The organism is Avibacterium volantium (assembly GCF_900635775.1).
In the GTDB taxonomy this organism is placed as follows: Bacteria; Pseudomonadota; Gammaproteobacteria; order Enterobacterales; family Pasteurellaceae; genus Avibacterium; species Avibacterium volantium.
On sequence record NZ_LR134167.1, the window covers coordinates 1,787,286 to 1,844,956 of the forward strand.

Below are 57,671 nucleotides of genomic sequence, written 5' to 3' on the forward strand. Positions count from 1 at the left end.
TTTATTTTCATAAATTGTTAATAATTCATCAATATTCTCACTATCTAAGCATTCTTGAATTTTATATCCCATATCTGAAATCCAAATTTCTATCATTTTTTCTGTTAAATTGTTAATTGCTGAAACCAATTGTTGTTTCATTGTTTCGCTTGTTGTAGATTCTGATACATCAACGTTTTTCAGATAATCATCAATATTTCGTTGAACTCGTTTAATAACAAATTGCTCTCGTTTGTTATTGTATAGTAAATCATTAGAAATGAAATCGTATAATCCTTTCTTAAATTCAGTCATTTTATTATTTAGTTCAAGATCATTATATCCTTCCATTTTTAAGATCTCTACTGCAATAGAAGATAAACTAAAAATGTTTTCGATCTCAGAAACACGTAATACTTGAATATTTAAAGAATTTAAATATTCAATTTTAGATTCGTCTCTGGCATCACGATCAACTATACCTGTACATTTTAGGTTTAATAATGGCATATCTTTATTTAATTTTTGTAATGAAGAAACTGCTTGAATCACATCTTTACAAGAACCTCTGGGAATTACAGTCCATTCAGGGTAACAGCAACGGTAAGTTTCTATATCCAAACTCGAATTATTTCCTTCAATAAATAGAATAGGCTTACGACTACCTAAAATTAATGTAATTGTATGCTCATCAAACTCACTATCAGGCATTTGAGAAATATCCCACGCAGGATCGGGGAAGTAATTACGAATAACATATTTTTTAGCTGAACGAGTTGCTGCAAATTCAATATCATGCGTAATCATTAAAAATGAGCAATCAGGGCGAAGTTGTTCAATCTGATCCCATAAATTTGAGATAATAGACTTATGAATATGTAATTCAGGTTCATCAAAAATTAAAACGGAATTTTCATTAGCTGCTATTACCTGCCCCAAAATATAAAATACAGCTCGTTCACCATCACTCATTTCTGATGCGGAGTATTTTAAATTTTCATTATCTATTCCAGACACCTGAATATTATCTGCTGTAATATGTAATTTTCTATGTGGCAATAAAATTTCCCATGTTTCTTTTAATTGATAAAATTTAGATTTTTTTATTTTGGTAGTTTTTCCTCCCAGATTATCCTGATAAAAATCAATGGCTATATTAGCCTGTTCTGCAAATAAATATTGGAGTAAACTATCAAAATCATTCAATAATGCCACGCTTGCATTACTATGCCATCTCCATCCGTTTCTATTCCATAAAGTGCCAGAATCCGATCCATATTTAAGAAGTTTTTTAGCTTTATCTTCTGTAATTTTTTGAAGATCTGATTTTAATGTTAATGCTCTATGCGCAGCAATTCTATGTGCCTTTTCGCCTAGTTTTTCTTCTAAGTAAACAGCTAGTCTTGTTTTTCCTGAACCATTAGCGCCAATAATGATTGTAGTCTCGCTAGATTTAATAGTTAATTCTTCACTTTGTTGTTCTGAATCTAATTCAGATTTCTTAGGTATATGTACTTTTTCTTCAAACATATTCTTTTCCTTATTAAATAACTCAAATTTTAACCTTGTATAATGACACATTCATCATAAAATCTTTAAAAACTCCCTCAGGCTCAAACATTCCACCCCGTCAAACGCATTTCCATCAAATTCGTCAATCGTTACCACCTATTTCGGGTAGTTGTATTGGATTTTCAGCAGGTTGCCGAGTTCTCACCCTAGTGTTTTTTTCTTCGTTAATGGTCAGCTCGGCTTGTACATAAATGCGTTCACCGTTTTTTCTGCGATGAAGTCGATTTCTAGGCTGTTTAAACCACCGATTTTGGAATTGTAACCTGCGATTTGTAGATGATTGAAAATCGTGTTTTTAAGCAGTTTGCCACGATCTTGCAGACGGTAGCCGATTAAGGCATTGCGTAAACCCAAATCTTCAATATTATCTTACAGGCAACAACATTGCAGTGCAAAAAACCTTTGAAGAAAAACTCAAAGAAACCCTGAATAAATATAACGCGCATAATTTAACCGTGATCGAGGTGATCAAAGAATTATTAAAACTTGCAAAAGAACTTCAAGATCAGCTCAGCAAAGGGCAAGAATTAGGTCTTAGCACGGCGGAGCTGGCGTTTTACGATGCCTTAAGCCAAAACCAAAGTGCGGTGGAAATTTTAGGCGATGAAGTGTTGCTCAATCTCGCCAAAGAAATCACCGATAAATTGAAAAAATCCGTTACCATTGATTGGCAATATAAGGAAAATGTACGAGCAGAAATGCGAAGACAGCTAAAAAGAACGCTCAGAAAATATGGATACCCACCAGAGAACAAAGATGAAGCCATTGAGTTTATGCTCAAACAAGCCGAAGTGGTGGCAGATGAGTTGAGTAAAGCGTAGCATTGAGGCAGAAAAAAGAGCTAAATTTAAGATTTAGCCCTTTTTATCACTTTGTTGAAGCTAGGCGCTTTCGCGTTTAAACAAAGAAAGCAGAAAAAAGAAAGTTGCGCTAATCACCACAGAAGGGCCTGCGGCAGTGTTGTAGAAAGCGGAGAGCATTAAGCCAAATGATACGGCAAGAATGCTGATGATGACGCCAATCGCTACCATTGCTTCTGGAGTACGGGCAAAACGCCGTGCGGTGGCGGCGGGGATAATCAGCAAGGAGGTGATGATTAAAGCACCAACAAATTTCATACTTAAGGCAATGGTTAAAGCGGTTAAAATCATTAATACAAAACGCATTTTGCGAATGTTAATGCCTTCCACTTGCGCAAGCTCTGGGCTAACCGTGGTGGAAAGCAGTGGTTTCCAGTAATACCACAAGCAGCCCACCACCACGAGAACACCAATGGCGATAAGATAAAGATCCTCATAGCTAATCGCAAGTAAGTCTCCAAATAAATAATTCATTAAATCCACCCGCACATTTTGCAGCAGCCCCACGGTGACTACGCCTAAAGAAAGGCAGCTGTGTGCAATAATGCCGAGCAAGGTGTCCACGGAAAATTGCGTGTTGCTTTCTAGCCAGACCATTCCTAAGGCGAGCAAGAGCGTGAGAATTAAGATGGTTAGGTAAGGATCAACTTGTAAAAATATCCCGATTGCCACACCCAACAAAGCGGAATGGGAAAGCGTATCGCCAAAATACGCCATTCTTCGCCACACCACAAATGCCCCTAGAGGTGCGGTGATAAACGAGAGCAAAATACCCGAAAGCCAAGCGGGAAGTAAAATCTCAAACATTTCAGTTCCTTAATGATGCTTTTTGTGTTCGCATTGTTGCGATTGAAAATTTTTGCCGCAGCACACATCGCCGTGCATATTGTGTTTGTGATTATGATGATGAGTATAAAGGGCAATATTTTGCGAAAATTGGTTACCAAAATAATGCATAAATGTCGGATCATTCGACACAATTTCAGGCGTGCCGGCACAGCAAATATGTTGATTAATACACAGCACTTCGTTGGTGTCCGCCATCACAATATGTAGATCGTGCGATACCATCAAAATCGCACAATTTAGTTGTTTTCGTGTTTGATGAATGAGCTGATAAAGCTCCGCCTGCCCAGTAATATCCACCCCTTGTGTGGGTTCATCTAACACGAGCAAATTCGGTTTATTCAAAATGGCCCTAGCGAGCAACACCCGTTGCATTTCACCGCCCGATAGCTTTTGCATTGCATTTTGCTTTAAATGGGAAATGGAAAGGAGAGCTAACGCCGCTTCAATCTCAGATTTACTCACACCCTTTTTTAAAGCAAGAAATTTTTCTACCGTTAAAGGTAAGCTATGATCAAGATGAATTTTTTGCGGCACATAGCCAATACGCACATTATTGTGATAAATCACTTCACCCGAACTTGGCTTAATCAATTTGAGTAAGACTTTGAGCAAAGTGGATTTGCCACCACCATTCGGGCCTACAATGGTGAGAACGGAATCAGAATAAAGAGATAAGTTAATGTTTTGTAAGACATTTCGTTGTTCAAATTGCACATTAATATTTTTTAATTCAATTAATGGCTGTTTAATGGCGTGAATTTGCATTTTATCTCTATACATTACGAAAAATTGGCTTAAAATAGCCCATTTTGTCGGATTTAACAAGTTTCTCATTGAAATGCTTAGAATTTATTCAGTTAAATCCTTTTCAGCAAGTGCGAATGAATTTTTTAGCACTTCATAGGTCTTAATAGAATGCAAGTTTTAATTAGTATATAAAAGGAAATAGGTAGTGCAGCACGTTAAACTAGCAAGGGATAGACGAAAAAGAAAGTCGCGAATTAAGGCGGCGGTCTTCCTTTTGGCGATATTATCTATTTTCATTGGCATTGTATTAAGCGTAAAAGACAATGCAAAAACCGATCCGCTTGCGGTATCTTCGGACGAAGTGCAGTATAAGCCACTCAATGAAACCGAAGAAGCCCCTCAACCACAAACCAATAGCGAATTTCAGGATATTCAAGCAAATGAAAATATCACCGAACATTCGCAAGAAAATCAAAGCGATAGCACAAACACAGAAAAACCAAATTCTGATGAAGCCACCTCTTATGACGATGATCTGCAAGGTAAAGATGATGAAGTTGAGCAAGTCAATCTTGATGATGAAGATGAATTTGCCGATTTGCCTGAAGACGCCAAAAACGCCGTTAATGACTTACTTGATGTAGCAGATCAAGCCATTCGCATCAAAGATCAATTTAGCCATACCGTGGTAAAAGGCGATAGTCTGAAAGATGTGCTAGAGCAATCTGGGCTAGAAGATGAAACCAGTAAAACCCTTATTGCTGCTTATCCCGAGCTAAAAAATCTTAAAGCGGGACAGCAATTCTATTGGATTTTAGATAAAGACGGCGAATTAGAATACCTAAACTGGCTAGTTTCTGAAAAAGAAGAACGAATTTATGAACGCACTGCGGAAGGCAAATTTAAACGCCAAATCTTGCAGAAAAAAAGCGTATGGAAAAAAGAAGTGCTAAAAGGGCAAATCAAAGGCTCATTTTCTAGCAGCTTAAAAGCACAAGGGCTAAATTCAAAACAAATAAGCCAATTAGGCAGCGCTTTGCAATGGCAAATTAGTATGAAAAAACTCAAACAAGGTGATAAATTTGCCGTGCTCGTTTCCCGTGAATATTTGGATAACAAACTCACCGGGCAAGGTAATGTGGAAGCCATTCATATTAGCTCGGGCGGAAAAAGTTACTATGCCATTCAATCTAGCAATGGTCGCTATTATAATCGTCAAGGGGAAACCCTTGGTAAAGGCTTTGCGCGCTACCCTATGCAACGCCAAGCGCGTGTATCCTCGCCATTCAATCCAGCAAGACGCCACCCTGTTACAGGGCGAATTCGTCCACATAACGGCGTGGATTTCTCAATGGCAATCGGCACACCGGTTATCGCCCCTGCTGATGGTATTGTCGAAAAAGTGGCATATCAAGCCAACGGTGCAGGGCGCTATATTATGATCCGCCACGGTCGTGAATACCAAACCGTTTATATGCACCTAAGCCGCCCATTAGTCCGAGCGGGGCAACGTGTAAAACGGGGTGAACGCATTGCCCTTTCCGGCAATACCGGGCGTTCAACTGGCCCACATTTACATTATGAATTTCATATTAACGGTCGCCCGGTTAATCCGCTCACGGTGAAATTGCCGGGTACAAGTAGCCAAATGTCCACCGCTGAACGCAAACAATTCTTGGTGAAAGCCAAAGAAGCAGAGCGTAAATTAAAAATCTAAGCAAAAAATAAGTGCGGTGCTTTTTGATAAAATTTTTGCAAAAAGCACCGCACTTTTGTTTTGCTAAAAATTTGCTATGAATATTGATAAGCCTTGAATAAGGCACTAATCGAAAATCTCTAGGCTTTCCCAGATTTCGTCCACGCGTTTAACCACATCAGGATCTTTTTTAATAGGAATGCCCCACTCGCGGTTAGTTTCGCCCGGCCATTTATTGGTGGCGTCAATGCCCATTTTAGAACCTAGCCCAGCAATCGGCGAGGCAAAATCCAAATAATCAATGGGTGTGTTTTCCACAATGGTGCAATCGCGCGCAGGATCGCTACGCGTGGTGATCGCCCAGATCACATCTTTCCAATCTCTAGCGTTAATATCATCATCACACACGATGACAAACTTGGTGTACATAAATTGGCGTAAGAAAGACCAAACGCCCATCATTACACGCTTAGCGTGGCCAGCATATTGTTTTTTCATCGTTACCACCGCAAGACGGTAAGAGCAACCTTCAGGCGGTAAATAAAAATCCACAATTTCAGGGAATTGCTTTTGCAAAATCGGGATAAACACTTCGTTTAACGCTTCGCCCAAAATCGCTGGTTCATCAGGCGGCCGCCCGGTATAAGTGGAATGATAAATCGGGTTTTGCCGCATTGTTATATGGGTAACGGTAAACACGGGGAAATATTCTTGCTCATTGTAATAGCCCGTGTGATCGCCATATGGCCCTTCTAAAGCGGTTTCATTCGGATCAATATACCCCTCTAGCACAATTTCAGCACTGGCAGGCACTTCAAGATCATTGCTCACCGATTTCACCACTTCCGTTTTGTTGCCACGCAGTAATCCAGCAAACGCATATTCAGAAAGGCTATCCGGCACAGGCGTTACAGCGGCCAAAATCGTTGCAGGATCAGCGCCTAATGCCACCGAAACAGGAAAAAGTTTATCTGGATATTGTTCTTTCCATTCTTGAAAATCTAATGCGCCCCCACGGTGCGAGAGCCAACGCATAATCAATTTATTTTTGCCGATTAACTGTTGGCGGTAAATACCCAAATTTTGTCGTTTTTTATTCGGCCCTTTAGTAATGGTTAGCCCCCAAGTGATAAGCGGTGCGATGTCATCTTTCCAACATTGCATAATCGGCAAGCGGTATAAATCCACGTCATCGCCTCTGAGTACAATATCCTGACAAGGTGCTTTGCTTAACACTTTCGCTGGCATATTTAGCACTTGTTTATATTGTGGCAAGGTTGACCATAAATCCTTAAACCCTTTTGGTGGCTCTGGCTCTTTTAGAAAGGCGAGCAGTTTTCCTACTTCACGCAAGGCGGACACATCATTCTGCCCCATTCCAAGCGCCACGCGCTTTGCCGTGCCAAATAAATTGCACAGCACGGGCATCTCAAATCCTTTTGGATTTTCAAATAATAACGCTGGCCCACCAGCACGCAAAGTGCGGTCGGAAATTTCGGTCATTTCCAAATAAGGATCGATTTCTTGCGAAATGCGTTTTAATTCGCCTTGTTCTTCTAACAGCTGCAAAAAATCGCGTAAATTCTTATATTTCATCAATGCTTACTCAATGCAAAAATTAATGCTTCATTGTTATAAAGATCGCTTTGCAACGCAAGTGCTTTTGCGATTTTTCCCTAGATTGGGTAGAATGTGCGGTAATTTTATCAGAATAAATTAATTAAAATGACAAAGAAAAAACCAAAACAAACATCAAATACTATTGCCTTAAATAAACGTGCTAGACACGAATATTTTATTGAAGATGAAATTGAAGCGGGACTTTCCTTGCAAGGCTGGGAAGTAAAATCAATGCGCGCAGGCAAAGCGAATATTAGCGACAGTTATATTATTTTTAAAAATGGCGAAGCCTATTTATTTGGTGCGACCATTCAGCCATTAAGCGTAGCATCAACCCATATTGTGTGCGATCCAACGCGTACGCGTAAGTTATTGTTAAAACAGCGAGAATTAGCTTCCCTCTTCGGCAAAGCAAACCGTGATGGCTTTACCATTGTTGCCCTTTCTCTTTATTGGAAAGGCCCTTGGGCAAAAATCAAAATTGGTGTCGCGAAAGGGAAAAAACAACACGATAAACGTGATGACATTAAAGATCGCGAATGGAAAGTTGCCAAAGATCGTATTATGAAAAATGCGATGCGAAATTAATTTCACCTCAATAATAAGTGCGGTGGGAAATTAGCGAATTTTTAAATTAGCCCTTGTAAACACAGGGGCTAATTTTTTATAAAGATTAATATTTACCCCGTTTTGCCCAACAGCAAAGACAAAATCCCCGCCGCAATCAACGGCCCGACAGGAATACCGCCCACAAAGGCGACACCTAAAATTGTGCCAACTAATAATCCTGTGAGCAAAGTCGGCTGCGCGCCCATTAGGTTTACCCCACGTCCACCAAACCACGCCACCAGCACGCCCACGGCAATGGCTAAAAACATTTTCCAGTTCAACAGCTCAGTAAAAGCAGGCAAAGGAATTTTGCCAGAAATAATCGGGCTAAGTACGCCGATAGTGAGAATAATAATGCCGATATTTAAACCATATTTTTCCATAAAAGGAATATATTTAGCTAAAAAGGTTTGTTGCATTAATAGCAAAATCGTCGCCGAAATGGTGATTGAACTGTTGTTACCTAACACGCCAAGCAAAATTAAAATCACCAGTAGTAAGGCGATTGCGTTAAATTGTAATGACATCATTGCCTCAAAAATTCTCAAAAAAAGCACCGCACTTTTACTGTGCGTCAGATGTTGGGATTATACTCTTTTTATTTGTCTAATTCATAAAAAATAAGGCTCGTTATGAGCCTTATCAATTATTTCACTTTAAATTTTAATAAGCGATTGGCATTGCTCACCACGGTGATGGAAGACAACGCCATTGCCAGTCCGCCAATCATTGGGTTAAGCAAAATACCAAACAAGGGATACAACAACCCAGCGGCAATAGGTATGCCTAAAATGTTGTAAATAAATGCGCCAAACAGATTTTGCTTCATATTGCGTAAGATGCCTTTGGAAAGGCAAAGCGCATCAGCCACGGCAGAAATATTGTGGCGCATTAAGGTTAACTCTGCAGTTTCTATGGCAATATCCGAACCGCTGCCCATTGCGATACTCACGTCTGCTTGAGCAAGGGCTGGCGCATCATTAATGCCGTCTCCCACCATCACGACGTTGCGGCCTTCTTGCTGTAATGCTTTGATGATATTCGCTTTTTCAGCAGGCAACACGCCTGCGATCACGCTGTCAATCACGGTGCCTTGCGCCAATGCGCGAGCCGTTTTTTCTTGATCACCGGTGAGCATCACCAAATGATAGCCCTGTTCGTGCAAACGCTGTAAGGCATTCACTGAATCTTCACGCAAAGGATCGCTTAGCACAAATAGCCCAGCTAATTGGCGATTGATCGCGAAAAAGACCACCGTTGCGCCACGTCCTGTTTGTTGCTGAAAGATCGCCATTGCAGGCTGAATATCCACGCCTTGCTGCGTCATTAAGGCTTGGTTACCTAGCAATAATTCAAGCCCTTCCACTTCCCCACTCACCCCTAAACCTTGCAAGGTGGCAAAGGCGTGAAGTGGTTTGAGCTCACCTTGATTTTCTTGATTAAACTGCACTATACCTTTGGCTAATGGGTGGTTTGAACCCTGTTCTAGGCTTGCTGCAAGCTGGCTAACTTGCATTTCTGAATAATCATTAAAGCAATAAAGTGCGGTGATTTTTGGTGAACCTTTTGTCAGCGTCCCTGTTTTGTCAAAAACAATGGTATCGGCGCTAGCGGCTTTTTGTAAAGCATCGGCATCGCGCACTAAAATGCCTAATTCTGCGGCACGCCCAATGCCTGAAATGATCGACATTGGTGTCGCTAGCCCTAAGGCACAAGGGCAGGCAATAATGAGGACGGTAGTAAAAATCACCAAACTATAAGAAAATTGTGGCGCTGGCCCCAGAATATACCAAACCAAGGCGGCGACTAAAGCAATGGTAATCACCACAGGGACAAAAACCGCTGAAATTTTGTCTGCCAGTTGTCCCATTTTTGGCTTGCTACTCTGCGCTTGACGCACTAATTTGATGATATTAGCCAAGGTGGTTTGCTCACCAATTTGTTCTGCGCGGTAAATCACCGTACCATCTGAAATAAGCGTTCCTGCACTGATTTTATCCCCTGCCTGTTTTTGCACGGGTATAGGCTCGCCTGTTAGCATACTTTCATCAAACCAGCCTTGCCCTTCTGTAATTGTGCCGTCCACCGCCACACGTTCGCCTGTTTGCAAGCGTAACTGCATTCCTGCTTGCACTTTCGCAAGGGGAATATCTTGCGTGCCTTGTGGTGTAACCAGATGTACGGTTTTCGGGGTAAGATCAAGCAAGCGCGCCAAGGCCTGTGAAGAATGTTGCTTCGCCTTAGCTTCAAACATTTTGCCTAAATTGATGAAACCAATGATCATCGCTGCTGCTTCAAAATATAAATGACGGGCATTTTCAGGGAAAAACTCAGGCTTAATGCAAACAAACATTGAATAAAGCCAAGCAGTGCCAGTGCCTAGCGCCACAAGGGTATCCATTGTAGCGGTGCGATTGAGCAAATTCTGCCACGCCTTTTGATAAAAATGTTTGCCTGTCACAATCATCACCAACAAGGTCAGCACACCCACCGCGAGCCAATAAACACGATTGTTTTGATTCACGCTCATTGTGCCACCAAGCAAGCCCCAAAGCATTAATGCAGCCCCTAAACCAAGGGCAACAATGCCTTGCCATTTACGCTGTTTTACTTCGTGCGCACTTTTGGTTTGCTGTTTTTCCGCACGCAGCACGTCATCATTGACGACTTCTGCGCCATAGCCTGCTTGCTGTACAGCGGCAACAAGGGATTGCGGTGTGGCATTGCCACTCACTAAGGCTGTTTGTTCCGCTAAATTCACTTGCACTTGGGCAACCTGTGGCACGGCTTGCAAAGCTTTTTGCACTTTCATTACACAAGCGGCACAGCTTAAGCCATCAAGTAAAAGGGTAACCTGATCCTGATGTTGTTCAACTACCACAGGATCAGGTTTTAAGGTTTCTGTGGAAGATTCGGGTAGCGAACTTACTTTGCCGAGTTATCCGCAAGACGTGCTTGATAACCTGCTTCAACAATAGCATTAATCAACACTTGCGGATCAACATCGCCCACTACAACCGCTTTATCTAAACTCACTTCGGCACTTTGCACGCCAGAAATGCCATCTAAGGTTTTCTGTACGGATTTTACGCAATGTTGGCAAGATAAATCGCTTAACGCTAACACAGTAGTTTTCATCTTTTTCTCCTTCTAATAAAAATTTTGCATAGCATAAACCTTAACATAGGGTTAGGGTCAAGGTAAAAGTCAGAGTTTGATAGTTACGAAAATTTGTCACCAAGTTTCTTTTACAGGCAGAAATAACTATTCAATCAGGCAAATTTCGCGTATAATATGCGCCCTAAAATTGCAACTCAAATTCAATAAAACATCAAGAGGTTAATATGAAAGTCAGTCAGTCAGTCAGTCAGTCAGTCAGTCAGTCAGTCAGTCAGTCAGTCAGTCAGTCAGTCAGTCAGTCAGTCAGTCAGTCAGTCAGTCAGTCAGTCAGTCAGTCAGCGTAGTGGTACGTTTAAATTAAGTCAACTTACTTTTCTTATTCTTTGTGGATTAAATGCCGCACTTCCAACTTATTCCTTTGCTGCGAATAGCTTACCGAACGGCATTGTTATTGGGATCAATAATATTGCTATCGGCGAAGCAAGTTTTGCGACAGGAACCAACAGTCAAGCGATCGGAAATAATGCGATTGCAACGGGTGGAAATTTAGACCGTGAGGCGTTTGTTAAAGAGAAAGAGAAATATGCCACACTGCTCACTCAAATAAAACAAGCCACGATTGAGGTGGATGCCGCACAGGAAAAAGTGAACAAGAATGAGCTCGATCAGGGTTTAATAACGCAAAATATTGAAAAATATAATGCCTTGCTAGCCAATGTAGAAAAAAAGTTGCAGCAGAAACAGCAACTCAATCAAGCAAAAGCGGAAAAACAGACCGCACTTTCGGATCGTCAAACAGAATTAAGTCATCAAGAAGATGCTTTTGCTCATAATAGTTTTACCACAGAAGGGCGTTCTGCCTACCTTAATTTCGTTAATATTGTCAACTCGCTTGATTGGCAAAAACTCAAGGAGGTGGGTGGTAAAGAAGCATTAGTGAATACCTTAAGAACAGGGATTGAAACCGATTTCTCTGAGTTAGCCTCCAGTTTCACCACACAAGATTATGAAGATATTGTTAATGGCTATATCAATATTCAAGGAAGTTATGCTTATTCGAAAGCACAAATCCAAGACAAATTAAACAATATCAGTCCTTTTGGTGGTTATGGTTATTATGGTTCAGCTCGCCATCAAGATAGCCTGACGACAAGTATTATAAATAATAATAAAAATTATCAGGATACATTTTCTGCACAACAAATTTTAAGGTATGCCAACAATCAAACTCTCTATGAACAGGAAAATAATATTCCTAATCTAGAACTATTACCCTATCCTACTCCGGGTTCGTTTAAAGATCGTGATGAAGAATTCGCTAAATATGAAGAAATTCGTAAAAAAAATGAGGCTCTCCAAAGGGAATATAACCAAAAATATGGTCATCAGATGTCATTAAATGACACTACGTTCCAATTAATTGAAGAGGCAGCCACAAAAAAACTATCAGAAAGCTCAAGCAGTACATTAAATAAAATATTAACCAATTATACTAAGTTTTCAAGCGGTGTAGGACATGCTTCATATTCTACTAATAGTTACACTAGCCATGCCTTCTCAGGACTTAAATTACCGCCTATCAAAGTACAAATCTCAGATTTAGATCTGGGTTATATTATATTCCATCTCCCTGCAACTTTAACAGGCATTACCAGTGATTTAACTTCTACAATATCAAAAAAACAAATAGATGATTTAAAACGGTACACTACAACTTATTCAAACTTTCTCAACAATATTGACTTTGATTCCAGCGATTGGTTACAAGATAAATCCGCTTTTAAAACCCATTTTGATAGAGCAAAAGCATTTTACGATAAAGTTCAAGATCTTACTAACAACCTAACCGCACTAGAAACTGCCGTTGCAGGTAGTAAGGAGCAGAAAGAGCTGACGGCCAATGTGATTCGTTTGCGTAAAGAAATTAAAGATGACATCACAGCAGGCCGAGAAAATGGCGACTCAGTTTATATTTTGGGTAATAATAAAACACTCACTTGGTCAAGTGAAGTAACCAATGCTGTTAATGCAGCTAAAGCTGAGGTTTTGCCTATTTTGAGCGATATACAAAAATATCTGCGCCCTTACGATCCTAATAATAAAGTGATTCAAGCCGTAAAAACGGAAACGGAAAAAATGGGCGATGCCATTGCCAATAAACGCACTGAAATTGCCGCAATCAATGATGAAATTAAGGCGCTAGAGACCCAGATCGCGTCAATCAAGCTTACGCCAGAAGAAGATGCTGCAAATGATAATCGCACCACTGCTCAAGCCGAGTTAGATAAGAAAAAAGCAGAATATGCGGTACTACAAACGGAGCTCGAGAAACAGCGTAATATCTTATTGGGATTAAACAATACCTTACAATCCTCCCCGCTTACCGCAAAAGGAGAAAACGCTCTTGCTCAAGGTACCGATGCTTTTGCCTCTGGCAAAAACAGCATCGCTTTTGGCACAGAAAGCACAGCAAGTGCAGAAAATGCGGTAGCAATGGGCAATAAATCTGTTGCCAGTGGCAAAAATGCGATTGCGATTGGTAATGAAGCTCAGGCTTTGAAAGAAAGCGCTATCGCAATTGGTAATAAAGCTATTGTAAATGGTGAAAGTGCGGTGGGAATTGGCGATCAAATTGGCGTTTCAGGCAATAAAGCCGTTGGTATTGGCGCCAATAGTACAATCACTGGTGATAATGCGGTGAGTATTGGCGCGGAAAATATTGTTGTGCATAAAAATGCGGTTGCCATTGGGACAAATATTACACAAACCGCAGAAAATTCTGTGAATTTAGGCAATGCATCTGCAGCGACAACACAGCGCACGGAGCAAACCGCAGGCACAACAGATTATAATTCTGCTGAAATTCTTGGTTCTATTTATACATTTGCAGCAGGAGAAAATATTCAAGGTGTCGTGACAGTGGGTGATAAAGGTAAGGAGCGCCGTATCCAAAATGTGGCTGCAGGTTTGATTAGCCCTAAGAGTACCGATGCGGTAAATGGTAGTCAGCTATATCAAATGGCTAAAGCCGTTGATGATGGACGCTTAGGATTAGTGAAGCAAGATCCTAACACGCAGCTTATTAGTGTGGCTGGTCAGCGCGGTGGAAATTTGGTGTCTTTTTATAACAATCAAGGTGAAGTACGTCGCTTAACGGGCATTGCTGAAGGGATCGCTCAAACTGACGCCATTAATAAAGCTCAATTTGATCGAGAAGTTGGGCGATTAGATGGGCGCGTAAATCAGGTTGAACGCGATGTGAAAAAGATTAAAGGTTCAGTCTCCACGGCGGTCGCTATGGCAAATATGCCAACCGCAACACGCCCAGGGCAAAGCTATCTTTCTGCGGGTACAGGTTATAGCAATGGTACAACGGCAATTTCCGTAGGATTAAGTCATCTTTCTGATAATGGAAGAATTACCTATAAATTCAGTGGAGGTGCCTCGCAGCGCGGCAATGTTGCGTTTGGTGCAGGTATCGGCTTTGCTTGGTAATTAAAGTTTGGATAATAGTTCAAAATAATAAAAGGATAACACAATGAAAAAATTATATTTATTTACAACTTGCTTATTTTGGGGCGTTTTTAATACCGCGATGGCCTCTACAGCCTTAATAAAAGATAAATCCCATTACGAAAATGCAACACTTTCTGTGAATTATAAGGGAAACATTGGGGAATTTTCACAGCTCCTTGCTCAAAAATTAGGAATAGGTTACTACAGTTTTCAGGCAAATAGCTCAACCCCTATTATTTTGGAAAATACGCCAAAAGAAACAATTAGCCAACTTTTCGAGCATATAAATCAACAGCTAAAAGGACAATATCTGCGCTTTGATATACTCAATGATAATGTGGTTCTTACGTTAGTTGGAGAAAATACACAACGGTTGGAAAAACCTCAGTTTATCAGTGAGATTACTTATCAAGCGGAGAAACAAGCACCATTTTCAAATATTGAATTTCAAGAGAAAGGGGTGCCCACTTCTGAACCACAATCAACAATTCAAGAAATTGCTGATCCCACAAAAGATAAGCAAGCCACTGAAAAGCAAAGCACTGGGACAGAAGCCGACTCCCCAAAGCCTTCGCTCTCCCAGTAAAGAATGATGCAGCAGTGGCTCAAACGCCGATGCCTACTGTGGAGAGTAAAAGCCAAACGCAACAGGCTAATAATAAACAGGTGGATAAAAAACAACTTGATAAATTGCAATATATTTTAAATATAAGCCAAGATGCAGATCTCTTGGCAAAATATAGCAAACGTAAGCAGCCTGTTTATCAAGTAGAAAATAGAGAGGCGATTAAGCTGGAGACAATTCGTAGCACAAAAATTAGTACATTTTTGATTTTTTTGCCTGATGTGAATACGGCTCAATATGAAATAAAAGGCAAATTCCAAGACATTGTTAAATTAGATAATATTGTGGCAATTTTACATCGACAAAAACAGCCTCCAAGTCATATAAAAATCATTGCGCCAAATGGCACGGCTGTTCTAACTAAAATAAACTGATCTGCTCAAGGATATAAGGCTGGCATTCAAGAAGTTGATGTCAGCTTTTTGATATCAAATTAGTAAGCATAAAATTCTCCAAAAAATCCAACCGCTCTTTTCCTGTGTAAACTGTTGCTCTGCCCTCTCTGGCGAAGCCAATTAAGGTAAGTTGGCTTTGTTTGGCTTGTTGTACGGCAAGGGCGGTCGCAGCGGAGATGGCGGCTAGACATTCAATGCCAACGCTTACGACTTTCTGTACCATTTCATAACTCGCACGGCTGGAAATTAGCACAAAACCTTGTTGCTTCGGTTGTGTGGCGTACCAGCCTAAGAGTTTATCCAGGGCGACGTGACGACCCACATCTTCGCGAATGGCGAGCAAATTGCCGTGCAAATCGAAAAACGCGGCAGCGTGGGTTGAACCTGTTTGTTGTCCAAGCTGTTGGGCTGAATGTAATTTTTTCAGGCAACCGTCAAGAAGAGAAATATCCAAAACATAAGTGCGGTGCAAAATAGGCAAGTTTTTGTGGATTTGATCAAGCTGTTCTGTGCCACAAATGCCGCAGCCCGTTCTTCCTGCTAGAGTTCGGCGGCGTTCTTTGAGCGCGACAAAACAGCGTGTGGCAATTTCTATTTGTACTTCAATTCCGTTGCAGGTTTCTTCTACGTCAATGCCATAAATGTCCGCTGGCTTTTCGATAATGCCTTCGGTTAAAGAAAAGCCAAGGGCAAAATCTTCCAAGTCTTGTGGGGAACACATCATTACGGTGTGGCTAATGCCGTTATACACTAAGGCAACAGGGGTTTCTACCGCTAAGGTTTCTTCTTTTTCTTGCCAAAGTGATGTGTATTGAGAATGTTTATTATTTGTTAATTTTTTGAAAAAATTAACTGTTGATTTTGTGATCCAGCTCAAGAATTTTTCCTTTCTAATCAAGATTACTTATAGATTTTAGGCGTGAAAAGGCGTATCCTAGCCACAGTATTACGTTGTGTTAATTGTAATACAATTTAACAACAAACTATACTGTAACTGAATTATTTCATTTGTGAAAATGTGCTATTTGCCGTTGTATTTTGCTAAATAAAAATTTGAAATATTCAGCTAACCTGAACGAATATCTATATAAAAAACAAATCTACTACTACACAATAACACAACAATTTTGTTGGTTAAGGAGTATCTCTATGCAGGTCACAAGAAGAAAATTCTTTAAGATCTGTGCAGGTGGTATGGCAGGGACGTCTGCGGCGATGTTGGGCTTTGCTCCAGCAACAGCTTTAGCAGCTCCTCGCGAATACAAGTTATTACGCGGTAAAGAAACCCGTAATACCTGCACCTATTGTGCCGTAGGCTGTGGTATGTTGTTATACAGCTTAGGTGATGGCGCAAAAAATAGCGTGGGTAAACTTTATCACATTGAAGGGGACCCCGATCATCCAGTAAGCCGTGGGGCGCTTTGTCCGAAAGGGGCAGGTGCATTGGATTATGTAAATAGCCCACGCCGTGTAAAATACCCTGAAGTGCGTGAAGCAGGTTCAAGCGAGTGGAAACGCATCTCTTGGGAAGAAGCCATTGAGCGTATCGCAAAACATATGAAAGCAGACCGCGATGCCAACTTTGTGTTAAACAATGAAAATGGCACGCCTGTGAATCGTTGGATGACGTCAGGTTTCTTAGCAGGCTCTGCTTGTAGTAATGAAACGGGCATCTTAACGCAAAAATTTGTGCGCTCACTCGGTATGATTTATACCGACAACCAAGCGAGTATCTGACACGGACCAACGGTAGCAAGTCTTGCTCCATCATTTGGTCGCGGTGCGATGACCAACCACTGGGTTGATATTAAAAACTCTGATTTAGTAATCGTAATGGGCGGTAACGCTGCGGAAGCTCACCCTGTTGGGTTCCGTTGGGCGATTGAAGCGAAAAAACAAAATGGTGCGAAGTTAATGGTGGTTGATCCACGCTTTAACCGTACAGCTTCAGTTGCAGATATTTATATGCCATTACGTTCTGGAACAGATATTGCATTTTTATCTGGCGTTATTCGTTATTTATTAGAAAAAGATCAAATTCAACACGAATATGTTAGACATTATACGAATGCGGCATTCCTCGTTGATGAGAACTTCAAGTTTGAAGACGGCTTGTTCTCAGGCTATGATCCTGAAACACGTAAATATGATCGTTCAACTTGGCGTTATCAATTTGATGCGGAAGGCCAGCCTATTCGAGATCTGACCTTACAACACCCTCGTTGCGTGATTAATCTGTTAAAAGATCACGTTTCTCGTTATACCCCTGAAATGGTAGAACGTATCACGGGTACACCACAAAAAAGTTTCTTACAATTCTGTGAAGAAATTGCCAAAACCTCTGCCCCTGACAAAGCGGCAACCTTTATGTACGCATTAGGTTGGACTCAACATACTGTGGGTTCACAAAATATTCGTACAATGGCGATGATCCAGTTATTACTCGGTAATATCGGGGTTTCTGGCGGTGGTGTAAATGCGTTGCGTGGACACTCAAATGTACAAGGGATTACGGATTTAGGTTTATTCCCACATATGTTGCCGGGTTATATTCCATTGCCAACCGAAGCGGATACCAGTTTAGAAAATTTCCTAAACCGTATTACGCCAAAAACAATGATGAAAGATCAGGTGAACTACTGGCAAAATACGCCGAAATTTATGGTAAGTATGCTGAAAACCTTCTTTGGTGAAAAAGCTACTGCTGAAAATGAATTCGGCTACCATTATTTACCAAAATTGCCGAAAGGCGGTATGGATCAAATGCGCTACATTGATGAAATGTATCAAGGTCGTGTAAATGGTTATTTCTGCCAAGGAATGAACCCTGTTGCCTCTTATCCAAATTCAGGCAAGATCATCAAAGCCTTAAGTAATTTGAAATACTTGGTGATTATGGATCCGTTAATTACGGATACCTCGGAATTCTGGAAAAACTACGGTGAATTTAATGATGTGAAAACAGAAGAAATTCAAACCGAAGTATTCCGCTTACCAACCACTTGTTTCGTGGAAGAACACGGCTCAATCGCCAACTCTGGTCGTTGGTTACAATGGCACTGGAAAGCTGTTGAGCCGCCATTTGAAGCGAAAAGCGATGGTGAAATTCTTTCTGAATTAAGAGCTGCATTGATCGAGCTTTATCACAAAGAAGGTGGCGTATCACTGGATACCCTTGAAGCGATGAGCTGGAACTATGACAATCCGCTTGAACCAAAAGCAGAAGAAGTGGCGAAAGAAATGAACGGCTATGCCTTACAAGATCTCCTTGATTCCAACGGCAATGTGATCTTGAAAAAAGGCGAGCTACTTTCAAGTTTCGCACAAATGCGTGCTGATGGTAGCACTTCAGGTGCTTGCTGGATTTATACTGGTCAATGGACACAAAAAGGTAACCAAATGGCGAATCGCGATAACGCCGATCCATCTAACTTAGGTAATACCCTCGGTTGGGGTTTCGCGTGGCCGATGAACCGCCGTATTATCTATAACCGTGCAAGTGCAGACTTATCCGGTAAGCCGTGGAATCCAAAACGCCAGTTGATTAAATGGAATGGCAAAAACTGGAACTATGTGGACGTGGCAGACTTCGGTACAGCACCACCAAATAGTTCTACCCTACCATTTATTATGCAACCTGAAGGGGTAAGTGGTTTATTCGTGCGTGAACGTATGGCTGACGGCCCGTTCCCAGAACATTACGAACCAATTGAAACTCCGATTGGAACTAACCCACTACATCCAAATGTGGTTTCTAGCCCTGTTGCTCGTATCTTGGAAAGTGATAAACCGGATATTGGTAGTTCAGAAGAATTCCCTTATGTAGGTACAACTTACCGATTAACTGAGCATTTCCACTTCTGGACGAAAAACGTATTACTCAATGTGATTGCACAGCCAGAACAATTCGTGGAAATCAGCGAAGCCTTGGCACAAGAAAAAGGCATTAGCAATGGGGATTATGTCAAAGTAACCTCTAAACGCGGATACATCAAAGCAGTAGCCGTGGTAACCAAACGTATCCGCCCACTCACTGCCGATGGCAAAGCCGTGCATACCGTAGGTATTCCAATTCACTGGGGCTTTGGCGGTATTGGTAAACAAGGTTTCTTTGCCAATAACCTCACCATTCGTGCAGGTGATGCAAATACACAAACACCGGAATCAAAATGTATGTTGGTAAATATTGAGAAAGTGGGGGCATAATATGGGAACTATTCAATCGCAAGATATTATTAAAGCCTCTGCAACATCGGGATTAACACCACCACCTCACGCTCGAGATCATCAGCTTGAAGTGGCAAAACTGATTGACGTTACCACTTGTATCGGCTGTAAAGCCTGCCAAGTGGCTTGTTCAGAATGGAATGATCTTCGTGCCGAGCCGGAAAAATGTATCGGCTCATACGATAACCCGATTGATCTCAATGCCAAAGCTTGGACGGTGATGAAATTCAACGAAGTTGAAGAAAATGACCGTCTAGAATGGCTGATCCGTAAAGATGGCTGTATGCACTGTAGTGAACCGGGCTGTTTAAAATCTTGCCCATCACCGGGTGCGATTATTCAGTATGCAAACGGCATCGTTGATTTCCAATCAGATAAATGTATCGGTTGTGGTTACTGTATCGCAGGTTGTCCATTCAATATTCCAAGAATGAACCCTGAAGATAACCGTGTGTACAAATGTACGCTTTGTGTTGATCGCGTTACCGTGGGTCAAGAACCCGCTTGTGTGAAAACCTGTCCAACAGGCGCAATTCATTTCGGTACAAAAGAAGAAATGAAACACTATGCGGAAACTCGCATTGCGGATCTCAAATCCCGTGGTTATGAAAATGCAGGGCTTTATGATCCAGAAGGCGTGGGCGGCACACACGTTATGTATGTGTTACATCACGCTGACAAGCCAGAGCTTTACTCAGGCTTACCGAAAGATCCACAAATTGACGTGACCGTGAAATTATGGAAAGACGTATTGAAACCAGTTGCAGCGGTGGCAATGGGAGGCTTAGTGCTTTCTGAAATTGCGCACTATCTTGCAGTTGGGCCAAATACGGAAGATCTAGAAGAACACGAAGAAGTCGTGCCAGAAGACGAACAAGCACATAAAGGAGGCGAAAATGAGTAAAGTTAAGATCAGCAACGATCAACGAGTTGTTCGCCACAAATTGCCTGCGCGTTTAAGTCACTGGTTACTTGTAATCTGTTTCTTCACCACAGGCTTATCAGGGCTTGCATTCTTCTTCCCTGATTTTGCTTGGCTAACGGAAATCTTAGGTAACCCAAGAATTGCCCGTTTTATCCACCCATTCACCGGGATAATAATGTTTATTGCCTTTATCAATCTTTGCTTGATTTACTGGCCTTACAACATTCCTGAAAAAAATGACTGGGTATGGCTAAAAAATATTAAAGAAGTCTTAAAAGGCAACGAACACGCCGTTTCAGACAACGGAAAATATAATTTAGGGCAAAAAATGCTATTCTGGACCTTAATCCTTGCAATGGTTACCCTACTAACAACAGGAATTATTATGTGGCGACAATATTTCTCCCATAATTTCCCAATTCCTGTTATCCGCATTGCCATTTTGCTGCACTCAGCCAGTGCCTTTATGCTCTTTACTGGTATTATGGTACATATGTATATGGCATTCTGGGTGAAAGGCTCTATTCGTGGAATGGTTGAAGGTTGGGTAACGGTACGCTGGGCGAAAAAACATCACCCACGCTGGTTCCGTGAAGACATTCTGCCAGAACTTGAAAAGGAAGCCGCAGAAAAAGCGAAAGAAAAGCACGCTAAATAATTAGCAATGGTAAAGTGCGGTGGTTTTTTGCAAAATTTTGCAAATTTACACCGCACTTTCTTTATTGACGAACGTTAATGAAAAATTATGAGTATAAAAATCCTACCAAAAGATGAAATTGTACAAGCTGCCAGCTCTTTTCATCACCCGATTCTTTTATTTTCCAACCCGAAAAATCTTTACCAACGCCGCGCCGAACGCCTACGTTCTTTAGCACAAAATCACCCAATGGCGGATTACCTTAACTTCGCCGCCAATATTGTTGATTGCCAGCTTGCGCTACTGAATGAACAGCCCGTTACGCAGAAAATTGAAATCAGCACGGAAACCAGCGTTCCCCTTGACATCACAAAATGGCAGCGCGATCCCCAATGGCGAGATTTGCTGCGCGCCTTACTCAATAAAATGAAAAATAATGGCAATGAAAGCGTACAAGCCACCATTGAGAATTTAGAAAAAGCCTCCGACAGCGAGCTTGAACAACTTGCTGACAAACTGCTTGCGCAACAATTTTCTGAAGTCAGCAGCGACAAAGCCTTATTTATTTGGGCGGCACTTTCCCTTTATTGGATTCAGCTTGCTCAACAATTACCGCAAAATAGTAAAATGGAAAGCGGTGAACACCTTCATCTTTGCCCTGTATGCAGTGCGCCGCCGACAGCCAGCGTAGTCCATTTTGGCTCAGAACAAGGCTTGCGTTATGTGCATTGCTCTCTTTGCGAAAGTGAATGGAATGTGGTGCGTAGCAAATGCACCAACTGCAATCACACAGGGAAATTGGATTATTGGTCAATCGACAGTGAATCTGCGCCAGTGAAAGCAGAAAGCTGCGGCGATTGCCATAGTTATCTGAAAATGATGTATCAAGAAAAAGATCCTTATGTGGAAGCCATTGCCGATGATCTGGCAAGCATCTATCTTGATATAGAAATGGAAGAAAAAGGCCTTGCGCGCAGTGGTTTAAATCCGTTTATGTTTCCAAATGAAGAAGGATAAAAATAAACGATTAGCTTGCAATTAAGCCATAACAAGCAATCCCAATAAACAATATTTCCATTTTATAAAGTGCGGTAGAAAATTTTAAAATTTTTCACCGCACTTTTAATTTTTTAATTGGGAAAAATAAATATATCAGCACAATTTTAAATACAAAAAAAGTGGTTAAGTTGCCTTAACCACAAATATGAATAAAATATTTTCGTTTAGCTTTATCTCAATAAAATCAAGATAAATCTGACTCATTGTAAAAAAAAAAAAAAAAAAACAACTAAAATCGTAAAAAAATTTAAAATTTTTATTTTTTCATTTATTTTACAAAAAAGAACCGATTTTCTTTCCCACCAAGAAAAATTCTCAGAATCCTTATTTTTCAGTGATGATTTGTTTTTCGATTTGCTCAACACGGCTATAAATCACGCCATTCATTAGCTGTGTTTTCACCCGCTCTCCCACTTGCACTTGATGAGAATCAGTAATCGCAATGCCTTGTTCATTTTCAGAAATGGAATAACCACGGGAAAGAATTTTCAGCGGGCTTAATCCGTCCAAGCGTTGGCACAAGGTGGCAAAACGCCCCTGTTTATTTGTCAGCAGTTTTTCTGCACCAAAATCTAACCGCACTTTTAATTGTTGCAAATGTTGCGCCTGTTTTTGTAAGCGATACGGCAGCGGATTATTATTCAGTCGCTCATTAAGTGCGGTGAAATTTTGCTGTTTTTTTACCAAATAATGCTGCATTGCGAGCCTTAAACCATAGCCTAGCTGTTGGATCTGGGCTTTTTGCTGATTAAGCTGTTTTTGCGGGTGGCGATTTTGCAAGTGTTGGCTCAGTTGCTGTAATCCTTGTTGTTTCGCGGAAAGACTGCGTTCCATTGCCAAATGCAAACGCTGGTGTTGCACGGCAATTTGCTGTTGCGATTTTTCCACTGCCCGTTGCATTGCAAATTGCAAACGGTAAGCAAGCTGTTCTAGCTGGGCTTTTTGTTGATTCAGCTGAATTTGCGGATGACGATTTTGCAAACGCCATACAAGCTGATTTAAGACTTGGCTTTTTTCATTAAATAGACGATCTAACGCCATTTCTAAGCGCTGACGTTTATAGTTAAGCTGTTGCAATAATTCTTGCTGATCACGGCTCACTAATTCTGCTGCGGCAGAGGGCGTGGGCGCACGCACATCAGCCACAAAATCGGCAATGGTAACATCGGTTTCGTGTCCCACCGCGCTGATCACAGGGATCACAGAATTAAAAATCGCACGCGCCACGGCTTCTTCATTGAAACACCATAAATCTTCTAGAGAACCGCCACCGCGCCCGACAATTAGCACATCCACTTCTTGACGGCGGTTGGCAAGTTCGATCATTTGCACAATTTCATCGGTAGCCTCTTTGCCTTGCACAGCGGTGGGATAAATCACCACATTCAGGCTCGGATCGCGCCGCTGTAAAATATGCAAAATATCTTGCAACGCCGCCCCTGTTGGTGAAGTGATCACGCCTACTTTGCGGCTAAAGTGCGGTAGATTTTTTTTCAGATTTTGCGCAAACAATCCTTCCGCTGCCAATTTCATTTTTAAAGCTTCAAACTGCTGTTGTAACAAGCCCTCACCTGCAGGATGCATACTGTCGATAATCAGCTGATAATCACCGCGTGGCTCGTATAAGCTCACACTGGCACGCACCAACACTTGCATTCCATTTTGCGGACGAAACGGCACGCGCAGATTTTTCATTCGGAACATTGCGCAACGCACTTGGGCATTTTCATCTTTCAAGGTGAGATACCAATGCCCCGAAACAGGTTGGGTGAAATTGGAAATTTCCCCCGTGAGCCACACTAGCCCAAGCTGGCCTTCCAATAATTGGCGAGCCTGCTGATTGAGCTGTGAAACGGAATAAATCGCACTATTCTCCATTTTTAATCCAACAATACCCAGCCATCATCAAGCCAGTTGCATAGGCTGTCTAACAATAATTCCATTACACTTTCTTTATCTTGCACGTCAAGCATTAAGGCTTGCAAATCGCCTAAGCCAAGGCTTTCGCCATCTGCTAAGCGTTTTAAAATTTGTGCTTCAAGGGGATTGAGTTCATCTAGCCATTCGCCATTGGCATAAATACGCAACGGATGCTCGGTGTAAAGCAATTTGCAATTATTATCTTGTGAAAGCAAACAATCTTCCTCCAAAAGCGACCGCACTTCGTCAGGATCGCACTCCCCTTCCGTTGGCAATAATTCGTAGCGTCTGCTACTTACTGTGCTTGCTAAGGCTTGTTTGAATAAAGCGTCAAATTGCGGGCTTTCCGCAAGGCTGGCAAGAAATTGTTGCTTAATGGTGGCGATATTTTGCTGTGCCAATAAACCTGTGGGTTGAAGATTAGGGCTAAGGCGCAGTGGAATTAAAAATTCGCTTAGATCCAATTCTAAATTCGGTTGATTAAAAGCTTTGCCCACATTTTCAAAAATATCCGCTAAATTAGGATAACGTAAGCCGAAAGAGAACGTCAGGCAATCATCTTGCGCCACGCCATAATGGGATAAACGCGAAGGCACATAAAGCACATCACCGGGTGCAAGCACTTCATCAAGCACCAATTCGCCCATATCATCAAAAATACGGATCGGCTGGTTCGGCTTGAACTCGGTGGTTGGATCGCACCATTTGCCAAGCTGCCAACGGCGATGTCCGTAACCTTGCACGAGGAACACGTCATATTCATCATAATGTCGCCCTACTGAACCACCTTGCGGCGCGTAAGACACCATAATATCGTCCCGTTGCCATTGCGGAATAAAGCCAAAGGCGTTCCAAAGCTGGCCTAATTCTGGCGACCATTGTTCCATATTTTGCACCAGCACCGTCCATTGTGTTGGCACATCAACAAAATCTTGCTCTGCCAGCGGGCTAACTTTGAGTTCCCAATTCTCATCGATGTGTTGCTTAATTAAGCGCGCGGTAACTTCTTCGCCCTGCGCCAGTTCAATAATATCTTCTGGCTCAAACTGCCCCACAATTTGTGGCAGACCATTGCGAATTAATAAGGGTTTCTTTTGCCAATATTCTTGCAAAAATTGTTCTGGGCTAATGTGATCGGGTAAGCAAAATTTAATCATTGCCTTGTTCCTCTTGAGTTGAAGATGGTGTTGCCAATTGGGATACAGATTGTTGATCTTGGGCTAATTGTTTTGCGCGTTTTTTCGCTTCTTTTTCAGCTTGCTTTTGCGCTTGCTGTTCTTGCAACTGCTGTGCCGCACGCTTACGGCGGATTTCTTTAGGATCAGCCAATAACGGGCGATAAATCTCAATGCGATCGCCATTTTCTAGCACATCGGTGAGCTTCGCAGGGCGGCTGAAAATGCCAATTTTATTTTCGCGTAAATCAATTTCACTAAATTGATGCAAAATACCCGATTGCAAAATCGCCGTTTGCACCGTTGTACCTTGCTCCATATGCAAAGTTTTCAAAAAATAACGATCAGGCAAGGCATAAGCAATTTCAATTTTTAATTTAGACATTAGGCGTAAACCTCCTTAGCGCGTTGCTTAAACGCATCGATCATTTTGCTGGTAAGATGGGTAAAAATCTGCCCGAACGCCATTGCAATAATCGGATTAGAAAATTCAAAATCCAGTTTTAAGGCAATTTTGCAACACTGCTCATCAATTTCCACAAACTGCCATTCCCCTTGTAAAAACTTGAAAGGCCCTTCCACCAACTGCATTTGAATACGCTGATTTTCCACCATTGTATTTTGCGTGGTAAAACGCTGGCGAATGCCTGCCTTGCTGATCACCAATTCTGCCGTGAGCTGATTTTGCTGACGGCTTAGGGTTCGGCTTTCCACGCAGCCCGGCACAAACTCAGGATAGCGTTCATAATTATTCACCAAATCATACATTTGTTTGGCACTGTAAGGCACTAAGGCACTTTGATTAACACTTGGCATTTTATTTATACTTAGTATTTTTCTCTAAAAAAACTTTGCTATTATAGCGAATATCAAACAAAAGTGCGGTGATAAACACACGAAAAAATAAGGAAAAACGATGAATTGGGTCATTTTCGCCATTGGATCAGCATTTTTCGCTGGGCTAACTGCCATTTTAGGCAAACTCGGCGTGGAAGGCATTAACAGCAACCTTGCGACATTTATCCGCACCATTGTGGTACTCGTGGTCGCTGGCGGCATTATTACTCTGCGCAACGAATGGCAACTGCCCCAACATATCGCCACCAAACCCTTTATTTTCCTGCTATTATCTGGTGTTGCCACTGGGCTTTCTTGGCTTTGTTACTACCGCGCCCTACAACTTGCCCCTGCCTCTTGGGTCGCCCCGATTGATAAATTGAGTGTCGTCATCGCCATTGTGCTAGGCGTGGTGCTATTAGGCGAACCAATCAGCTTAAAACTTATCATCGGATCAATTTTAATTTTGAGCGGTGTATTGGTGTTGGCGTTGTAGCTGTTTTTTCGCTACAATAGCCCACTATTTTTTGTCCAGTTAAAGAAAGTATGTCAGAAATTAAACTCATTGTTGGGCTGGCTAACCCCGGCGATAAATATGCCGACACGCGCCATAATGCAGGGGAATGGGTGATTGATCGCCTTGCTCGTCAATTTAATTTTCAGCTGAAAGAAGAAAGTAAATTTTTTGGTAAAACGGCAAGAGCGGTGATTTTTGGCGAAGAAATTCGTTTTCTCGTTCCTACCACCTTTATGAATTTAAGCGGTAAAGCGGTGAGTGCATTAGCCAATTTTTACCGTATTAAACCTGAAGAAATTCTGATTATTCACGATGAGCTTGATCTTCCGCCCGGTGTTGCCAAAATTAAACAAGGGGGCGGACACGGTGGGCATAACGGTTTGCGTGATAGTATTGCTCAGTTGGGTAATAATAAAAATTTTTACCGTCTGCGCGTAGGCATTGGACACCCTGGTGATAAAAATCTGGTTTCTGCCTATGTGCTAGGCAAACCTTCGCCAAGCGATTGGCAACTGATTGACAAAGCCTTAGATGAAGCCGCCGCGTGCGTGGAAATTCTCATCAAAGAAGGCATTACAAAAGCAACAAATCGACTCAATAGCTTTAAAGCGTAAAACACTTAACGCTTTAAAACATAACACAATTAAGGAAACATTATGGGATTCAAATGTGGTATCGTGGGCTTACCAAACGTGGGTAAATCCACCCTTTTTAACGCATTAACAAAAGCAGGTATTGAAGCGGCGAACTATCCGTTCTGTACCATCGAACCAAACACCGGCGTTGTGCCAATGCCAGATCCACGTTTAGACGCATTAGCGGAAATCGTTAAGCCTGAACGTGTATTGCCAACCACAATGGAATTTGTGGATATTGCAGGCCTTGTAGCTGGTGCAAGCAAAGGGGAAGGCTTGGGCAACAAATTCCTTGCGAATATTCGTGAAACGGACGCCATCGGCCACGTTGTGCGTTGTTTTGAAAATGATGACATCGTTCACGTTGCAGGGAAAATCGATCCTGCTGAAGACATCGACACCATCAACACCGAGCTTGCACTGGCTGATTTAGACAGCTGTGAGCGTGCTATTCAACGCTTACAAAAACGCGCTAAAGGTGGCGATAAAGAAGCCAAATTTGAATTAAGTGTAATGGAAAAAATTCTGCCTGTGTTAGAAAATGCAGGAATGATTCGCTCAGTAGATTTAGACAAAGACGAATTACACGCCATTAAAAGCTATAACTTCTTAACCTTAAAACCGACAATGTATATCGCTAACGTAAACGAAGACGGTTTTGAAAATAACCCTTATTTAGATCGCGTACGTGAAATTGCAGAAAAAGAAGGTGCTGTGGTTGTGCCTGTGTGTGCCGCCATTGAATCGGAAATCGCTGAGCTTGACGATGAAGAAAAAGTAGAATTCTTGCAAGATCTTGGCATTGAAGAACCAGGTTTAAACCGTGTGATCCGCGCAGGTTATGCCTTATTAAACTTACAAACCTACTTCACCGCTGGCGTAAAAGAAGTGCGCGCGTGGACAGTTTCCGTAGGCGCAACCGCACCAAAAGCCGCTGCCGTCATTCACACGGATTTTGAAAAAGGCTTTATCCGCGCTGAAGTGATTTCTTATGATGATTTCATTCAATACAAAGGCGAAAACGGCGCAAAAGAAGCGGGCAAATGGCGTTTAGAAGGAAAAGATTATATCGTGCAAGATGGCGATGTAATGCACTTCCGTTTTAATGTGTAATTTTCTGCTAAACAACGCTTTTTAATCAAAAATCTCACCGCGCTTTTTAAAATGTAGTGAGATTTTTTTCATTCCCTGAATAATCCCCTTATACAACTTATAGATTTTTGATTCTCTGGTGTTAGGTCATTTATTTCACTCCAGTTAGCTGTCCTTTGCATTATCTTGCCCCCTTACTCGCCCAATGAACAAACTGATACAACGGCTTAAAGCTTAATTTATATAAAAGATAGAAAAACAAAGTGCGGTGCGATTTTACTAAGTTTTAACCGTGCAAAAGCAAACGATTGCTTAAAATCCATTTTCAAGTATAATGCGCGCTATTTTTTATTACTCAGGAAAGCTTATGAACAACAACCTACTCTATTCCGTTGAAGACAAACCGCCTTTCGGGTTAAGTCTATTATTAGCCGCTCAGCATTTGCTTGCCGCCTTAGGGGGGATTATTGCTGTGCCATTGGTGATCGGGAATGTATTAAAATTACCCACTGAAGACACCATCACCCTAGTAAACGCCGCGCTACTTATTTCAGGTGTGGTAACCATTATTCAATGCCGTGGTTTAGGCCCAATCGGTATTCGCTTGCCAAGTGTAATGGGAACAAGTTTCACCTTTGTGGCCGCAGCTCTTGCCATTGGCTTTAGTGAAGATGGCGTTGCGGGAATTTTAGGGGCTTCGCTAGTGGGATCGTTGGTGATGATCATCGGTAGCTTCTTTATGCCTTATATCCGTAAATTATTCCCGCCTGTGGTAACAGGAACCGTGGTGATGATGATCGGTCTTAGCCTTATTCCTGTGGCGGTGGATTGGTTCGCTGGCGGACAACGCAACGATCCGAATTATGCCACGCCAGAAAACCTGATGATGGCAAGTTTCGTGTTAGTCATCGTGGTGATTTTAGTGCAATGGGGTAAAGGCATTTTTTCCGCCGCAGCCATTGTGATTGGAATGATGACAGGCTATGTGGTGGCACTCGCCCTAGGTTGGGTGAATTTTGATGGGGTGAAACAAGCGCAAATTTTCGCCGTGCCGCAACCGCTACACTTTGGTCTATCCTTCCCTATCGCAGGAATTATTGGTATGTCCATCGCCTATTTGGTAACCATTGTGGAATCAAGCGGTAACTTCTTAGCCTTGGGGAACGCTACGAAAACGGAAATCACAGGGAAACATTTACGCGGCGGCGTGTTGTGTGATGGTTTAGGTTCAGCCCTTGCGGCGATTATGTCCACTACGCCGTTTTCTTCTTTCTCGCAAAATATCGGCGTGATTTCTCTTACTGGCGTGGCAAGCCGCTATGTAGTTGCCATAACTGGGGCATTATTGGTGCTAGCAGGCTTATTCCCAGTATTTGGTGCGTTAATTGTGTCAATTCCACTACCAGTGCTTGGCGGTGCGGGACTGATGATGTTCGCAATGATTATTGCCGCAGGTATTCAAATGCTAGATAGCATTGAACGTAGCAAACGCAACGGCTTAATCATCGCCATTTCCATTGGTTGTGGCTTAGCCGTAACCACTCGCCCAGAATTGCTCGAAAAACTACCGCACTTTTTCAAAGAAGTGCTTGGTTCAGGCATTACTGTGGGATCCTTATTAGCGTTAATTTTGAACTTAGTTCTGCCGCAAGATAAAAAACCAAAAGAGAATGCTTAAAGGTTCATTTTATTAATAAAAAAATTGCCCCTAGTTATCAACGCTAGGGGCAATTTTTATCGATTAATCTGCTTTTTTACTTGGCAACAATAAGCCCTTTAAATTCGATAACACTTCTTTTTGAATATGCTTTAAACGTGGGCGTTCTTCTTGCTTAAAGGCAAGTGGGCGGCAGAATTCCATTGCTTTAATGCCAAGCCTTGCGGTAAGCAGCCCCACGCCGACACCTTGGGCAATGCGGGCGGAAAATTTCGCCGTAACATCTTGTGAAAGCCAATCCATTCCAATATCTTGGATCACTTCGGTTGCTCCTGCAAACGCCATATTTAACAATACCATTCGCAATAAACGTAGGCGGCTAAAATACCCTAGTTCAATATGATAAAGTTTGGCTAACTGATTGATTAAGCGAATATTTCGCCACGCAATAAAAAACACATCAACCACCGCCAAAGGGCTAACCGCAACAATGGCCGCGGCTTCAATGGCATTTTTGCTAATCAATTTTTGGGCTTGTTTATCGATAGGTTTTAACACCGTTTGGCTGAATAAATAGGCGGTTTCACTGGCGGAATACCCTTCATTAGCCTGCTTTTGCCACTGGATAAATTCTGGCGATTGCGGCGAAATATCCATTGCTTTCATAATATCTTGGCAGAGCTGTTGAACTTTTTCACTTTCTTGTGGGGAAAAATCTTGCTGAAAATCCACCGCACTTTGCTGGCGTACAGATTGGCGGTTAAGCAAGGTTTGGCTTTGCGCTTGCAAGATCATTCGTTTTTTTAACTTCACCAGCTTACGCCATTCACTGACAATCGCGCTGATTCCCAATGCCACCAAGGAACAACTTGCCACGGCAAAAGAGAAATAAATCCATTGGTGATTTTGCCAGCTATCAATCAACCATTGCACCGACTGCGCAATCACAGCACCGCCAAAAAAGAGTGCAGAACCTGCCAGCCATTTTTTCCACCAACGGGGTTTTGGCTGCACTGCTTGCTCAAACTGTGGTGCGAGATCACCCAGTTCATCTTCCACTTCCGCTTCAATAATTAAATTCTCTTGCGAAAAAGTTTGTTTCGGCGCAAAGGCTTGTTGTTCTTGATCTTCAAGTGCGGTGTGAAAAATTTGTTTTTTCATTGGTTATCTCCGTTACGATCAATGCTGTGCGATCAATCCAGTTTATCCGCGAGTAAAAATTGCAGTACGGCGTCCATTCGTAAATGGGGAATAGGGTTGCCTTGTTCAAGGGGCAGGGGTTCAAATTGATCAAATTCAAAATGTTGAGTTTGCCAAAATTGCGCATTCGGTAAGCGGCTTGGCACTTCCCCGGGGTAAAGGGTGATTTTTTGCTGATCTTTTTGTCGAACACCTTGGATCGCAGGATAAAACTTGCCATTTTGATTTACCGTAACCTGTTGCGTGGCACGAATGGCTGCAATGGCGCTGTATGCGGTTTCAATGCCTTCATATTCCACATAACGACCGCCCTCTTGCACAAGCTGACGTAGCAGGCTAACCAAATTATGGCGTTGATCTTTAGTGATGTGATCTGCTTTGGTGGCAAGGAACATTAATTTATCAATTTTTGGTGAAAACAAACGATTAAGCAAGGTGCGTTTGCCATAATGAAAGCTCTTAAATAAGGCTTGCAATCCTTCTTGCATATCTAAAAAAGCACGTTGGCTATGATTAAGCGGGGTAAGGCAATCAGCCAAGATCACTTGTCGATCAAAGGTGGAAAAATAATCCCGATAAAAACCTTTGACGATATGTTGGCAATAATAATCGTAACGCTTTGTTAAAAAAGCAAAATAGCTATTGCTATCGGCTTTTTTCAAGGCTTGCCATTGTTCTGCATTAAGATGAACCAAGGGGAAAAATTGCACCGCTGGCGAGCCTTCCAGCTCCCCCATTAACACAAAACGCCCCGGTTGAATAAAATGCAAGCCCTGCGCTTTACAAGCAAGTAAGTATTCCGTGTAATCCTTTGCCAGCTGCGCCAGCACTTCTTCATCGGCTTTCGCAAATAAGTCAATTTTCTCGAGTTTTTCGCGCCATTTTTGCGCTAACTCAAGGCGTTGTCCTTGCATAAGCTGGCGCTGTTGTTCGCTCCATTGTTGAAAATCTAATTCGAGCAAGGGTAAGTCTAGTAGCCATTCCCCTGGGTAATCAAAAATATCGAGATAAAGGGTGCTAGTTTCTTTTAAATGCCGCCATAAGCCACGCTGTTGGTAACGAATGGCCAAGCGAGTTTCACTCACGCCACGGGTGGAATCAGGCCAATGTGGTGGCTCGTCCGTTAAACATTTCAAATTGTTTTCATATTCAAAGCGGGGAATGTGCATCGTGCGCTGTTCAATGCGTTTTACGGCTAAAATCCGTTTATCGCGCGCCGCATCAAATAAGGGTAAATGGGCGTTATCTACCGCATTAATATGCAAAAGTTGGTTCACAAGGCTGGTAATAAAGGCCGTTTTGCCGCTACGACTTAGCCCAGTTACGGCTAAACGCAAAGTGCGGTCAAATCCGCGGTCAATCAGGTTATCCAGTTCTTTTTGAATATAATCAAACATTTTATTTCTAAATTTCGCCAATATACTTTAAAATTTCGTCATAATTTATCACAAATATGCCTGTTATGTTTATAAGAAAAATCGTTGTTTCTGCTATTTTGCTGAGTGCAAGCCTAATCAGTTTGCCAAGTTTTAGCGCCCCTAAAGTGCCAAAAATTCTCACGCAAAATGGGTTAATTTATTGCACGCAGGCAAACGGTTTATCCTTCAATCCGCAAACGAGCGATGCGGGAACCAGTATGAATGTGGTAACCGAACAGATTTACAATAAATTATTTGAAATCAAGAATAACAGCGCAACCGTTGAGCCAGTGCTGGCGCAGAGTTATAGCCTGTCCGCAGACGGCAAAACCATCACCATTAATTTACGCAAAGGGATTAAGTTCCATCAAACGGATTGGTTTACTCCAACACGCGATTTTAATGCGGAAGATGTGGTATTTTCACTTAATCGTGTGCTAGGACATAACACGGATTTGCCGACTTTAGAAACCTTGGTGGACTACAAAAATCCGCAATATCGTATTTTCCACGAGCAAGCGCGCAAAGTGCGTTTTCCTTATTTTGAAAGCATTAAATTAAGCGAAAAAATTGAGTCTGTGGTTGCCACTTCGCCCTATCAAGTGCAAATCCAGCTTTTTCAGCCTGATGCGTCCATTCTTTCTCACCTTGCCAGTCAATACGCCATTATTTTCTCACAAGAATATGCCTTACAGCTCAACGCTGATGACAACCTTTCTCAGCTAGATACCTTGCCGGTGGGAACGGGCCCTTATAAAGTGCAAAACTTCGTGCGAAATCAATATGTTCGTTTAGCAAGAAATGACGATTATTGGCGTAAGAAAGGGAAAATTGAGCATATTATTATTGATCTTTCCACAGACCGAACCGGGCGTTTGATTAAATTCTTAAATGGCGAATGTCAGATCACCTCTAGCCCTGATGTAAGCCAACTGGGGATTTTAAAACAGTTTGATGAGCGCTATTATTTGAAGTCCACTGAAGGAATGAATTTATCCTATCTGGCATTTAATTTCCTAAAACCTACGATGAAAGATCTGGATCTGCGCCGAGCCATCTCGCAAGGTATTGATCGGGAACGTATTATTCATCGGATTTATCATAATACGGCAAGTGTGGCGAATAATATTATTCCTAATATTTCTTGGGCGGCAACGGTGAACACACCTGATTTTGCCTATGATTACAACCCGAAAGCCGCCAAGGCCTTTTTACAAGATAAACAACTCAAGCTCACAATGTGGGTGCTAAACGAAGAACAGGTGTATAACCCTTCGCCAATCAAAATGGCAGAATTAATCAAATGGGATTTGGCACAAGTGGGGGTGGAATTAGCCATTCGCCCTGTAACTCGCACTTATTTAATTGAGCAGCTGCGAAATGGCTCGGAAGATTACGATTTGATTCTCACTGGCTGGCTTGCGGGGAATTTAGATCCCGATAGCTTTATGCGCCCGATTTTAAGCTGCGGCACAGTCAATGACATCACTAATCTTTCCAACTGGTGTTATGCGCCTTTTGAAGATGCAATGAACCGCGCTTTAAATACCACGCATTTACGTTCACGCGCCAATTATTATAATATTGCACAAGAAATTATTTTGTCAGAATTACCCATTATTCCTGTGGCGAATGTAAAACGAATGTTGATTGCAAATTCACGGGTGAAAGGCTTGGAGCTTGCGCCTTTTGGTAGCATTAACTTTACTACGCTATCCTATCAACAAGGAGAGAAAAAATGATTTTGTCGTTTTTCAGGCATCTTATCTTGTTGGTGATCACCTTAGTGATTCTTTCTATCATTAGCTATGCGGTGCTAATGCGCGATCCGCTCAATGAAGTGCTGGCAACGCCGCATTTTTATTCGGGCTATTTTTTCTATGTGAAAAATTTACTCAATGGGGATTTGGGGATTAGCTATAACGGTGGTGATTCCCTAAGTGATTTAGTTCTCACCGTGCTACCGCCTACCCTTGAGCTTTGCTTTACCGCCATTTTACTGGCGTTGCTCTTTGGCATTCCTTTAGGGCTAATTGGGGCGATTTATCGTAAAAAATTCTTCGGAAAAATCATCCGCACTTTGTCTGTCATAGGGCTTTCACTACCTGTGTTTTGGCTTGCGCCTCTGTTGCTTTATGCGGCGGCTATTTATGGTTGGGAGATTGCTGCTATTGGGCAATATAATTTGCTCTATGAAATTCAGTCCATCACGGGGTTTCCTATTATTGACGTTTGGTTTATTGATGAACCTTATCGCATTAAGGTGATCCAAAATGTGCTGCAGCACCTAATTTTGCCAACCTTAGTGCTAACCATTTGGCCAACAATGGAAATTATTCGTATCGTACAAGAGCGTGCTGCCTATTTGTTTGAGCAGCCTTACATCAAAATTTCAATGACAAGAGGCTGGTCAATGTGCAAGATTTTGCGTACGCATATTTTACGCAACACCTTGCCATTATTAGTACCGCAAATGACGCGATTATTCACCCTTGTGATTGCACAATGTATGTTGGTTGAAGGCACCTTTGGTTGGTCTGGCATTGGGCGTTGGCTGATTAATGCCGTTGCCCAGCAAGATTACAACAGTATTTCCGCAGGCATTATCGTGATTGGATTATGTATTATTGTGGTGAATTTATTGGTAGAAACGCTCACCTTTGTGTTAGATCCGTTAAATAAGAAAGGTTGGTATGCAAGATAAAGATCCGGCAGAATTTCGCCACACAGCAACATTAACCACCATTTGGAAATTATTTCGCCAAGATAAAGTGGCGCTTGCCAGTTTTTATCTATTTTTGTTGTTTATTTTGACCGCACTTTTTAGTAGATTTATTGCCCCTTATCCAGCTGAAACGCAGTTTATCGGTTTTGAGTTAATGCCCCCATCTTGGGTGAATGGCGGAAAAATTGCCTATTTCTTTGGCACGGACGACATTGGACGTGATGTGCTAAGCCGATTAATTACAGGAACAACCTACACCTTAGGCTCAGCCTTAATTGTGGTGATTTTCACCGCAATTTTAGGTGGCATTATGGGCGTTTGGGCTGGAATGTCGCAAGGGATTAAATCGCGTATACTTGGGCATTTTCTTGATGCTTTCCTTTCCACGCCCATTTTGTTGATTGCCATTATTATTGCTACCTTAATGCAGCCTAGCCTGATTAACGCAATGCTTGCCATTACCTTGGCCTTATTACCACACTTTATTCACGAAATTTACCAAGCCATTCAAAAAGAGCTGAAAAAAGAATACATTTTAATGCTCCGTCTTGAAGGGGCATCAAATTGGATTTTGTTAAAAGAGGCTATTTTCCCCAATATTTGGGTGAAATATATCCAAGAAATCACCCGCGCTTTTACCATCGCCATTTTGGATATTAGTGCATTAAGTTTTATTTCTCTCGGTGCGCAAAGCCCAATGCCTGAATGGGGCGTGATGATTAAAGATTCTCTCGAACTAATTTACCTTGCACCTTGGACGGTAATCCTACCAGGGATTGCCATTATGGCGGTGATCTTAGTTGCGCTATTACTCGGCAACGGCATTAATAAAGCCATTGAAAAATATTATGAATAGGAATTCCTATGGCACTACTTGATATTCGTAATCTTTGCATAGAAATAAAAACGCCAAATGGTCGAGTAAAAATCATCGATAACGTCAATCTCACCTTAAATGAAGGGGAAATTTGCGGTTTAGTCGGGGAATCAGGTTCAGGAAAAAGTCTGATTGCAAAAGTAATTTGTAACACCATTAAGGACTCGTGGGTTGTTACCGCTGATCGCTTTCGTTTTAATGATGTGGAACTGCTCAAACTTAGCCCACATAAAAGACGAAAATTAGTGGGCAAAGAAATTTCAATGATCTTCCAAGAGCCACTGACTAATCTAGATCCCAGCAGCAAAATTGGCAAACAACTGATCCAAAATATTCCCTCTTGGACATTCAAAGGGCGCTGGTGGCAATGGTTTGGCTGGAAAAAACGCCGCGCCATTGAATTATTACACCGTGTGGGGATTAAAGATCATAAAGACATAATGAACAGCTACCCCGATGAAATCACCGAAGGGGAAGGGCAAAAAGTGATGATCGCCGCCGCCGTTGCCAACCAACCGCGCTTATTAATTGCCGATGAGCCAACCAACGCATTGGAATCCATCACTAAAGTGCAAATTTTTCGTCTGCTGTTGAATATGAACCAAAACCAAGGTACATCTATCTTGCTAGCAAGCAATGATATTAATAGTATCCGTGAATGGTGCGACAGTTTCAGCGTGCTTTATTGTGGGCAAAATGCGGAATCTGGGTCGAAAGAAAGTGTACTCAACACGCCACATCACCCTTACACCAATGCGCTGCTGCATTCTATTCCTGATTTTAAACAGCCACTACCTCTCAAAAGCCGTTTAGGCACATTGCGCGGTAGTGTGCCACTGTTGGATCAGCTACCTATTGGCTGTCGTCTTGGCCCGCGTTGTCCATTTGCGCAGAAAAAATGTATTAATAAACCACCAACAAGACGAATTAAACATCACGAATTTGCCTGCCATTTTCCACTGAATTTACGTGAAAATCAGCGAAAAGAAAGAGAAGATGTGGCAACACCACTTATCATTAATACGGATGAAAATAACGAAGAATAGGAAAAGCGAATGAGTGCCTTATTAAAAATTGAAAATTTATCCAAATCCTTTGATGATAATGTCGGCATTTTTTCATCTAGCCAGTTTGTTGCGGTGGAAAATGTCAGCTTCCAGTTAGAGAGTAAGAAAACCTTAGCGATTATTGGCAAAAATGGTTCAGGAAAATCCACTTTAGTAAAAATGATCGTGGGGATTATCGCACCAAGTGCGGGGGAAATTTTGTTTAAAAATAATCCCTTACAGTTTGGCGATTATCACTACCGTTCGCAGCATATTCGAATGGTTTTCCAAGATCCAAATAGTTCTTTCAACCCAAAACTCAATGTCGGGCAAATTTTGGATACCCCACTACGCCTTGCCACAGATTTAACCGAAGAAGAGCGTGATGAAAAAATCTTTGCTACTCTCAAGCTGGTAGGGCTTTATCCCGATCACGCCAGCATAAAAATCAACACAATGTCAGTGAGCCAAAAACAGCGTGTTGCTCTGGCTCGTGCCTTAATCCTTGAGCCTGAAATCATCATCACCGATGATGCCCTTGGCTCACTCGATGCCACGGTGAAAACTCAGCTAATGAATTTAATGCTCGAAATCCAAGAAAAACTAGGTATTTCTTATATTTATGTGGGGCAACATTTGGGCATTATTAAGCATATTTCTGATGATGTGTTGGTGATGGACGAAGGCAAAATGATCGAATACGGCACAACCCGTGATGTCTTCACTCACCCACAAAATGATATTACCAAACGTTTAGTTGAAAGCCATTTTGGCCAACTACTAACAGATGAATCTTGGCAAATCAGATAACCCTTATAAAATAAAGTGCGGTGGTTTTTTGCAAAGTTTTTGTAATTAAAGAACTATTGTATTACCTCATTTTATATCCCAATAAAAAACAGGCTGGATACCCTATCCAGCCTGCTTCGCACGATACTAAAAAATTACGCAGGATAAACCGGCAAATGCTGACAAATATCTAGCACTTTCGCTTTTGTTGCTGCGATAACTTCTGCTTCGTTTTCTTTACCCACGGCATCAAGCACATCGCACATCCAGCCTGCTAGCTCTTTCACTTCTGCTTCTTTAAAACCACGGCGAGTCACAGAAGGTGTGCCTACACGAATCCCTGAAGTGATAAACGGTTTTTGTGGATCATTTGGTACGGCATTTTTGTTTACCGTAATGTTCGCTTTGCCTAATGCGGCATCGGCGGCTTTTCCTGTTAAACCGTGGCTCACTAAATCCACTAAGAATAAATGGTTTTCTGTGCCGTTAGACACCACGTTATAACCACGCTGTTTAAACACTTCCACCATCGCTTTTGCGTTTTTCACCACTTGTTGCTGATAAGCTTTAAACTCTGGCTCGAGAGCTTCTTTAAAACATACCGCTTTGGCCGCAATAACGTGAACCAATGGACCACCTTGGCCAGCTGGGAAAACAGCGCTGTTTAATTTTTTGTAAAGCTCTTCATCACCGCCTTTCGCTAAAACCAAGCCACCACGCGGGCCGCCCAAGGTTTTGTGCGTTGTGGTTGTCACAACGTGCGCGTGCGGTAATGGGTTTGGATAAACACCTGCAGCGATTAAGCCTGCAACGTGCGCCATATCCACGAATAAATAAGCGCCAACTTCATCAGCAATCTCACGCATTTTCGCCCAATCAACTACTTGAGAATAGGCAGAAAAACCACCCACAATCATTTTTGGCTTAACGCGTAGCGCTTGTTCACGCAATGCGTCATAATCAATTACGCCTTCATCAGTGATACCATATTGTTCTGCGTGATAAATTTTGCCCGAAAAGCTCACTGAGGCACCGTGAGTTAAGTGTCCGCCGTGTGCCAAGCTCATTCCTAAAATGGTATCACCCGGATTTAACAATGCCATATAAACCGCCGCATTGGCTTGTGAACCTGAGTGCGGTTGCACATTGGCATAATCTGCGCCAAATAATTCTTTAGCACGGTCGATCGCTAATTGCTCAACAATATCCGCATACTCACAGCCGCCATAATAGCGTTTACCTGGGTAACCTTCCGCATATTTATTGGTAAATTGGGAACCTTGCGCTTCCATTACGCGTGGGCTGGCATAGTTTTCTGATGCGATTAATTCGATATGTTCTTCCTGACGGCGGTTTTCGTCTAAAATGGCTTGCCATAATACGGGATCGTAATCAGCGATGTTCATACTTCTTTTTAACATTGTGTTTGTCCTCTTTGTTTCAAAATATGGGGGATAGTTTACCCTGTTCTGTTACACTTTTTAATGAAAATTTAATTGTTAATTTCTCATCATCTTGATGAATTTTTTTCATCTATGACGATGACTTCTCGCGTGCAATAGCTCTCCAGCCAATATCATGGCGGAAGAAACGTCCTTGCCATTGAATTTGTTCAGCGAGTTTTAAGGCTTTCTGTTGAGCATCAAGCACGGAATCACCTAATGCGGTGGCACAAAGCACCCGTCCGCCGTTGGTGAGCAATTTACCGTTTTCTTCGCTCACGCCTGCAAGGAAAACTTTTTCATCTGCCTGCTCAGTAGTTGGTAACCCTTGGATTTCATCACCTTTGCGATAATCCGCAGGATAGCCCTCTGCCGCAAGCACGATGCCTAGCGCGGCTTGTTTTTTCCATTGCGATTTAACTTGATCGAGCTTCCCTTCGCAGGCTTTTAAGCAAAGTTCCACCAAATCAGAATCCATTCGCATCATAATAGGTTGCGTTTCAGGATCACCAAAACGGCAGTTAAATTCAATCACTTTTGGCTGACCATTTTTATCGATCATCAGGCCAGCATATAAAAAGCCTTTATATACATTGCCTTCAGCCGCCATTCCTTGCACGGTTGGATAAATAATTTGCTCCATCACACGCTGATGAATTTCAGGGGTAACCACAGGGGCTGGCGAATAAGCGCCCATTCCGCCCGTATTTAAGCCTTTGTCGCTCTCACCCACACGCTTGTGATCTTGGCTGGTTGCCATTGGCTCAACATTTTTGCCGTCCACCATCACGATAAAACTGGCTTCTTCGCCATCTAAAAACTCTTCAATCACCACGCGTGAACCTGCATCACCAAAGGCGTTGCCTGAAAGCATATCTTTAATGGCTTCTTCTGCTTCCGCTAACGTCATTGCCACAATCACACCTTTACCTGCTGCCAGACCGTCTGCTTTAATCACAATCGGTGCGCCTTTTTGGCGAACATAAGCAAGGGCTTGTTCTACATCTGTGAAGTTTTGATATTCTGCCGTTGGAATTTGATGACGCGCTAAGAAATCTTTGGTGAATGCTTTTGAGCCTTCTAGCTGAGCGGCGGCTTGGCTAGGGCCAAAAATGGTTAAACCTGCTTGTTCAAAGGCATCGACAACGCCTGCTACCAACGGGGCTTCTGGCCCTACAATGGTTAAGCCCACTTGATTTTCTTGGGCAAATTTCACTAATGCTGGAATATCTGTCGCAGAAATTGCCACATTTTCCACCGCACTTTTGCCGAAACCCTTTTCTCTCGCTGTGCCTGCATTGCCCGGGGCAACAAACACTTTACTGGCTAAAGGGGATTGCGCTACTTTCCACGCAAGGGCGTGTTCACGCCCACCATTTCCGATAATTAAAATATTCATTTTTTCTACCCCACTTTTAATTAATGACGGAAATGACGCATTCCCGTTAGCACCATCACCATATTGTGTTCATCTGCGGCATCGATCACTTCCTGATCACGCATTGAGCCACCTGGGTGAATCACACATTCAATGCCTACTTTGGCAGCAGCATCAATACCATCACGGAATGGGAAGAAGGCATCAGACGCCATTACGCAACCTTTCACTTCCAAGCCTTCATCTTGTGCTTTAATGCCCGCAATTTTGGCTGAATAAACACGGCTCATTTGTCCTGCGCCAATACCGATGGTTTGATTATCTTTGGCATACACAATGGCGTTCGATTTCACAAATTTCGCCACTTTCCAGCAAAATAGTAAATCTTGCAGTTCTTTTTCTGTTGGCTTACGTTTGCTCACCACTTGTAAATCAGCAAGATCGACCATTCCTAAATCGCTATCTTGCACTAATAATCCGCCATTAACTCGTTTAAAATCTAAGCGTTGCTGTGGCTCGCTATGCCATTCGCCACATTCTAAAACACGTACATTTTTCTTCGCTTTCAATACGGCTTTCGCCCCCTCTTGCACCACTGGGGCAATAATCACTTCAACAAATTGACGATCAACAATGGCTTGTGCTGTTGCTTCATCTAAAGGACGGTTAAAGGCAATAATGCCGCCGAAAGCTGAAGTTGGATCGGTTTGATAGGCGCGGTTGTAGGCATCTAAAATATCTTCGCCTAAGGCAACACCGCAAGGGTTCGCGTGTTTCACGATCACGCAAGCAGGTTCATTAAAACTTTTCACACATTCCAGTGCGGCGTCCGTATCGGCAATATTGTTATAAGAAAGGGCTTTGCCTTGTAGCTGTTTTGCCGTGGATACGCTGGCTTCTTTTTGTTCTTTTTCCACATAAAATGCAGCATTTTGATGACCATTTTCCCCATAACGCATTGTTTGTTTGCGAATAAAATTCAAATTCAAGGTGCGTGGGAATTGGCCGCACAGGGCATTTTGCTCTTCTTCATTTGCGGCAAAATAAGGTTTCACCAATTTACCAAAATAGTTGGCGATCATCGCATCATATTGTGCGGTATGCTCAAAGGCTTTGATGGCTAAATCAAAACGTGTTTCTAAGGTTAAGCCATTTTGATTTTGATCCATTTCAGCCAAAATCGCAGAAAAATCCTGATTATTCACCACAATCGCCACATCTTTATGATTTTTCGCTGCAGATCGCACCATTGTTGGGCCGCCAATATCAATATTTTCTACTGCATCTTCAAGGGTGCAATCTGGTTTTGCCACGGTTTGGGCGAAAGGATAAAGATTCACTACCACCATATCAATGGGATCAATCTGGTGCTGCGCCATTATTTCATCATCAACCCCACGGCGTCCTAAAATACCGCCGTGAACTTTCGGGTGCAGGGTTTTCACTCGCCCGTCCATCATTTCTGGAAAGCCTGTGTAATCGGATACTTCGATAACAGGCAAACCTTTTTCCATTAATAATTTTGCCGTGCCACCAGTGGAAAGCAGTTTCACTCCACGTTGCACTAAGCCTTGAGCAAATTCCACAATACCAGTTTTGTCTGAAACACTAAGTAAAGCCTGACGAATTGGGCGATTTGGTTGCATTGAGATTTCCTTTAATTTAATGAAATGAAAAAACGCCCGCATTATAACGCAATCGTTTGCTTTTATGTAGCAAGAAATCAAATTTCTTAACAAAAAACCAACAACTCAAGATTTCCATAGGCAAGTCGTGGCAAAAGTGCGGTGTATTTTTGAATTATTTTTCTCAAAAGACAAAAAAACCCGCTAATGCGGGTTAAAATCAACAACTCTAAAAAAGACAAATTAGTGTTATTAGCTTTTCTTGCAGACTTTGTTATCTAATGCAAAAGCGCCTGCGCCTAAGAACACAAAGTTTAAGAAAACTAAAGAATATAGCGCAGCAAGCTCACCTTTATTGACGATTGGCAATAACACGTTATCCAAAGAAGCATGAATTTGGAAATATGCCACCGCCATCATACCAGAAAGAATGAATGCCACTGGGCGAGTAAATAACCCTAAGATCAATAATGCACCACCAACGATTTCTAACACACCGCCAATGCCCATCATTGAAAAGAGTTCCACAGCACCGTTGCCACCTGTCATTGAAACTGGGTATTCAAAGAATTTTGATGTGCCGTGTAATAAAAACATATAGCCTGCAATAATGCGTAATAATCCGAGTGCATAAGGGCTAATTTTATTTAATGAATTCATAATGTTTCCTTTAAAAATAATCTTACTCCAGTAGGAGCGAAAGAGCGCGTATCATAACGGAATTGCATTACCTATACAATTCATAATAATGAAAATCACTTTTTCTTATTAGTTAATAATGAAACAATTATTCATATATAATCGATCAAAGTATTTTATTAAACCAATCCCACCATTTCAAAAAATCTCCGATAGGCCGCCACTTTTTTGTCAAAGGCAAGTGGATAAGCCCTTGAAGTGGACGGCAGACGATATAAATTGAGCGAAAAATCGGGATAAGGGTAAGAGATAAAGCTGTTGGTTTTCGGTGCTTTGACCTTTTCAGGCAATAGAGAAAGCAAAATCTCAGTAGCTTTGCCCCCTGTGGTGAAAATCCAGTGGCATTGCGGCACTTGGGGCAGCACTTCGCTAAGATTTACGCTTTCCACCACTTTCAAAAATTTATCTGAAGCATTATCTTGCTCCCGAATGGCTTTGCGCACCGTTGGACATAATGCAATGCCCTTTTGCCATAAAAAATCCTTAATTCGTGCGGGATCAAAGCGTTTTTCATTTGGCACTTGAAAATAATCTGCACGCCCGAAAAACACTTCGCCATACACACGCCACATATCATTTTGAAAATTGGGATAATGAAATTCCATACAGCGTTTTTCCGCCTTAGGGGGAAAACTTCCCATCATCATCACTGTGGCGTGCGGTGGCAATATCGCAGGAAATGGGTGGGTTTCGATTTGCTTGCTCATCTATTTCGCCACCTTTAATTGTTGATACAAATAGTGACGATAGCCTGCCAATAATTGCTCATCTTGGCAATCTTGCAATTTTCCACCGCTCAGTTTGCGCATTGCAATATTGGCTTGCATAAATTCATCGGCTGGCAATCCTGCAATTTCTAAAATTAAACCGCCTGCCTGTGCTAAATCAAGGAAATCCTGTTGTTGCTCAAAGTTAGTTTGCATATTGCTACGCACCACAAATTGCGTAATGTAATCCGGATTTGGATAATCAAATTGATAAGCAGGCTGCGCACCACTAATAGAAATTTGGTGATCACCAAAATAAGCCAGCACATAAGGTTTATGACGATTTTGCATATAGCGATTGAAATCTTCGATAACATCATTGAGCTTCACAATTCGCTGGATATAATCGTTTAATTCGCCCGTTCCTTTAGCGGTAAACCCTTGATTTTGTAGATTAAATACATTCCCAACATCGTGATAAGGCCCGTGTTCACGCATTGTAAGAACATAAACAAATAAAGGCTGATTCACCTTTTCAAGCGCAGGAATACCTTCTTTTTGCAAAATTTTCTGCACATATTGGCTCATTTCATCACTGCCAATCGTCCATAAATTTTTGCTTAACGGTGCGGGATAACCCAACTCTTGGGGCTGCAACATTAGATCAAAACCAAGATGATCATAGGCCGGCTTGGCGTTGTAATTGCCTTTTGTGAACGGCGATAAAGCCACACAATAATAGCCCTGCGCTTTCAGATTTTGGATAAAACTGTATTGCAAATGTGGCACAACAGAATAAAACACGGCATTCGCCATTGCGCCAAAATCCGTTGAAGGCAGCCCAGACAGAAACGCAAACTCTGATTTCCAGGTTGCACCACCTAAAGTATGCACACGCAAATGGCTGTTAAACTTGGTATCAGCCTGATTTTCATACATTGTAATTGGCGGAATATTGCCGCTTTCAAATACAAAGCTATGCGGGTTTAAGGTAGATTCTTGAAGCCATACCACAATATCTGGTTTCTCTGCCTGTGTGGTAAGTGGATAATCAGCAACCTGTTGTTTTTGTTTAAGAAAATAATCTGTATCCCCATCAAAAACAGGCGGTTTAAAAAACACACCACGGCAAGACATTGGTAGGTTTAAAAACACATCTCGCCCATCATCAGGCAAGGAATCAAGCCATTGCTTAATGGCTGATTTATTTTTGCTGTAATGGCAAATGGCAAAAATCGTGAAAAAAAGCACCGCACTTGCCAAAATTCGCCATTCAATACTTGCTACGTCTGCTGAGGACCAGCCCATCACGGCATAGACCAACAAGCCAATCAGCCCCACAATGGCAAAAATCGCTGAGCGATAATGCAATAAGGTTTCCCAATTCCGCCAATCGAAAACCAAAAAGAAATCCGACACCAAGAGCGGTTGTTTATAAAAATGAATTTTCAGCCTATGGAAAAGCATCAACACCACAAACAGCACCGCCGCAAAATTCAGCCCACGCTGCCACTGCCCTGTAAGGCTAAACATTAAACTGAAAAACAACACAAACTGTGCAATCGCAAAAAAATACGTCCAGCGATAATGTGAATTAATAATGAAAATCACCGCAGCGAGGGTGAAGAGGGAGAGTAGGAGGTATTGCATAGTGAAAAACATAAAATTAATTTAATATAAACTTATCTATTCTTATCTGATTGAAAACTTAAAATCATGGCATAAAATAATACTGTTAAAAAAAAGTAAAACATATTACCCGAATTATGATCTAAAAAATCCTGAGTTAAGCAATAAGACATAACTGAGGTAATATGTATTATTCCTAGTATTGCAAGTAATTGAATGTCTATATTACTTTTATTCTCTTTGTAAGCTTTATAAAACTTCCATAATGGAAATAAAAATATTAACAACAGAGATGCTAAACCAATAACACCTCGCTCCAAGAAATCATTAATATATTGATTATGAGCATGACCATATTGACTATCATGATAATTCAATACCCCCTCCTCGAATTGCTGCTGTCTTTTAAGTTTTGCGCCTTTATCCCCCCAGCCTAAAATAGGCTTTTCTTTTATTGCTATCCAAGCTGCATTCCATAAAGCCAACCTAGGAGCAATAGAACCATCCCTTTTTACATTTTCTTTATTATTCAGTGAATAACTAACTTGATTATACGCAACTTCAAGTCTATGAATGATTGCCGTTTTATTTACTAAAAATGTACCACCAAATATAAATAAAGAAAGTAGAATAGCTACTACTGAACGTTTAGAAAAATATTTATTATTTATATAAAACATAGTTACAATAATCAATGGCATTAATAACCAGCCTCCTCTTGATAAACTTAGCAGACTAGCCATAGCACCACCTAATACCCCAAAAAAATTTAATAGTGCTAATTGTCCCATATTTTTCTTTAAACAATAAAACAATATAGCTAGACTAAACATCCCTAAAGACATAGCCATATCTCCATGTTGGATAGGCATCTGAAACGAAAAGCTTAACGCACGTTGTTGTTGAAGGATAAAAACTTGATAGGAAGCAACAAGCCCAGCGGCAATAGCACCTAAAGGAATTATATACAGTAGTAGCTTTAATTTATCTCTAACAAATTGTAATAAAAAGAATATCAATAAAAAGTATAAGGCTCGACTAGGTTCGTCTAGTGTTTTACTTGATTCTGAGTAAATAAACATCACCAAGAGATATACAAAAAAATAAATACAAAATATAATATAAAACCCTAGATAGTTTTTATTAAAAACATTCACCTTATTCTTAAAATAAGCAACTAGAAAATAAAATAATCCTAATACAGATAATACTATTCCCACTCCATACGCTTTTGGTATTACTATCAGACCAACAAAGAATATCGTCATTGTTAAATTGATAACAAATGAATAAGAATTTTTGTAAAGAATCATTGCTAACTTACCTACTTTCCTATGGTATTTATTCAAATACTACACTTTTTTTCATAATATTTCTACTATTTACATTATTTTAAGTTAAAAAAACGGCATAACTTCTCAATTGACTATTGACAATAGCTTAAGGTAAAATACTGGAGCTATAAAGTTTGTATTTTTACAAACATCAAACAATTTAACATTCTATGTGTTTCAAGAGTTCAGAAACTTATGCTTGATTACATCTTATCCTTACCCCGCAGTATAAAAAGGCTTATATCAATCATTATTGATATGCTTTTGATCACGCTCTCTTACTTTCTCGCCCTAGGGATTAGGCTAGAGTTTAACCAAGAACTTAGCCAAGCTAAAAACTGGTATATAATTTTACTAGTTGGAAGTATTTCTGTTCTTTTTTTCATCAAGCTAGGATTATATCGGGCTATTATTCGTTTTGTTACAATAAAATTTACTCAAGTTGCTATTCTTGCTTCAATTTTATCAACAGCCACGCTATTAGCCGTTGTATTTATACTTCAATTTACCTAGATCAATTCCTTTTCTCTATTTTATCTTTATATCTATTTTTATTACATACACTCGTTTTTTATGGCGAATGTTACTTAGTCATAATAAAGATTCTAGAACTAAAGTTTTGATCTATGGGGCTGGTTATTCAGGCCGACAACTACTAACAGCCTTAAATCAAAGTTCTCATTATTCAGTCATTGGCTTTATTGATGATAATAAAGCTCTGCATAAAACCATATTACATGGCATTACTGTTTATAGCCCTAAATCATTAGGCAAATTAATAGACAATAAAAACATTAAAAAAATCCTATTAGCAATGCCTAGTGCAACGCAAAGTCAGCGTAAAGCGATTATTAATCGAATTAGTAAATATAAATGTGAAGTACTTACAATACCAGGAATGGAAGATATTGTCAGCGGTAAAGCACATTTAACTAGTTTAAATCAAGTTTCAATTTCTGATCTCTTAGGGCGTGATCCAGTAACTCCCATTGAGTCCTTATTGGCGCAGGATATAAAAAATAAAATTGTTATGGTGACCGGTGCTGGTGGTTCTATCGGTTCTGAGTTATGCCGTCAGATTATTAAGCAATCACCTAAAAAGTTAATTTTATTTGAGTTAAATGAATTTTCGTTATATCAAATACACCAAGAATTATTAAAAAATGCTGATTTTCAACACGTTGAACTAATTCCATTATTGGGTTCGGTACAAAGAAAGCATAGACTAGATATTATAATGCGTTCATTCAAAGTAGAAACGGTTTACCACGCAGCCGCATATAAACACGTTCCTTTAGTTGAATACAATGTTGTTGAAGGGATTCGTAATAACATTTTTGGAACCTTATATTGTGCCCAAGCAGCTATTGAAGCAGGAGTTTCTACTTTTGTCTTGATTTCTACTGACAAAGCGGTTCGTCCAACCAATATAATGGGTACAACAAAGCGTATGGCTGAATTAATTCTACAAGCATTGGCCAAAACGCAAAATACAACGCGTTTTTGTATGGTTCGTTTTGGAAATGTTTTAGGTTCTTCGGGTTCTGTGGTTCCATTATTTAATAAACAGATTCAAGAAGGTGGCCCAATAACATTAACACATCAAAAAATCACGCGCTTTTTTATGACAATCCCTGAGGCCGCCTCACTAGTTATCCAAGCTGGTGCAATGGGAAAAGGTGGAGATGTTTTTGTTTTAGATATGGGTAAACCAGTAAAAATTTATGATTTAGCCGTAAGAATGATTCATTTAAGCGGTCTAACATTAAAAAATGAAAAAAATCCTGATGGGGATATTGAGATCTTAATTACGGGTCTTAGACCGGGTGAAAAATTATATGAAGAATTACTTATTGGGGAAAATGTGCAAGGAACGCTACACCCTCGTATTATGACCGCTACCGAAACAATGCTTGATTGGCATGTGCTAAATAATATTTTGCAACAACTAGATATACTGTGTTCAGAATACAAGATTGATGAGATTAGGGATTTATTGATTTCTTCATCTACAGCTTTTAGCCCAACAACAGAAAATTGTGATATGGTATATCAAAATTTATCTCAATAATATATACATTAAGGAATAAACGGTGAAAATTAGCTTCTCTCCTCCTGATATTACAGATTTAGAAATTAACGAAGTAATTTCTGCCTTAAAGAGCGGTTGGATAACTACAGGCCCTAAAACAAAAGAATTAGAAAATAAACTGGCCTCCTACATAGGTACAGAGAAAGTAGTTTGTTTAAATTCAGCAACAGCAGCTTTAGAACTTATCCTTAGAATATTAGGCATTAAAGAAGGTGATGAGGTCATCACCTGTGCCTATACCTATACGGCCAGCGCAAGCCCAGTTATCCATATTGGAGCAAAACTTGTGCTAATAGATACAAGCCCAAACTCCTATCAAATGGATTACGAGGCATTAGAAAATGCCATTACCGATAAAACAAAAGCAATTATTCCAATTGATATAGCTGGAGTTCCTTGCGATTACGATAAAATTTTCAAAATAGTAGAACGCAAAAAATCCCTATTTAAACCTTCTAATGATTTACAGCAGAAAATAGGTCGCATTGCGGTTGTTGCTGACTGCGCACATTCTTTAGGTAGTATATGGAAGAATAAAATGACGGGAAATATTGCTGATTTTAGCAGTTTCTCTTTTCATGCAGTTAAAAATTTTACTACAGCTGAAGGTGGATGTGCTACTTGGAAAAATATTGATGGTATAGATAATCAGGATCTTTACCGCCAGTTTCAATTACTATCTTTGCATGGTCAAAGTAAAGATGCATTAGCTAAAACTAAGTTAGGTGCTTGGGAATATGATATCCAAGGCTGCTACTATAAATGTAATATGACAGATATTAGTGCAGCTATTGGACTAGCACAATTCAACCGTTATCCTAGCCTATTAGAAAAACGAAAAGAAATTATTAATAAATATATTTCTGGATTAAAAAATTCTAATATTGATATTCTGCCTCATTTTACAAATGAATATTCAAGTAGTGGACATTTATTTTTGACACGCCTATTAAATAAAGATGAAGAATACCGTAACCAATTTATCGAAAAAATGGCAGAAGCTGGTATCGCGACTAATGTTCATTACAAGCCTTTACCTATGCATACAGCATATAAATCACTCGGCTTTTCAATAGAGCAATTCCCTAATGCTTATCAACAATATTGTAATGAGGTAACATTACCTTTACATACCCAGCTAACTGATGAGGAAATTGATTATGTTATTGAAAACTTCAAGCGAATTTTGAGTGATTAATATGATTTTGAGAAATTGGAATGATTTACCTTCACAAATAAAAAATGAATCAGTGAAGCCGTATTATGACTACTTGAAGAAAAAGAAAATTAGCCTACTGTTTAAATTTGCTCTTGATAGATGTTTAGCTACTATTTTATTGATTTTACTATCTCCCTTATTTTTATATATAGCTTATAAAATTAATAAGGATAGTCCAGGCGAGATATTCTTCAGACAAACAAGAATAACTCAATATGGCAGAGAGTTTAAAATTTATAAATTTCGCACAATGGTAGCAAATGCGGAGTCTTTAGGTTCACAAGTCACAGTGGATAATGACAAACGGATTACAACTATTGGAGAAAAGCTCAGAAAAACTCGTTTAGATGAACTCCCTCAATTAATCAATGTTCTCAAAGGAGAAATGAGTTTTGTTGGTACTAGACCTGAAGTACCCAAATACGTAAATAACTATACTGCGGAAATGATGTCAACATTACTCTTGCCAGCAGGCATTACAAGTGAAGCGAGTATTGAATATAAAAATGAAGATAGACTTTTATCTAATGCTGAAGATTCAGATAAAGAATACATTGAAAAAGTACTTCCCGAAAAAATGAAATGGAATTTAGAGAGTATTCGAAATTATTCGTTTAGTAGGGATCTACTTACAATGATAAAAACAGTATTAGCGGTAATTAAGTGATCAACAACGGACTTTTTCTCTTATAGAACAATTCTAACCAAACTGGATCAGAGCTGCAAAGCAGCTCTGTCTTTTTAATCACATTATTTCTCTATTGCTTTGATAAATTCGCTCGCTAACTTCTTATAGGTTTGATGTTGCAATATATATTTCTTTCCATTTTCTCCCAATATTCTCCGTTCTTCATCTGACAGCTCGAGGAGCTTTCTAATTCCATTTGAAATTGCTTCAGGATTTTCAGCCTCAACACTTAAACCGCATTTAGCCTCAGCGACAAGATCATTTCCTGCATTAATAGAATATAGAATTGGTGTCGATGACATCATATAGTCCATTAGTTTATTTGGACTCACACCAAACCTAAATAATGGTTCATATTTTAATCCTATGTATGCAATATCAAAATATTTTAATAAACTAGGGATTTCATATTTAGAAACAGGTTCAAAAAAATAAACATTTTTAAGATTTCTTTTTTTCTTAATATCAAGTAAATTATTCTTTTCTAACCCATTACCAACTAAAACAAATACAATATCATCATCCATATTTAATATATTAGCCGCATCAAGCAAATAATTCAAGGCGTTAGGTTCTCCGTGAGAGCCTGCATACCCAACTATTTTCTTTCCTTGACTTTTGGCATTAATAAGAAAATCTTTTAATTCTCCATCCAACAATTCCTTGATAGATTCTTCTTGCCAATCCTCTTCTACAATGCCATTTGGGATAATGACTAATTTATTTAGCTCCAAACCATGCTGCCTCATATGTTCATGCACTTTAGGTAGCATAGACACAACTACATCCGAATATTTATATGCGTAATTTTCTGCCCATTGACATACCCAAATAAATGGGTGATTCGGTGACATTCCTCCTAATTCAATCGGAGATAAAGGCCATAAATCATGCACTTCATAAACTAACTTAGCACCTGCTTTTTTAGCAATATGCTTGGCAACCCAAATATCCATTGGATAAGTACTTGATGCTATCACTACATCGGGTTTATAGTTATCAACCAAAAACTTTGTATCACGCCATAATGCTTGCAAAAAATATGTAATATTAATTACACGAGAGATACCATTTTTGCTATAGCTCGGTGTTGGATACCATACATACTCAATGCCATCTAGATGTTCAATTGTCTTTTTACCATTTTGTAACTTCGGTTGTTTTTTTCTCAAATGCGAAAATGATGCTGATAATATGGTGACTTTATGCCCCATGCTTTTCCATTCCTTAGCCATATAGTAAGGACGAAACTCCATACCATATTCTGGAGAACCTGCATAATGATTAATATAAAGAATATTCATGACTGACTCAAAAAACTAACGATATTTTTAGCGGCATTCCCACCACCATATAGCTGGGAGCTATCCCTAACATCCTTAGAAATATTATTCTTGACCGTGTTAATAATAATTTCTGTATCAGCACCAACTAAAGTATTTACATTATGTTTAATTAATTCTACCCACTCGGTTTGATCTCGCATCGTTACACAATATTTAGAAAAGAAAAACGCCTCTTTCTGAACACCACCACTGTCTGTTAAAACCAATTGACAATGCTTCAATAACCATAACATTTCTAAATACCCAACTGGCTCTATCACATTAACATCGAGTTGCAACCCATTTTGTTTAATCTTTTTTAACGTTCTCGGATGTAAAGGTAATACAATGGGCACAATCTCACGATGAATTGTGTTAAGTGCTACTACAATATTTCTCAATCGTGTAGGGTCATCAGTATTCTCTGCTCGATGCAATGTAGCCAAAATAAAGTAAGAGTTATCAATAATTCCATATGGTTTAATAGCATTATGCACAAAATGTAATGCAGCATCTTGCATCACATCTCCAACATTCAGCATAGATACATTTTTTTGCTCAAACCCCTCCTTACGCAAATTATCCATTGCAGTATCTGTAGGACAAAATAATATATCACTGACTTGATCCGTAAGGATTCTATTTATCTCCTCAGGCATTCTCATATTAAAACTGCGTAATCCAGCCTCTACATGGACAACAGGAATATGTAATTTTGTAGCTGCTAAAGCTCCTGCTAATGTTGAATTAGTATCGCCATAAACCATTACTTTATCTGGTCTAAGGTCAAAAATAACTTTTTCAATATCAATGAGCATTCTTCCTGTCATTTCTCCATGAGATCCACCATGAATACCCAACTGAATCTCAGGTTTTGGAATACACATTTGATCAAAAAATATTTCTGACATATTTGGATCAAAATGCTGACCTGTATGAAGCAATATTTCATCTATATTTGATAACTCTCTTATTCTTTTAGATACAATTCCAGCTTTAACAAACTGTGGTCTTGCTCCAATAATAGTAAGCATCTTCATAAAATATCCTCAAATAAAATTTTCAATTTTACTAAGTAAAACATTGATCGATTTTTTAAACAATCCTTTTTCTAAAATCCATTTATAATTATTATCAATAATATCATTCTTTCGAGAAATTATTTCTTCTAGCTTAGAATAATCATCATTCTTTTTTAGAATTAATCCATTATCTCCTACAATTTCTCTATTTGCAGGCAAATCACTCAAAATAGGAATACATCCAAAAGCCATAGCCTCTAACAACGAAACAGAACCAGAATCACTTTTAGGCAAACTAAAATACCACTGAGATTTTTTATAGTAATGCTGCTGCTCTTCTTCGGAAAGAAACCCCACAAAAGAAACTTTAGGAACTAATCCATACTCCTCTACATAAGCTTTCATTTCAGGTTCTAGGCTACCTTTATTTGCGATAATTAATCTAGCTGCAGGATTATTTCTAGAAATATCTCGGAAAAAGTCAAGCACTTGAAATGGTTGATAGATATCCTCTAATCCTCTGTTACTAAAGAAAAGCCATTTCTCTTTGCAAAAAGAGGGATATGTAGGCTCATCAAGTAAACCAAAGAAGAAAGTATATATTTTTTTAGCACCTAATTTCCTCATTTTTTCTGACATGTCTCTTGAGTCACTAGTACATAAGTCAGAGTAATTTAAAACATATTTAATAGCTAATTTATATAATAAATTTTTATTAGGCGTAACTAAAATATCACTTCCCCAAGCAGAAGATAACATAAAAAAATCTAACCCAAATATTTTTTTCAATAAAAAAATCATGAAGCCGTGAGAAGTTAAATAATGAGGATTAATAATATCAGGCTTGATTCCATTTATCCACTTATATAAATTAAAAACTTTAAATAAAATAGATAAATTACCTCCACCATGCTTTTTCCCCTGGTTAAATGATAATCTTTTTTCAGGTAATAAAAAAGTATCCCACTCATTGCTAAAAGATGTACTAGAAGCAACATATAAATCTACTTTTGTATTTAAAACTTTAGCCCACTTTAATAAATGAGGACTAGTAGCATCACCAAAAATAACGTATTTGTACATTCAAAATACCTAAATAAAAACTATATAAATATTTTACCTATCCACTTTTATAGTATATTAATTAACTTTTCAACTTGATATTTTCGATGTAGTTTATCAATATTACTTTTACTAGCCACTGCTAAACTGCCATTAATCCAATCAAGATAAGCTCTATTAATCATTTTCTCAATAGCTTCAACATCATTAACTTCTGAAATATATCCACAGTTAAGATCTTCTATTAGCTTCGCCGCAACATCTGAAGGATCTACTAATGCAAGAACACTTCTTCCAACAGATATATAATCAAATAACTTTCCAGAATAAATACCTCTTTGCTTTCCTCTTGGAAGAATTAATAGATTACAATCCATTTGAGACATTTTAACAATACTCTCTTTATAAGAAAGATAAGGTAATAAAACAACTTTTTCTCTTATTTTATCTGGTATATAGAAATTATGAGATGAAGTAGCAATAAATATTTTAAATGGAATTAGATGACTTATATTTTTAACTGCCTCAAAAAAAATATCCGGCTTTCTATCTCCATAAAAACTACCAAAATATCCTATTTTGAAAAAATCATCCTTCTCATAATCAAAATAAAAATCATGATCAAATCCATTTCTTAACTCAATATAGGAACCTATATTAGGCATATCTTCTCTAAAACTATTTAAATGAGGCTCACTTATTGTTGTTAAAACATCTGCACGTTCAGAATATTTTCTTTCTCTTTCACGCCTAAAGTGATATATATAGCTACTTATATTAATTTGTCTACTATACTCATCTCTAAAGTCAACCACCCATTTAATATTATCACTCTTTGTTTTGATCAAGGCATTATATGATGCTTCAAGAGCACTTTCTGGATAATATGAGCTTAAAATAACAGATATATCTTCTAAATTGATTAATTCTACTATTTTCTTTTCAACTTTCTTTTCCCAAGCTCTAAAATGACTTATATTTAACTTATTAAATATAACTCTGAATAATGTTTTAAAATTTCTTAAAAGATTACTTTCTTTACCCGTATATTCCAATATTCTCTGGAAAAACCCATTGCTAATATATAGCACTTGACAACTATTAGATGAGTCAAAATAATATTTCTCAATTCTTTCAATATGAGCATATGTGATCACTATAACCTCATATCTCTGGGATAAATATTTAGCAAAAGACTCGATTCTATGGGAAGCTATATGCTCCCTTGGTGGAAAGAAAGTACTTACAACAATAATTTTTTTCTTCATATTTAAGATATCCTAATTTCATATATTAGTATGAAGATATTTTAACTGCTGGATTTCCAGCAATTACTACATTTTCTTCTAAAACACTTTTCGTTACAATAGAACCAGCTCCAACAATAGTTCCATTTGCCAAATGTACTCCCGGTAAAATTACAGCATTCATCCCTATCCAACAACGTTCACCAATTACAACATCTTTTCCAGGAAGGTGCTTGGTTAGATCGTTAAAATCATGATTTGCAGTTATAATACCAACATTTTTTGCTATAAAAGATCCCTTACCAATATAAATTGACGCACTAAAATTCTGAAAGTAAGTTCCTTCTGACTGAAAGTTATGTAGATCATCATAATCAAAAATAATATTATTTGGATTTGAAATATTGCATGTTAATGCTGTAGGAAAAGGATATGGTCTTGATAATCGTAATATATTTTTAATAAAAATAGAACGGAATGCCCATCTATACCCCATAAGAGTATTCTTAAAATATTTATCGCATAAATACTCTCTTTTATAGAAAGCTTGTAATATAAAAATAAAAAATGGACTGCTTAATCTAATTACTTTCTTTATCATATAAAAAAACTCCTGCAATAATTGCTGAGAATAGGATATAAGCACAATATATAAAAAAATAAGAATTAGCTATATTTTTTACAATATCTATTTCATTGCCTCCAATGAAAAAAGATAAAAGAATCATTAATGACAAACATAACATACCAATTAAGTTTAAATATTGTTTTTCTGCAATATAAAACATGAAACTTAATGGATTAGCTATAAACCTTACGGTCAAAGCAGGTATTAATATTTTAGCAAAATAAGCAGCTTCTAGCCATTGCTCACCAAAAATGAATTTAAATAAATCCTCTATAAAGAAATATAAAAATACTGATAATGGCCCCCCCAATATTAATAATAATTTCAATGTTTTTAAAAAACTATTTCTTGCATTTCCAAAAGTTCTATATTCACTTGATGCATTTTCCTTAAAAACCTCTAAAACAGAGCTTGATAAGAAAGTAATAGGGGCCTGTAATACTCTTTGGGTTAAATAATAAGCCCCTGCTACACTAGGTGAAAAAAAAATACATAAAAAAAGCATTAGGCAATAAACTTGCCGTTAAAGATAAAAGTGAGCTAGGAACATCAAATAAAGGGAAATTTCTATATCTTAAAAGCATATCCTTGGCTATATCTTTCTCTATATTATAAGTAATTAAGGAATTTTTATTACAAATATAGAATAAATACATAATTACCAAAATTGTACCAAAAACGACACCCCATACCAGTCCATTATCTGGTAAAAAGTAAAAAAATATTAGCTGAGTCAATCCAACTCCAACACTTAATAGAATTCTAGAAAAAGACAGCTGCTTGTAAAATCCCGCCCTATTTAGGTTATTATTTAATAATTGATTGTATACAGTTACTATTGATAAAAGAAAAATTAATACACAAGTATATAAACTATCATCTCCATATATAAAAAAAACAAATATTCCTATAATAAAAAAATAGATAAACGCCAACAATAAAATATACTTAATTAGAAAACCAGTAAACATCTTAACTATATTTACGTTTCTATCAATAAATAATACTAACTCATAACGTAAAGTAAGAAAAACTGATAAAAAAGCACTAAACGTTAACACTGTCCCTAAATATCCAAAATCCTCTTGAGTATATATCCTAGTTAATATTGGGGTAATTGATAATTGAATTATTTGTGCTAAAGTAGTCCCACTAATGATAATCGATATATTTTTTAAGTATTGATCATACTTAAAACTCTTTATTGATTTAAACATTAAATCATCTCAATAATATTTCTAATATTGTTT

Annotated in this window: 51 protein-coding genes and 2 pseudogenes (2 of these 53 cut by a window edge); 23 read left to right on the forward strand and 30 right to left on the reverse strand. The window is 39.7% G+C overall.

Annotated elements, in window-relative coordinates; genetic code table 11:
• Together ELZ61_RS08485 and ELZ61_RS10810 are read right to left on the reverse strand one after the other, a co-directional pair.
• Positions 1-1,509: the 5' portion of an AAA family ATPase gene (locus ELZ61_RS08485; RefSeq protein ID WP_126372919.1), read on the reverse strand. It extends 135 nt beyond the left edge of the window; the window shows 1,509 of its 1,644 coding nt (coding positions 1-1,509); it begins with the start codon at positions 1,507-1,509; the stop codon falls past the left edge of the window.
• Between the two features lie 54 nt (positions 1,510-1,563).
• A pseudogene (locus ELZ61_RS10810) lies at positions 1,564-1,911 on the reverse strand (ATPase); the annotation flags it as partial.
• 29 nt (positions 1,912-1,940) lie between these two features.
• On the opposite strand from ELZ61_RS10810, the gene ELZ61_RS08500 reads away from it, so the two are divergent.
• Positions 1,941-2,372 (forward strand): type I restriction enzyme endonuclease domain-containing protein, encoded by a 432-nt coding sequence (locus ELZ61_RS08500; RefSeq protein WP_241969682.1) that lies wholly within the window; start codon positions 1,941-1,943, stop codon positions 2,370-2,372.
• A gap of 60 nt (positions 2,373-2,432) precedes the next feature.
• Here ELZ61_RS08500 and znuB read toward each other — a convergent pair whose 3' ends face one another.
• Complete coding sequence (gene znuB, locus ELZ61_RS08505) at positions 2,433-3,218, reverse strand: zinc ABC transporter permease subunit ZnuB (protein ID WP_126372924.1); 786 nt, start codon at positions 3,216-3,218, stop codon at positions 2,433-2,435.
• Positions 3,219-3,227: 9 nt separating this feature from the next.
• Entirely contained in the window at positions 3,228-4,025 is a 798-nt protein-coding gene (gene znuC, locus ELZ61_RS08510) for a zinc ABC transporter ATP-binding protein ZnuC (RefSeq protein ID WP_103853113.1), read from the reverse strand.
• A gap of 187 nt (positions 4,026-4,212) precedes the next feature.
• Between znuC and mepM the strand changes: the two genes are divergently transcribed.
• Positions 4,213-5,724 (forward strand): murein DD-endopeptidase MepM, encoded by a 1,512-nt coding sequence (gene mepM, locus ELZ61_RS08515; protein WP_103853112.1) that lies wholly within the window; start codon positions 4,213-4,215, stop codon positions 5,722-5,724.
• A 105-nt stretch (positions 5,725-5,829) separates the two neighbouring features.
• Here mepM and ubiD read toward each other — a convergent pair whose 3' ends face one another.
• Positions 5,830-7,299 carry a 4-hydroxy-3-polyprenylbenzoate decarboxylase gene (gene ubiD / locus ELZ61_RS08520; RefSeq protein WP_126372926.1) on the reverse strand — a complete coding sequence of 490 codons (1,470 nt, stop codon included), beginning with the start codon at positions 7,297-7,299 and terminating at the stop codon, positions 5,830-5,832.
• A gap of 129 nt (positions 7,300-7,428) precedes the next feature.
• Between ubiD and smpB the strand changes: the two genes are divergently transcribed.
• Complete coding sequence (gene smpB / locus ELZ61_RS08525) at positions 7,429-7,911, forward strand: SsrA-binding protein SmpB (protein WP_103853116.1); 483 nt, start codon at positions 7,429-7,431, stop codon at positions 7,909-7,911.
• A gap of 92 nt (positions 7,912-8,003) precedes the next feature.
• Here the strand turns inward: smpB and ELZ61_RS08530 are convergent, their stop codons facing one another.
• From ELZ61_RS08530 to ELZ61_RS08540, 3 genes are all read right to left on the reverse strand, one after another.
• Complete coding sequence (locus tag ELZ61_RS08530) at positions 8,004-8,459, reverse strand: DUF441 domain-containing protein (RefSeq protein WP_126373654.1); 456 nt, start codon at positions 8,457-8,459, stop codon at positions 8,004-8,006.
• 119 nt (positions 8,460-8,578) lie between these two features.
• The gene (locus tag ELZ61_RS08535; protein WP_338418673.1) at positions 8,579-10,813 is read right to left on the reverse strand and encodes a copper-translocating P-type ATPase; all 2,235 of its coding nucleotides are present in this window, start codon (positions 10,811-10,813) and stop codon (positions 8,579-8,581) included.
• Positions 10,814-10,857: 44 nt separating this feature from the next.
• Complete coding sequence (locus tag ELZ61_RS08540; protein ID WP_103855319.1) at positions 10,858-11,070, reverse strand: cation transporter; 213 nt, start codon at positions 11,068-11,070, stop codon at positions 10,858-10,860.
• Positions 11,071-11,697: 627 nt separating this feature from the next.
• Here ELZ61_RS08540 and ELZ61_RS08545 point away from each other — a divergent pair.
• The 3 genes from ELZ61_RS08545 to ELZ61_RS08555 are packed head-to-tail and all read left to right on the forward strand — an operon-like array spanning position 11,698 to position 15,567.
• Positions 11,698-14,547 (forward strand): YadA-like family protein, encoded by a 2,850-nt coding sequence (locus tag ELZ61_RS08545; RefSeq protein WP_126372928.1) that lies wholly within the window; start codon positions 11,698-11,700, stop codon positions 14,545-14,547.
• A gap of 43 nt (positions 14,548-14,590) precedes the next feature.
• Positions 14,591-15,154, forward strand: coding sequence for a hypothetical protein (locus tag ELZ61_RS08550; RefSeq protein ID WP_126372930.1), 564 nt, complete (start codon positions 14,591-14,593; stop codon positions 15,152-15,154).
• Between the two features lie 14 nt (positions 15,155-15,168).
• Complete coding sequence (locus ELZ61_RS08555) at positions 15,169-15,567, forward strand: hypothetical protein (RefSeq protein WP_126372932.1); 399 nt, start codon at positions 15,169-15,171, stop codon at positions 15,565-15,567.
• A 40-nt stretch (positions 15,568-15,607) separates the two neighbouring features.
• On the opposite strand, the gene fdhD is transcribed toward ELZ61_RS08555, so the two are convergent.
• Positions 15,608-16,465 carry a formate dehydrogenase accessory sulfurtransferase FdhD gene (gene fdhD / locus ELZ61_RS08560; RefSeq protein WP_126372934.1) on the reverse strand — a complete coding sequence of 286 codons (858 nt, stop codon included), beginning with the start codon at positions 16,463-16,465 and terminating at the stop codon, positions 15,608-15,610.
• A 272-nt stretch (positions 16,466-16,737) separates the two neighbouring features.
• On the opposite strand from fdhD, the gene fdnG reads away from it, so the two are divergent.
• From fdnG to fdhE, 4 genes are all read left to right on the forward strand, one after another.
• Entirely contained in the window at positions 16,738-19,794 is a 3,057-nt protein-coding gene (gene fdnG, locus ELZ61_RS08570) for a formate dehydrogenase-N subunit alpha (protein ID WP_164550731.1), read from the forward strand.
• 1 nt (position 19,795) lies between these two features.
• Complete coding sequence (gene fdxH / locus ELZ61_RS08575) at positions 19,796-20,719, forward strand: formate dehydrogenase subunit beta (RefSeq protein WP_126372937.1); 924 nt, start codon at positions 19,796-19,798, stop codon at positions 20,717-20,719.
• Positions 20,712-21,398: a formate dehydrogenase subunit gamma gene (locus ELZ61_RS08580; RefSeq protein WP_103855323.1), complete on the forward strand. Its 687-nt coding sequence runs from the start codon at positions 20,712-20,714 to the stop codon at positions 21,396-21,398. The genes fdxH and ELZ61_RS08580 overlap by 8 nt, the downstream gene beginning before the upstream one ends.
• A gap of 87 nt (positions 21,399-21,485) precedes the next feature.
• Positions 21,486-22,394 carry a formate dehydrogenase accessory protein FdhE gene (gene fdhE, locus ELZ61_RS08585; protein ID WP_126372939.1) on the forward strand — a complete coding sequence of 303 codons (909 nt, stop codon included), beginning with the start codon at positions 21,486-21,488 and terminating at the stop codon, positions 22,392-22,394.
• 366 nt (positions 22,395-22,760) lie between these two features.
• Here the strand turns inward: fdhE and xseA are convergent, their stop codons facing one another.
• The 4 genes and pseudogenes from xseA to ELZ61_RS08605 all read right to left on the reverse strand — a co-directional run bounded on the left by xseA (position 22,761) and on the right by ELZ61_RS08605 (position 26,347).
• Positions 22,761-24,314 carry an exodeoxyribonuclease VII large subunit gene (gene xseA / locus ELZ61_RS08590; protein ID WP_126372941.1) on the reverse strand — a complete coding sequence of 518 codons (1,554 nt, stop codon included), beginning with the start codon at positions 24,312-24,314 and terminating at the stop codon, positions 22,761-22,763.
• A 2-nt stretch (positions 24,315-24,316) separates the two neighbouring features.
• Positions 24,317-25,513 (reverse strand): ribosomal protein uL16 3-hydroxylase, encoded by a 1,197-nt coding sequence (locus ELZ61_RS08595; protein WP_126372943.1) that lies wholly within the window; start codon positions 25,511-25,513, stop codon positions 24,317-24,319.
• 127 nt (positions 25,514-25,640) lie between these two features.
• Positions 25,641-25,916: pseudogene (locus tag ELZ61_RS08600) on the reverse strand (RnfH family protein); the annotation flags it as partial.
• Positions 25,916-26,347, reverse strand: coding sequence for a type II toxin-antitoxin system RatA family toxin (locus ELZ61_RS08605; protein ID WP_126372945.1), 432 nt, complete (start codon positions 26,345-26,347; stop codon positions 25,916-25,918). The gene ELZ61_RS08605 and the pseudogene ELZ61_RS08600, both read right to left, overlap by 1 nt.
• 100 nt (positions 26,348-26,447) lie before the next feature.
• On the opposite strand from ELZ61_RS08605, the gene ELZ61_RS08610 reads away from it, so the two are divergent.
• The 4 genes from ELZ61_RS08610 to ELZ61_RS08625 all read left to right on the forward strand — a co-directional run bounded on the left by ELZ61_RS08610 (position 26,448) and on the right by ELZ61_RS08625 (position 30,290).
• On the forward strand, positions 26,448-26,864 hold the full coding sequence (locus ELZ61_RS08610) for an EamA family transporter (protein WP_126372947.1): 417 nt from the start codon (positions 26,448-26,450) through the stop codon (positions 26,862-26,864).
• A 50-nt stretch (positions 26,865-26,914) separates the two neighbouring features.
• Positions 26,915-27,499: an aminoacyl-tRNA hydrolase gene (pth, locus tag ELZ61_RS08615; protein WP_103853176.1), complete on the forward strand. Its 585-nt coding sequence runs from the start codon at positions 26,915-26,917 to the stop codon at positions 27,497-27,499.
• 42 nt (positions 27,500-27,541) lie between these two features.
• A complete protein-coding gene (ychF, locus tag ELZ61_RS08620; RefSeq protein WP_115249739.1) occupies positions 27,542-28,633 on the forward strand; it encodes a redox-regulated ATPase YchF in 1,092 nt (363 codons plus the stop codon).
• Between the two features lie 346 nt (positions 28,634-28,979).
• Positions 28,980-30,290, forward strand: coding sequence for a nucleobase:cation symporter-2 family protein (locus ELZ61_RS08625; RefSeq protein ID WP_126372949.1), 1,311 nt, complete (start codon positions 28,980-28,982; stop codon positions 30,288-30,290).
• Positions 30,291-30,353: 63 nt separating this feature from the next.
• On the opposite strand, the gene ELZ61_RS08630 is transcribed toward ELZ61_RS08625, so the two are convergent.
• Positions 30,354-31,430 (reverse strand): TIGR01620 family protein, encoded by a 1,077-nt coding sequence (locus ELZ61_RS08630; protein WP_126372951.1) that lies wholly within the window; start codon positions 31,428-31,430, stop codon positions 30,354-30,356.
• Between the two features lie 32 nt (positions 31,431-31,462).
• Positions 31,463-32,866, reverse strand: coding sequence for a YcjX family GTP-binding protein (locus ELZ61_RS08635; protein WP_126372953.1), 1,404 nt, complete (start codon positions 32,864-32,866; stop codon positions 31,463-31,465).
• A gap of 65 nt (positions 32,867-32,931) precedes the next feature.
• Here ELZ61_RS08635 and ELZ61_RS08640 point away from each other — a divergent pair, with 65 nt between their 5' ends.
• From ELZ61_RS08640 to ELZ61_RS08660, 5 genes are read left to right on the forward strand one after another with little or no spacing between them, the layout of a single operon-like run.
• On the forward strand, positions 32,932-34,629 hold the full coding sequence (locus ELZ61_RS08640; RefSeq protein WP_126372955.1) for an ABC transporter substrate-binding protein: 1,698 nt from the start codon (positions 32,932-32,934) through the stop codon (positions 34,627-34,629).
• Positions 34,626-35,591: an ABC transporter permease gene (locus ELZ61_RS08645; RefSeq protein WP_126372957.1), complete on the forward strand. Its 966-nt coding sequence runs from the start codon at positions 34,626-34,628 to the stop codon at positions 35,589-35,591. The genes ELZ61_RS08640 and ELZ61_RS08645 overlap by 4 nt, the downstream gene beginning before the upstream one ends.
• A complete protein-coding gene (locus tag ELZ61_RS08650) occupies positions 35,581-36,468 on the forward strand; it encodes an ABC transporter permease subunit (protein ID WP_126372959.1) in 888 nt (295 codons plus the stop codon). The genes ELZ61_RS08645 and ELZ61_RS08650 overlap by 11 nt, the downstream gene beginning before the upstream one ends.
• Positions 36,469-36,476: 8 nt before the next feature.
• Positions 36,477-37,535 carry a peptide ABC transporter ATP-binding protein gene (locus ELZ61_RS08655; RefSeq protein ID WP_126372961.1) on the forward strand — a complete coding sequence of 353 codons (1,059 nt, stop codon included), beginning with the start codon at positions 36,477-36,479 and terminating at the stop codon, positions 37,533-37,535.
• Between the two features lie 9 nt (positions 37,536-37,544).
• Positions 37,545-38,345 carry a peptide ABC transporter ATP-binding protein gene (locus ELZ61_RS08660; protein ID WP_126372963.1) on the forward strand — a complete coding sequence of 267 codons (801 nt, stop codon included), beginning with the start codon at positions 37,545-37,547 and terminating at the stop codon, positions 38,343-38,345.
• Positions 38,346-38,479: 134 nt separating this feature from the next.
• On the opposite strand, the gene glyA is transcribed toward ELZ61_RS08660, so the two are convergent.
• The 7 genes from glyA to ELZ61_RS08695 form a co-directional block, all read right to left on the reverse strand.
• Positions 38,480-39,745, reverse strand: coding sequence for a serine hydroxymethyltransferase (gene glyA, locus ELZ61_RS08665; RefSeq protein ID WP_126372965.1), 1,266 nt, complete (start codon positions 39,743-39,745; stop codon positions 38,480-38,482).
• 112 nt (positions 39,746-39,857) lie between these two features.
• Complete coding sequence (gene purD, locus ELZ61_RS08670; protein WP_126372967.1) at positions 39,858-41,165, reverse strand: phosphoribosylamine--glycine ligase; 1,308 nt, start codon at positions 41,163-41,165, stop codon at positions 39,858-39,860.
• A 20-nt stretch (positions 41,166-41,185) separates the two neighbouring features.
• Positions 41,186-42,790, reverse strand: coding sequence for a bifunctional phosphoribosylaminoimidazolecarboxamide formyltransferase/IMP cyclohydrolase (gene purH, locus ELZ61_RS08675; protein WP_126372969.1), 1,605 nt, complete (start codon positions 42,788-42,790; stop codon positions 41,186-41,188).
• Between the two features lie 231 nt (positions 42,791-43,021).
• Positions 43,022-43,429 carry a DoxX family protein gene (locus ELZ61_RS08680; protein WP_103854912.1) on the reverse strand — a complete coding sequence of 136 codons (408 nt, stop codon included), beginning with the start codon at positions 43,427-43,429 and terminating at the stop codon, positions 43,022-43,024.
• 158 nt (positions 43,430-43,587) lie between these two features.
• Positions 43,588-44,175, reverse strand: coding sequence for a DNA glycosylase (locus ELZ61_RS08685; RefSeq protein WP_126372971.1), 588 nt, complete (start codon positions 44,173-44,175; stop codon positions 43,588-43,590).
• Positions 44,176-45,825 (reverse strand): LTA synthase family protein, encoded by a 1,650-nt coding sequence (locus ELZ61_RS08690; protein WP_126372973.1) that lies wholly within the window; start codon positions 45,823-45,825, stop codon positions 44,176-44,178.
• 32 nt (positions 45,826-45,857) lie between these two features.
• Entirely contained in the window at positions 45,858-47,117 is a 1,260-nt protein-coding gene (locus tag ELZ61_RS08695) for an O-antigen ligase family protein (RefSeq protein ID WP_126372975.1), read from the reverse strand.
• Positions 47,118-47,333: 216 nt separating this feature from the next.
• Between ELZ61_RS08695 and ELZ61_RS10830 the strand changes: the two genes are divergently transcribed.
• The 4 genes from ELZ61_RS10830 (at position 47,334) to ELZ61_RS08710 (ending at position 51,116) form a co-directional block, all read left to right on the forward strand.
• A complete protein-coding gene (locus ELZ61_RS10830; protein ID WP_277870316.1) occupies positions 47,334-47,651 on the forward strand; it encodes a hypothetical protein in 318 nt (105 codons plus the stop codon).
• Between the two features lie 67 nt (positions 47,652-47,718).
• A complete protein-coding gene (locus ELZ61_RS08700) occupies positions 47,719-49,209 on the forward strand; it encodes a polysaccharide biosynthesis protein (protein ID WP_277870317.1) in 1,491 nt (496 codons plus the stop codon).
• A 22-nt stretch (positions 49,210-49,231) separates the two neighbouring features.
• Positions 49,232-50,428, forward strand: a complete 1,197-nt coding sequence (locus ELZ61_RS08705) for a DegT/DnrJ/EryC1/StrS family aminotransferase (RefSeq protein WP_126372977.1) — start codon at positions 49,232-49,234, stop codon at positions 50,426-50,428.
• Position 50,429: 1 nt separating this feature from the next.
• Positions 50,430-51,116, forward strand: a complete 687-nt coding sequence (locus ELZ61_RS08710; RefSeq protein ID WP_126373658.1) for a sugar transferase — start codon at positions 50,430-50,432, stop codon at positions 51,114-51,116.
• A gap of 83 nt (positions 51,117-51,199) precedes the next feature.
• Here ELZ61_RS08710 and ELZ61_RS08715 read toward each other — a convergent pair whose 3' ends face one another.
• The 8 genes in view from ELZ61_RS08715 to ELZ61_RS08750 are tightly spaced (at most 47 nt apart) and all read right to left on the reverse strand, a layout consistent with a single transcriptional unit that may run on beyond the window.
• Positions 51,200-52,441: a glycosyltransferase family 4 protein gene (locus tag ELZ61_RS08715; protein ID WP_126372979.1), complete on the reverse strand. Its 1,242-nt coding sequence runs from the start codon at positions 52,439-52,441 to the stop codon at positions 51,200-51,202.
• Entirely contained in the window at positions 52,438-53,502 is a 1,065-nt protein-coding gene (gene wecB / locus ELZ61_RS08720; RefSeq protein ID WP_126372981.1) for a non-hydrolyzing UDP-N-acetylglucosamine 2-epimerase, read from the reverse strand. The genes ELZ61_RS08715 and wecB overlap by 4 nt, the downstream gene beginning before the upstream one ends.
• 9 nt (positions 53,503-53,511) lie before the next feature.
• The gene (locus ELZ61_RS08725) at positions 53,512-54,567 is read right to left on the reverse strand and encodes a glycosyltransferase (protein WP_126372983.1); all 1,056 of its coding nucleotides are present in this window, start codon (positions 54,565-54,567) and stop codon (positions 53,512-53,514) included.
• A 47-nt stretch (positions 54,568-54,614) separates the two neighbouring features.
• Entirely contained in the window at positions 54,615-55,814 is a 1,200-nt protein-coding gene (locus ELZ61_RS08730) for a glycosyltransferase family protein (RefSeq protein ID WP_126372985.1), read from the reverse strand.
• A 25-nt stretch (positions 55,815-55,839) separates the two neighbouring features.
• A complete protein-coding gene (locus ELZ61_RS08735) occupies positions 55,840-56,394 on the reverse strand; it encodes an acyltransferase (RefSeq protein ID WP_126372987.1) in 555 nt (184 codons plus the stop codon).
• Positions 56,375-56,926: an oligosaccharide flippase family protein gene (locus tag ELZ61_RS08740; RefSeq protein ID WP_126372989.1), complete on the reverse strand. Its 552-nt coding sequence runs from the start codon at positions 56,924-56,926 to the stop codon at positions 56,375-56,377. The genes ELZ61_RS08735 and ELZ61_RS08740 overlap by 20 nt, the downstream gene beginning before the upstream one ends.
• Positions 56,895-57,638, reverse strand: coding sequence for an oligosaccharide flippase family protein (locus tag ELZ61_RS08745; RefSeq protein WP_126372991.1), 744 nt, complete (start codon positions 57,636-57,638; stop codon positions 56,895-56,897). The genes ELZ61_RS08740 and ELZ61_RS08745 overlap by 32 nt, the downstream gene beginning before the upstream one ends.
• On the reverse strand, positions 57,638-57,671 hold the final stretch of the coding sequence (locus ELZ61_RS08750) for a DegT/DnrJ/EryC1/StrS family aminotransferase (protein WP_277870318.1). It continues 1,040 nt past the right edge of the window; the window shows 34 of its 1,074 coding nt (coding positions 1,041-1,074); its start codon lies beyond the right edge, outside the window; the stop codon is at positions 57,638-57,640. Before ELZ61_RS08750 ends, ELZ61_RS08745 begins: the two co-directional genes overlap by 1 nt.

What these genes read in the sequence shown, in the direction of transcription:
- znuB (WP_126372924.1), bottom strand. Translation starts at nt 3,218, where the DNA reads ATGTTTGAGATTTTACTTCCCGCTTGGCTTTCGGGTATTTTGCTCTCG.
- znuC (WP_103853113.1), bottom strand. Translation starts at nt 4,025, where the DNA reads ATGCAAATTCACGCCATTAAACAGCCATTAATTGAATTAAAAAATATT.
- ubiD (WP_126372926.1), bottom strand. Translation starts at nt 7,299, where the DNA reads ATGAAATATAAGAATTTACGCGATTTTTTGCAGCTGTTAGAAGAACAA.
- smpB (WP_103853116.1), top strand. Translation starts at nt 7,429, where the DNA reads ATGACAAAGAAAAAACCAAAACAAACATCAAATACTATTGCCTTAAAT.
- ELZ61_RS08530 (WP_126373654.1), bottom strand. Translation starts at nt 8,459, where the DNA reads ATGTCATTACAATTTAACGCAATCGCCTTACTACTGGTGATTTTAATT.
- ELZ61_RS08540 (WP_103855319.1), bottom strand. Translation starts at nt 11,070, where the DNA reads ATGAAAACTACTGTGTTAGCGTTAAGCGATTTATCTTGCCAACATTGC.
- ELZ61_RS08550 (WP_126372930.1), top strand. Translation starts at nt 14,591, where the DNA reads ATGAAAAAATTATATTTATTTACAACTTGCTTATTTTGGGGCGTTTTT.
- fdxH (WP_126372937.1), top strand. Translation starts at nt 19,796, where the DNA reads ATGGGAACTATTCAATCGCAAGATATTATTAAAGCCTCTGCAACATCG.
- ELZ61_RS08580 (WP_103855323.1), top strand. Translation starts at nt 20,712, where the DNA reads ATGAGTAAAGTTAAGATCAGCAACGATCAACGAGTTGTTCGCCACAAA.
- fdhE (WP_126372939.1), top strand. Translation starts at nt 21,486, where the DNA reads ATGAGTATAAAAATCCTACCAAAAGATGAAATTGTACAAGCTGCCAGC.
- xseA (WP_126372941.1), bottom strand. Translation starts at nt 24,314, where the DNA reads ATGGAGAATAGTGCGATTTATTCCGTTTCACAGCTCAATCAGCAGGCT.
- ELZ61_RS08595 (WP_126372943.1), bottom strand. Translation starts at nt 25,513, where the DNA reads ATGATTAAATTTTGCTTACCCGATCACATTAGCCCAGAACAATTTTTG.
- ELZ61_RS08605 (WP_126372945.1), bottom strand. Translation starts at nt 26,347, where the DNA reads ATGCCAAGTGTTAATCAAAGTGCCTTAGTGCCTTACAGTGCCAAACAA.
- ELZ61_RS08610 (WP_126372947.1), top strand. Translation starts at nt 26,448, where the DNA reads ATGAATTGGGTCATTTTCGCCATTGGATCAGCATTTTTCGCTGGGCTA.
- pth (WP_103853176.1), top strand. Translation starts at nt 26,915, where the DNA reads ATGTCAGAAATTAAACTCATTGTTGGGCTGGCTAACCCCGGCGATAAA.
- ychF (WP_115249739.1), top strand. Translation starts at nt 27,542, where the DNA reads ATGGGATTCAAATGTGGTATCGTGGGCTTACCAAACGTGGGTAAATCC.
- ELZ61_RS08625 (WP_126372949.1), top strand. Translation starts at nt 28,980, where the DNA reads ATGAACAACAACCTACTCTATTCCGTTGAAGACAAACCGCCTTTCGGG.
- ELZ61_RS08630 (WP_126372951.1), bottom strand. Translation starts at nt 31,430, where the DNA reads ATGAAAAAACAAATTTTTCACACCGCACTTGAAGATCAAGAACAACAA.
- ELZ61_RS08635 (WP_126372953.1), bottom strand. Translation starts at nt 32,866, where the DNA reads ATGTTTGATTATATTCAAAAAGAACTGGATAACCTGATTGACCGCGGA.
- ELZ61_RS08640 (WP_126372955.1), top strand. Translation starts at nt 32,932, where the DNA reads ATGTTTATAAGAAAAATCGTTGTTTCTGCTATTTTGCTGAGTGCAAGC.
- ELZ61_RS08645 (WP_126372957.1), top strand. Translation starts at nt 34,626, where the DNA reads ATGATTTTGTCGTTTTTCAGGCATCTTATCTTGTTGGTGATCACCTTA.
- ELZ61_RS08650 (WP_126372959.1), top strand. Translation starts at nt 35,581, where the DNA reads ATGCAAGATAAAGATCCGGCAGAATTTCGCCACACAGCAACATTAACC.
- ELZ61_RS08655 (WP_126372961.1), top strand. Translation starts at nt 36,477, where the DNA reads ATGGCACTACTTGATATTCGTAATCTTTGCATAGAAATAAAAACGCCA.
- ELZ61_RS08660 (WP_126372963.1), top strand. Translation starts at nt 37,545, where the DNA reads ATGAGTGCCTTATTAAAAATTGAAAATTTATCCAAATCCTTTGATGAT.
- glyA (WP_126372965.1), bottom strand. Translation starts at nt 39,745, where the DNA reads ATGTTAAAAAGAAGTATGAACATCGCTGATTACGATCCCGTATTATGG.
- purD (WP_126372967.1), bottom strand. Translation starts at nt 41,165, where the DNA reads ATGAATATTTTAATTATCGGAAATGGTGGGCGTGAACACGCCCTTGCG.
- purH (WP_126372969.1), bottom strand. Translation starts at nt 42,790, where the DNA reads ATGCAACCAAATCGCCCAATTCGTCAGGCTTTACTTAGTGTTTCAGAC.
- ELZ61_RS08680 (WP_103854912.1), bottom strand. Translation starts at nt 43,429, where the DNA reads ATGAATTCATTAAATAAAATTAGCCCTTATGCACTCGGATTATTACGC.
- ELZ61_RS08685 (WP_126372971.1), bottom strand. Translation starts at nt 44,175, where the DNA reads ATGAGCAAGCAAATCGAAACCCACCCATTTCCTGCGATATTGCCACCG.
- ELZ61_RS08690 (WP_126372973.1), bottom strand. Translation starts at nt 45,825, where the DNA reads ATGCAATACCTCCTACTCTCCCTCTTCACCCTCGCTGCGGTGATTTTC.
- ELZ61_RS08695 (WP_126372975.1), bottom strand. Translation starts at nt 47,117, where the DNA reads ATGATTCTTTACAAAAATTCTTATTCATTTGTTATCAATTTAACAATG.
- ELZ61_RS10830 (WP_277870316.1), top strand. Translation starts at nt 47,334, where the DNA reads ATGCTTGATTACATCTTATCCTTACCCCGCAGTATAAAAAGGCTTATA.
- ELZ61_RS08700 (WP_277870317.1), top strand. Translation starts at nt 47,719, where the DNA reads ATGTTACTTAGTCATAATAAAGATTCTAGAACTAAAGTTTTGATCTAT.
- ELZ61_RS08710 (WP_126373658.1), top strand. Translation starts at nt 50,430, where the DNA reads ATGATTTTGAGAAATTGGAATGATTTACCTTCACAAATAAAAAATGAA.
- ELZ61_RS08715 (WP_126372979.1), bottom strand. Translation starts at nt 52,441, where the DNA reads ATGAATATTCTTTATATTAATCATTATGCAGGTTCTCCAGAATATGGT.
- wecB (WP_126372981.1), bottom strand. Translation starts at nt 53,502, where the DNA reads ATGAAGATGCTTACTATTATTGGAGCAAGACCACAGTTTGTTAAAGCT.
- ELZ61_RS08725 (WP_126372983.1), bottom strand. Translation starts at nt 54,567, where the DNA reads ATGTACAAATACGTTATTTTTGGTGATGCTACTAGTCCTCATTTATTA.
- ELZ61_RS08730 (WP_126372985.1), bottom strand. Translation starts at nt 55,814, where the DNA reads ATGAAGAAAAAAATTATTGTTGTAAGTACTTTCTTTCCACCAAGGGAG.
- ELZ61_RS08735 (WP_126372987.1), bottom strand. Translation starts at nt 56,394, where the DNA reads ATGATAAAGAAAGTAATTAGATTAAGCAGTCCATTTTTTATTTTTATA.
- ELZ61_RS08740 (WP_126372989.1), bottom strand. Translation starts at nt 56,926, where the DNA reads ATGCTTTTTTTATGTATTTTTTTTTCACCTAGTGTAGCAGGGGCTTAT.
- ELZ61_RS08745 (WP_126372991.1), bottom strand. Translation starts at nt 57,638, where the DNA reads ATGTTTAAATCAATAAAGAGTTTTAAGTATGATCAATACTTAAAAAAT.